We start from the raw sequence: 56,121 nt of genomic DNA, 5'->3' as shown, positions 1-56,121 counted from the left end.
CGATCAGCAGTTCCCGGCCGCGCTCCAGGCCGTCGCTGCGAAAGGCCATGAAGTCCGAGCATTGCTGCCCGTCCACGTCTATGATCTGAACGAGGTCCCTGGCGACCAGCTCATATGCCTTGGCGGTGGCGCGGCTGATGGTAAATTCGTCCTTCACGTCACCAAGCGGCGGCGGCAATCTCAGGGAGTTTGGGCGCGCGGGCTGGTGAGATATAACCGCAGGTCCCGGCGCCTTACCCGAAATCAGCGTCTCCGTGGGCTCCGCGTTGACGACCTAGACCGTGCATGCGGCGGTCGATTTACGATGGTCTCGCCGTGCGCTTCGATTGTTGCGCCGACCCAGGAGCCGACACCGCCTCCACCCATGGCCGCGATCCAGCCCGCCAAGGGAGCACTGTCGAACGCGTTTGCGTCAATTCGTGCGGTCTCCGAAAGACCGAGCAACTGAAGTGCGGTCTCTCCGGTCGGGCCGAACGCAAGGAGCGACAGCCCGCTGCCTGCCGGAGCCGATAGCGAAAGGAGATCGCCAGTTTCAAGATCGACTCGGGCTGCCGCGCGGGCGGGCAATGTGACCGTGCGGGTCGCGTTTGCCTCGCCGAAGCCGGGAAAGGAACGCCGGTCGCTCCTGAAGCCGATGTTGTCTACTGTCCGTATGGTGTCGAATGCGACCATTCGCGGCTCTCTAGTGCTAATGTAACCGGTTACAATTCTGAGTTCCATGGTGTCGGTCAGCCAAGGACCTCTTGAAGATGCTCCGGTCTGCGAACTGGCAGACGCACAATTTGAAGGCACTTCTGTCAGCGATCTGCCTTTCAGGCACCAACGAGCCCGCCCGATCGCTCGAGAGGGCATGGCCCGGGACGGGAAATGCAGCATAGACAGAAGACGCCGTAAACGGCGGGGCAGGGAGGTGCCTTGGGAACACTGACCGTGCACGCTGCGACCGAAAAAGCCGCGGCTGGTGTCGCCGAGTTGTCTGTCTGCGGAACCTGTTGGCCGTGTCCATTCGCTTGGCGCCCAGTCCGGGCCGGACCTGATCCGTTTGCGCCCTCGCGGCCGTGCAGGGAGTGCATGGCGGCCAGTCCGAAATGCGCAATATGCCTCATTGCGCATATGCTATTTCGGACATATGCATGGACCATGCAAGAGTTCATGACCGCCATCTCCGATCCGACCCGCCGTGCCGCCCTCGCCATCATCTGGGATGGGGGCGAGCATTGTGTCTGCGAACTCATGGCCAAGCTCGAGGCCACCCAAAGCCGGATGTCACGGCACATGAAGGTGTTGCGGGAGGCAGGGATCGTCACCGACCGGCGTGATGCGCAGTGGGTTCGCTTTCGCCGGAACCCCGAACTCGCGCCGGAACTCGTGGCCGTCATCGACGCGGTGCTGGTCGCGGAACGCAGATCTGAAAGGAAAGTTGCATGACCGTCGAAACCCATGTCCAGGCTCCGCACGGCCGGGATGCCTCCGACTGGCTCTGGTACGCCGGCGTGCTGGCAGCAGGTGGCGTGCTCTACCTTCTCTACGGGCAGTTGATCCCGTTCTCGGAATGGGTGACATCGCTGTTTCCGGTCGCCCGCGACAGCCACACCGGCGAGGCAATCGCCTTTTTCTTCTACGATGTGCCCAAGGTGCTGTTGCTGCTGACCGGGATTGTCTTTGTCGTGGGGTTTCTGCGCAGCTGGTTCAGCCCGGAAAAGACCCGCGCGATCCTCGCCGGACGGCATCATCTCTGGGGCTACCCGCTCGCCGCGCTGCTTGGCGTGTTGACGCCCTTTTGTTCCTGCTCCTCGGTGCCGCTCTTCATCGGGTTCGTCTCGGCCGGAATCCCGCTGGGCGTGACCTTTTCCTTCCTGATCGCCGGGCCGATGGTCGGACCGGTGGGTCTCGGGCTGCTTTACGGGCTGGTCGGTTGGCAGGTCGCCACAATCTACTTGGTCTTCGGTTTCACCATCGCCACCGTCGCGGGCTTCGTTCTGGGCCGGATGGGGCTGGAGAGATATCTGCAGGACTGGGTGCGCGAGATGACAGCGGGCCCCGTCGGCGATCTTCTCGAAGAACACCTGACGCTGGTGGATCGGATGAAGATCGGCGTTGAACAGGTGCGCGAGATCGTCGGCAAGGTCTGGATCTGGGTCCTGTTTGGCATCGGCATCGGCGCGGCGATCCACGGCTATGTGCCCGAGGCGATGATGCTGAAGATCATGGGCGGCAAAGCCTGGTGGTCGGTTCCCGCAGCTGTCGTGGTTGGCGTGCCCATGTACACCAACGCCGCCGGCGTGATCCCGATCGTCGAGGCGCTGCTGGGCAAGGGCGCGGCGCTCGGCACGACGCTGGCCTTCATGATGTCGGTGATCGCGCTGTCGCTGCCCGAGATGATCATCCTCAAGCAGGTGCTGACCTATCGACTGATCGCGATCTTCATCGCCGTGGTGTCGATGGGCATCCTCGCCACCGGCTTCCTGTTCAACGTCCTTCTGTAAACGCCGCGCGAACCCAGCATCCTCAGAAAGGATATCACGATGAAAACCGTCAAGGTCTACGGCCCCGGCTGCAAGCGCTGCGAAACCGCCGAAGCCATGGTCCGGAATGCCGCCGCGAAGCTTGGTGTCGCGGTCGATGTCGAGAAGGTCACCGATCCCAAATCCATCGCCATGGCCGGTGTCATGTCCACGCCCGGCATCTCGGTTGACGGCAAGCTCGTCCATGCCGGCGGCCTGCCGGACGCGGCCCGGCTGGAAACCTGGCTTGTGGACTGACAGGGCTCCGTCCTTATCAAGGTCGTTGCGGCGTTCGCATCAAGAAGAGCGCGGCTGTTACGGCGTTCTTGCAAGGCCGATGCCAGGCAGGGCGCCCGCGCCGCTAGAACGTGCGATCGATGCCGAGATAGCTGGCCAGCGCCGGCGGCGGGGAACGCAAAAGTTCGGCTGTCGGTTCGGGGGGCGTCACCACGCCATCCGCGACAACCGCCGCCTCATTGGCGATCCGGGCGGCGTCCTGTGGGTCGTGTGAGACCATGATCACCTGCAGGCCATTCTCGGCGGCGACCTCGGCCACAAGGTCGAGCATCTCGAACTTGAGGGCGGGGCCAAGCGCCGCGAAGGGCTCGTCGAGCAGCATCAGCGGGCGGGCTTGCAGCAGCACTCGGGCCAATGCCACGCGGCTCTGCTGGCCGCCGGAGAGCTCGGCGGGTTTCCTGTGCTCGTACCCGGGCAGGCCGACGCGGGCGAGCGCCTCGGCGATCCGGTCGCGCGCCTCGCGCGTCGGGCGCCCGCGGGTCAACGCGAGCGCGAGGTTCCGGGTCACGTCGAGATGGGGAAAGAGGTTGTTGTCCTGAAAGAGCATCGCCACCGGGCGTTCCATCGTGGCGCGGGGCGTGATCTCTTTGCCGCGCCAGATCACGCGCCCGTCGGTCGGGGGCGTGAAGCCGGCGATGGTGTTCAGCAGGGTCGACTTGCCGGCGCCCGACGGGCCGAGGAGCGCGGTGATCGGCGCGGTGAAGGTGATGTCGGCCGAAAGTTCGAAGTCACCCTGTACAAGTCTCAGGCGCTCAAGTTGCAGCATGCAGGCGACCTCCCCGGTCGAAGACCCAGAACAGCCCGAGGCTGAGGGCCAGCAATAGCAGCGCCGCGGCCCGCGCGCTCTCCATCTGGTAGCTGCCCATCAGGCGATAGATCTGCAGGGGCAGGGTTGAGTTGTCGCCATCGGCAAAGAGCGTGATCACCCCGAGGTCGCCCATGGAGAGCGCCGCCGTCAGGCCGGCGGCGAAGCCGAGGGGGCGGCGCAGGCGCGGCAGGTAGACGATGCGCCAGAGGTGCCAGCCGCTCAGGCCAAGCGAGGCGGCGAGGCGCCCGTAGTCGCGGCGCGCACCCTCCAGCCCCGGCCTAAGGATCCGGATGACGAAGGGCAACGCCATGAGCGCGTTGACCAGCATCGTCACCGGCAGGGCGGCGTCCCCGGGGCGGATGACGGGTTGAAGAAGCAGGAAGTACCCCGTGCCCAGTACCAGTCCGGAGACGGAGATGCCCATGAGTGCCGCCGTCTCCCCCGCGCCGGTCAGCAACGGCAGCGCCAGTGCGAGGGTCAGGGCAGTGGCACCAAGGGCGAGCGCGAGCGACCGGGCGGCTGCGGCCCAGACCTCGGGTGGCATCTGTGCGAGACCGGGCAGGCCGGCGAGGGCGACGGAGAGAAGCGGCAGCAGCAGGAAACCCGCCGCCAACGTGATCCAGAGGCTGTCGGCCAGACGGGCCGCGACGCCGGTTCCGTCCCAGCGGTCGATCTGCCGGTCGAGGCCCACGCCGAAGCCGCCTTTCGGAGCGAGGCGCAGGGCGAAGGCGCCCGCGGCCAGCCCGAGAGCCAGTTGCAGCGCGGCGAGGGTCGCAGCCTTGCCGAGATCGAAATCGAAGCGGAACGCCTGGTAGATGGCGAGTTCCACGGTGGTCGCGCGCGGCCCGCCGCCGAGCGTCAGCGCCACGGCGAAAGAGCCGAGACAGATCACGAAGATGACCGTGAAAGCGCCGGGGCAGATGCGGCGCAGCATCGGCCATTCCAGCACCCGCCAGACCGGCGCGCCGAGCGAGGCCGCGAGCCGGAAGCGTTCGGCCGGGATGTCCTGCCAGCCCTGGAGCAACAGGCGCACCGCCAGCGGCAGGTTGAAGAAGACATGGGCGAGGATCACGCCGTGATATCCGTAGATATCGAGCCTCGGCAGGCCGAGTGGCGCGCCGATCTGGTTGATCAGCCCGCGTCCGCCGAATACGGCCAGCAAACCGAGGATCGCCACGATGACCGGCAGGATGAAGGGCGCGCCCATCAGCGCGATCAGCGCAACCCGCCCCGGAAAGCTGCGGCGGGAGAGCGCCCGCGCCACCGGCACGGCCAGCGCGACCGAGAGCCCGGCGGAGAACGCCGCCTGCCAGAGCGTGAAGCGCAACGCCGCCCAGTCGGCCGGCCCGAGCGTTCCCGGGCCGCCCCCGCGCCAGAGCACCGCGGCCACGGGGAGGAGGACCATCCCCGCAACCAGCGTTGCAGTGCTTATTGCGACAGCGCGCTGCGCCATGCCTCGATGGCCTCGTCCCGCATCGCCGCGGCTTCATCCTCGCTGTAGAACAGCACCTTTTCGGGGACCGGCAGGTCCTGGAACCCGTCCGGCCAGGCGTCCTTGGGGAGTGCCGCCGGGAAGGACCAGTTGGAGGTCGGGATCATGGACTGGAACTCCTCGGTGAGGATGAACGCCATGAACTGGTCCGCGAGGTCGGGATTGTCTGTCCCGGCCAGTTTCGCGGCCAGTTCGACCATGAAGTAATGTCCTTCCTCGAAGATCGCCGCCGACTTTGTCAGGTCTTCCTCTGCGATGATGTGATAGGCCGGCGAGGTCGTATAGCTCAGCACCATGTCGGCCTCACCATCGGTGAACATGCCGTAGCTCTCGGACCAGCCCTTGGTGACGGTCACGATCTTCGGTGCGAGCTTGGCCCAGGCGTCAGCGGCCTCGTCGCCGTAGACGTGGTTCACCCAGAGCACCAGCGCCAGGCCCGAGATCGAGCTGCGCGGGTCCTGGATCACCAGCCGCAGGTCGTCCGGCGCCTCCAGCAGCGCGTCGAAGCTGGTGAGCGGCTCGGTGATCTTGGTATTGTCATAGATGAAGGCCGTGTGTGAGTAGTTGAACGGCAGGAACGTGTCGTCCGACCAGTCGACCGGCAGCGTCAGCGCCGACGTGTCGAGCCCATGCGGTGCGAAGAGCCCGCTTTCGCGCGCCTTCTTGGTGATGTCGGAGTTGAAGCCGATGGCCACGTCGGCCTCGGTCTTCTCGCCTTCGAGCAGCAGGCGGGGCAGCAGTTCACCGGTCTTGTAGACGAGGTCGCAGCCGCAGCGTTCCTCGAAGGCCGTCTCGATGCCGGGACCGGGGCCCCATTCGGAGGCGAAGTAATCGGGTGCGTAAACGGTGAGTGTGGGCGTCTCGGCCACCGCGGAGGTGGCGAATATCAGGCCCGCAACAAGAGGATATGCCTTCATGGCAGACTCCTTGGGTTGTGGGCGGAGTTTGGACGGCTTGGGAGTGTCGACCTTTCCTCCGCCGGTTCTAACCGGTTCAGGTTCAACGGGTTCGCGATAGGCATCTCAGCTCTCAGAGCACCCCGAGGTGGGTCTCAACTAGTGCACCTGGATCATTCAAACAAGGGCGAATGCGGCTGCCTCTGCCGACCGAACGGGCCCCGCCTCGGCGACCGCAACAGCGGAGCTTGGCTCGTCGAGATCGTCACGTCGCTCATACGCCGAGAATAAGATCTGGTCACCTGAGCGACTTCGACGTTTTGGAGCTCGTAGCGGTTGAGGCCTGAGCGTCAGATCGGCCCTTGTCGCGCAGCGTGTTCAGCGCCTCTTGGACCGCCCCCCATGCCTCGCCTAACCTCGAGAGGGTATCTGGGTTTTCTCAAAGGGCTTGGAGATAGCGCAAAGAGGGTTCTCTTGTCCGAGGTCGAAATCATCACCGATGGCGACCGCCGCCGTCGTTGGTTCGCTGCCGGGCAGTTTCGGATCGTCGAGGAGACGTTTTTTGGTGGAATGCCGCAGCCAGTTCACCGTTGCGACCAAGACGCCACTCCATGCGACGAAGCTCGACCTCCGAACCCGGATTGCGGCAATCTTCCTCGTTTTGACGTCCTCCAAGGGAATCTCGTCGGTCTTGATGGCGCGTATTCTGGGCGTGAACCAGAAGACAGCGTGGAAACTGGGTCACGCACTCCGGGAAATGATGGACAATCGGCAGGGAATCGCCGGGCGGTTGTCGGGTGGCCTTCCATCGAGCGAGACCACAATCGTCTGGAAGCCGATCCCGGTCGTGGACCAGATGCAAGGCCTTCTCTGCGACGCCGTCGGCCGTCAGCTACGACGGAAGCCCTCATGGGGGCTTCAGTGGCCATGATCCCCGAAGGAGAAGGTCTCCGCTTGGAGCTCTTCCGAGACATTTACAGGCGAGATGCTGCGCAAGCACAGTTGCTTGGTCAGGCGGCGACCTGAAGGAGCGGACGCAGGGCATCCTCTACCCTTATGCGGTACGCTTGATCGAGCGGCAGGAGCGGGCGAGGCGCTGCGATGCTCCCGAAACCGAGGCTCTCCGCGATCGCGAACATCACCCGGAAGCTCCCGAACTCCCGGAACAGCGCCCAGAGGGGAGCGAATGCATGGTCGATGCGCTCAGCTTCGGCCGCATTCCCCGCCTGGGCCGCACGATTGAGCGCGAGTGCGGGTTCCGGTAAGAGACCGGCCACCACGCTATACCAGCAGGCACCGCCAGCGAGCAGGGCATCTTTCGCACCCCAGTCGCCGCTGTAGCCGATGGCGAAGCCCTCCGGCGTCATGGCCCGCAGGCGCTGCATCTCGCCCGCATAGTCGCCGTCCGCAGCCAGTGGCATCTTCACCGCGGTCACGTTCGGAAGCTCAGCCAATCGCGCGATCAGCTCCGGGCTGAGGGTGAATTTCGTGGTGCTCGGGTTGTTGTATATGCACAGGGGCAGCTCGCCCGCCGCAGCGACGGCCTCGAAATGGCGGAACACCTCCTCGTCGGTCAGCGGCTGGTAGGACATGGGCGCGAGAAGCAGGCCGTCTACGCCGGCCCACCTGGCGTTGCGTGCGAGGTCCTCGGCGACATCGGTTGTGAGAGCGCCGACACCGACGATGAGCGGGGTCCGTCCCGCCACGCACTCCACGGCGGCCCGCAGCGTGTGCTTGCGCGCCTCCGGCGTCAGGTAGGCGTATCCGCCAGTGCTGCCGAGAAGCCCGATCGAATCCGCACCCGCTTCCACGATCCGCTCGAGGAAGCTTTGTAGAAGCTCTGGCTTCAGCTCTCCCTTGGCGTCGGCAGGCGTGAGCGGGAAGGCCGACAGGCCGGTGAACAAGGTCATGAGGCTTTCTCCTTCAAAAAACGGGATAAGAGCAAGCACAGGCCGGCGAACCCGAGGAAGGCGGCCAAGACGCCTTCGATCCCGTGCCGGGCGCTGCGATAGAGGTGGATCATCGGCGCTGTCGAGAACAAGAGCGCATATGCTTCTTTTCGTGGATAATTAGGCAAATCAATTGGTAGTTCTCGGGAGTTACTCCGGGGCTGCGGATTGATTTCCGGGTCTCGCAGTGGAGGCTCCAGCAATGTGTGCCTCCATGTCTGCCTGCATCACATGGATAGCGCTGGTCAGGACCGGCGAAAAAGCTTGTTCGAGGATCGCACGGCCTGCGTAGGCTGGCCTCAGGATTGAGACGCTGTTGCTTACGCGTGGGCGGAACTTTCGCAAGACAAGTTGTCTGCGGTTCGCCCCTTTGAGCACATAGTCATGAGCGGTGATCATGTCGCAAAGCATGTAGCAAAAACCTTCGGACACGAACTCGAGGCCTGAGAGATGTGTTCGCAACTCCAGACGCTTGTTGAAATGTGCTCCGAAGGAAGCGAATGCCGCCTCAGTCTGCGTGGCAGTTGTATGCTCTTCAAACAGCACAGCCATCGGTAGGCCATCGAGATCTTCCGGCGTGATCTCCGCTTGATCGGCAAGAGCATCACCGGCAGGCAGGACGCAGACGCATTCCAGGTCGAAATCGATCTGATCGATGGAGGCCCGCCGCGCCGGCGTTTCGGCAAAGCCGATGTCGAATTGCTGGGACGCGATCAGGTCTTCGATGATGTCGGAGGAGCGCATGATCAATGAAAGATCGACCCCACGCTTGTCGGCCAGAAACTTGGCAAGAAGACGCGGAATGAAATGACCCGAGGCCGCCGGATGACAAGCGACCCGTAGGCGGCCGGCTTCGAGCGAGCCGATCTTGCTGAGCGTCTGCTTGGTACGGTCTATTCGAGCGAGGATGGCCTCGGCCTCCTCGAGGAAGTAACGAGCTTCGGGCGTGGGCGTCACCTTGCCAGGTTCCCGAATGAACAGCGGAAAACCGAGCTCTGCCTCCAGCGTCGCGATCATCGTGCTCACTGCAGGCTGGGTCCGGCCGACCGTCCGGGCTGCGCGCGAGATTGATCCACTGCGCATGACTTCCCGGAAAGTGGTGAGTTGACGGATCGAGAGGTTCATTTCCTGCGCATAAAGCAAATTTATGGTTTCAGAAAAATAATCAAATTGATTTAATGACCCCTGTCCAGTGGAATTCACCGAAAGCTGCGCCGGCAGAGCGTTGCACCGGGGGACGCCATGGACACCTTCTCGAAGTACTTGCTTACTGGCCTGATCGGCGTCGTCGCGCTCGGTCAGTTCGTTCAGGTTATCACGCGCTACGTTCTGCAGATCCCGGTCATGGGGTTGGAAGAGACGATGCTCTACCCAACCGTCTGGCTCTACATGCTGGGCGCGGTGAATGCTTCGCGTGAAAACACCCATATCCGTGCCAACGTCCTCGAGATCTGGCTGACCACCGAGCGACAGCACACGGTGCTCGCAATCTTCGGCGAGATCATCAGCCTGATCGTAGGCCTCTGGTTGCTGAGCTGGGCGTGGGACTTCACCAGGTACTCCTGGCGCGTCTGGAAGGAGAGCCCGACCCTCTACATCCCGACCTTCTATTCCGACATCGCGCTCTTTGTCGGGCTGACGCTGATGATGGTCTACACCGCCTGGCACCTGCTGGGCCATATCCGCAGCCTGACCAAGGAGACAGCCCGATGATCGAGATTGCGCTCCTTGCCATTGCCGTCCTTGTGCTGACGCTCACGCTGGGTGTTCCGCTTCCCTACTGCTTCGGCGCGGCGCTCATGGTGATGTATTTCATCGGCGACGTGACGATGAAGGGCATGATGCTTTGGGGTTTCCAGCAGCTTGGAAACCCGGTCCTGCTGGCCATTCCCCTCTTCGTACTCGCCGGAACGATCATGTCGGAAAGCGGGATCGCAGCCTCGCTACTGCGCTTCGTCAACGCCTTCATAGGCCATGTGCGCGGCGGGCTGGGCGTCGTCGCGGCAGTCTCCTGCGCGGTGATCGGCGCCATCTCCGGCTCCGGTCTCACCGGTATCGCTGCGATCGGCCCGCTGCTCATCCCCGAGATGGAAAAGCGCGGCTACCCGCGTGAATACGCCACCGCGCTGATCGCCAATTCCTCGATCCTCGGCCTGCTCATCCCGCCTTCGGTCACGATGATCGTCTATGGCTGGGTCACCGACACCTCGATCCTTGCGTGTTTTCTTGCGACGTTGGGGCCGGGCCTGCTCATCATGTTCAACTTCTCGGTCGTCAACCTGTGGATGAGCCGCAAGTTCGACCTGAAGCTCGACGAGAAGCCAAGTTTCAACGAGTTGTCCAAAGAGGTCGCCCGGCGCGGCTTCAACGCGACGCCCGCACTGCTGATGCCGGTGATGATCCTCGGCGGCATCTATGGCGGCATCATGACGCCCACCGAGGCGGCCGCGCTCGCCGTGATCTACGCCATCCCGGTCGGCTTCTTCGTCTACAAGGGGCTGCGGTGGGAGAACTTCCTCGGCGCCGGCAAGGAAGCCGCGACCGCCGTGGGCGCGATCATGGTGATGATCCTGTTCTCGATGATCCTCGGCCAGATGTTTGTCTACGAGAGCATCCCGCAGCAGCTGGTCAGCGCGATCTTCGGCATCACGGAGAACAAGGTGATCCTGCTGATCCTCATCAACATCTTGCTGTTCCTGGTGGGCATGGTGGTGAACGACGTGACCGCGATCATTCTGATCGCCCCGCTGCTGCTCCCGTTGATGAATGCCATCGGCGTCACCCCGGTGCAGTTTGCCGCGATCATGGGTGTCAACACGGCCATGGGCGGCGTCACCCCGCCATACGCCTCGATCCTCTATCTCGGTGCACGGATCGGCAATGTGAAGGTCACCAAGGTGATCCCACCGGCCATGATGCTGATCATCACCGGCTATGTGCCGGTCGTCTTCCTCACCTCTCTCTGGCCCGACCTTTCCCTCTTCCTGCCGAGAGTCTTCGGCTACTGACCACCCCAACGACAAACTACTGAAATCCAACGGAGGACTACCCATGAAACACTTTCTGATTGGAACTGCCGCCACCGCCCTCATGGCGCTCTCGAGCGTTGCCACCGCAGCAGAACTGAAAATGAGCCACGTCCGCCCGCAGGACGCCACCATCGACGTCGAGCTGCGTGCCTTCTCTGAGGCCGTCGCAGAGGCAACCGGCGGCGACGTGACAATCAATATCTTCCCGGCTTCCGCGCTCGGAGATTACACGACCGTGCAGGAGCGGATCAGCGTCGGCGCGATCGACATGGCGACCCAGCCCGCCGCCACCGCGGCCGACCGGCGGATGCAGATCAGCTCCTTCCCCTACCTCGCGAACAGCTGGGACGAAGCACGCGCAGCCTACGGCCCTGATGGTCCTGTCCGCACTGTCATGGCAGAACTCTATGCCGAGCAGGACATCACCATGCTCGCCGCCTATCCGGTCTATTTCGGAGGCATCTCGCTCAACACCGATCCGGTGACCCCGGGCGATCCCAGCCAGTCGAACGGCATCAAGGTCCGTGTGCCCGGCATCAAGTCCTTCCAGCTGACAGGCGAGGCGCTTGGCTACATTCCTTCGCCGATCCCCTTCTCCGAAGCTTTCACAGCAATCCAGACCGGTGTCGTCGACGGTGTTATCGGCTCCGGCGCCGAGGGCTACTACGCCTCGTTCCGTGACGTGACGAAGGCCTATGTGCCGGCCAATACCCATTTCGAAGTCTGGTACATGATCATCTCCAACGGCTCTCTGGCCGAACTCGATGCCGAGGACCAGGAGGCCCTTAGGACCGCCGCTGCCGAATTCGAGGCGCAGCGCTGGACGGTCGCTGAGGCGGACCAGGGCGAGTGGGAACAGCGCCTCGTCGATGAGCTTGGTACCACGCTCGTGGAACTCTCTGACGACGAACTGGCCGCGATGGCCGCCAAGGTCCGCGAGGAAGTCTGGCCAATTGTCCTCGAAGACGTCGGCGCCGAGTGGGGGCAGGGGATCCTCGACCAGATCGGCAAGTAACGGCATCCGGGGCGGCGCCTGTCGTCGCCCCGCTTCTCAAAACATCTCGTCCGGGGACAATGCGATGGAAGCAGACTATGCGATCATCGGAGGGGGAGTCGTTGGCCTGTCCACGGCCTGGGGGCTACTGAAACGCGGCCACCGTGTTGTCGTGCTTGACGGCGATGACGGATCATTCCGCGCCAGCAGGGGGAATTTCGGCCTGGTCTGGGTTCAGTCCAAAGGCATGAACCAGCCGCGCTATGCCCGCTGGTCGCAGCAATCCGCCGCGATCTGGGCCGAATTCGCCGAAGAGCTGGGCGCCAATACCGGCCGCAGTGTGCCGCTCGAGCAGAAAGGCGGCTACGACCTGCATTTCTCGGAAGAGAGCCTCGAGCAAACCGTCGCGAAATATGAAGTGCTCAAGGGCCAGCTCGACGGGGATTATCCCTACGAGGTTCTCGGCCACAATGCGCTCCGCAAGGAAGAACCTCATATCGGCCCGACCGTGGTTGGCGCGATCCTCCACCACCAGGACGGGCACGCGAACCCGCTCAAGCTCCTGATGGCGCTTGCCGATGATGTGCGCCGCATGGGCGGGCAGGTCCTGATTGGCAAGACTGTCACCGAGGTAAGCAAACCGGACGGCTTTCGTGTGCGGTGCAGCGACGGAACGACTGTCGGAGCGGGCAAGGTTATCCTCTCCGCCGGACTTGGCGCGGCCGAGCTTGGCCCGAAGCTCGGCTTCAAGGCGCCGGTGCGTCCCCAACGCGGACAGGTGCTCATCACCGAGAAGCTGCCGAAGCTGATCAACCGCCCCTCCCTGATCGCGCGTCAGGTCGACGAGGGCAGCATCCAGATCGGCGCCACCAACGAGGAAGTAGGCTTCAACGACGAGGTGACCCAGCCGGGCCTTTCCGGCCTCGCCACACAGGCGATCGCAGCCTACCCGGCGCTCGGCAAGGCGCAATTGGTGCGAAGCTGGGCCGCGCTCCGGGTGCTCTCGCCCGATGGCTTGCCGATCTATCAGGAGAGCCGGGAGATGCCTGGCTGTTTCCTCGTGACCTGTCACAGCGGCATCACGCTTGCTGCCGCCCATGCCCGCTTCCTGCCCGACTGGCTCGAGCGGACCGATACAGCCCCGGATCTGGAGGTGTTCAGTGAAGACCGCTTCGCCCTTTCTTGAGTTGGAGGAAAGTCCGCGGGTCGCGGTCTGGTTCGACGATACGCAACTGGACCTTCCCGAGGGGGCGAACCTCGCGGCGGCGCTGCTGGCCGCCGGGGTCGGTGTGTTCCGGGAGACGTCTGTCTCCGGCGCCCCGCGAGCGCCATTCTGTATGATGGGCGCCTGTTTCGACTGCCTTGTCGAGCTGGATGGCGTCGTGCGGCAGGCCTGCATGATGGAAGTGGTCGAAGGCATGCGCCTCTCCCGTCCGCAACGCCCAGGAGGCACGGCATGAAACGCGTCGACCTTGTCGTCATCGGAGCCGGGCCGGCGGGCATGGCCGCGGCCACCACCGCGGCGGAGCATGGCCTTGGCGTGACCCTGCTCGATGAGCAGTCCCGCCCGGGCGGGCAGATTTACCGCGATGTGGACCGCGCGGCAGCCAAGCGCGGCGGCATTCTAGGCCCGGATTTCCAACATGGTGCGACGCTGACGCGGGCGCTCCGCGACAGCGCGGTCGAACACATCACCGGGGCAGTGGTCTGGGCCATCGAGGACAGTTTCCGGATCTCATACACCAAGGAGAGCCGTGGGGCGCAGATCGAGGCCGACAGGATCCTGCTTGCAACCGGTGCGCTCGAACGGCCAATGCCGGTGCCGGGCTGGACCCTGCCCGGGGTGATGACGGCCGGTGCTGCGCAGATCCTGCTCAAACAGTCCGGCGTGGTCGCGAAGCGCGCCGTGCTCGTCGGGTCCGGTCCGCTGCTCTACCTCATCGCGGCCCAGATGGTCCGCGCCGGATCGCCACCCCTGGCGCTGGTCGAAACCCAATCCCGCGCCGACCTGACCCGCGCGACCAAGTATGCTGGCGGTGCTCTACGCGCCTGGCCCTATCTCGCTAAGGGCCTGAAACTGATGACGGAAATCTCGCGCGCGCGGGTGCCGCGCCACACGGGCGCGACCGGGATCGCCATCGAGGGCGAGGGCCGTGCCGAGATCGTTCGTTTCGAAGCCGGGGGGCGGACGCACCGCATCGCCTGCGATACGGTTCTGCTGCATCACGGTGTGGTGCCGAACACGCAGGCAGCGCGCTCGATCGGGGTGTCTCATCGCTGGAATGCTGACCAAGCTGCGTTCGTGCCGGTGCTGGACCATTGGGGCTGCTCGGAAAAGGCGGGCGTCTACATTGCCGGAGATGGCGCGGGTATCGGGGGGGCTGAGGTGGCAGAGGTCGCGGGCCAACTGGCGGCGCTTCAGATCGCCACCGAAGCGGAACGGCTGGCAGAGGCGAGCCGAGACAAGTTCGCTGCCCCCCTTCTGAAGAAACGAGCACGGGACATGGCGATCCGCCCGTTCCTGGACGCAGCCTATCCGCCGGCGCCCGAGGCGCTCCTGCCCGGGGACGCGACGATTATATGCCGCTGCGAAGAGGTGACTGCAGGCGAGATCCGACGCTATGCCGGTCTGGGCTGTCTCGGCCCGAACCAGACCAAGGCATTCGGTCGGCCCGGGATGGGCCCCTGCCAGGGCCGGTATTGCGGTCTGACCGTCACGGCGCTCTTGTCGGACGCGCTTGAACAAACGCCGGACGAGACAGGATATTACCGGATCCGGCCGCCACTGAAGCCGGTGACACTGTCCGAGCTGGCAGAAATGGATGTGCCACCGCAGAGGGCAAAGGAATAGGAGTAAAAGATGATCGAACGGATTGAGTCCGGCGTGCGGATGAGCAAGATCGTAAAGCATAACGGTCTGGCCTACCTGTGCGGGCAGGTTGGTGACGGGGACACGGTCACCGAGCAGACGCGCGACTGCTTGTCTCGTGTTGAACGGTTGCTCGAGACGGCCGGCTCTTCGCCGGAGCAGATGCTGCAGGTGGTGATCTGGCTCGCGGACATGGCGGATTTCGCCGAGATGAACGCGGTCTGGGATGCCTGGGTGCCCAAGGGCCGCGCCCCGGCTCGCGCTTGCGGCGAAGCTCGGCTGGCACGTCCGGAACTCAAGGTCGAGATCATCGTGACGGCGGCCTGCTAACGACGACACTCATGTCGCTCCAGAGCCCTTCGGAGCGCTCAAACCAAACCAGATCCTTTAAGCCGCCATCCCGTAGGTACCACAGCAAAGACAGCGCTGGTCCTTTCGCTCGCCCCCGAAGGATGCTGCACCTGCAGATCAATCGCCATCCAGAGAGGTCGCTCTGCGCAGGGAGCGGACCAGCCATACCCGTCAGCTTAGTTCCCCTTGCTCAGACACATGCAGAGAAGTTATCCGTTTAGGTCTCCAATTGCGGACATGTGCGGATTGTTCGTCCGCGTAGGTTGCGGGCTCGCACGAGGAAGAAACCCCATCAATCTCGAAGCTTTGTACCCTCGTCTGGGCGCGCGCGGAGGCCTCCGCGTGAGGGGTCAAATCCGTCCTATTAAAAAGAAGCGGCCCCCGCGCGAAGGGGATCATCAAGGCCTTCGCGGCGCTCAAATCCGTCTTATTAAAAGGAACTTGGCCCTCGATTATGCCGTAGTCGTCTAGGGGGCAAAGGGGATATCGCGGATTTGATACGGCGTGGGGGACGCAGTAGCAGGCTGTCGCCGGAAGGTTGCCACGGGAGGTCGAATGCGGCGCGATTTCACAGCACTCGCATGGCCTCGTCGGACCTGTGGGTTAGAAAGCTCCTGAATGGTCGGTGTCGAGCCTGGCCCCAAAGGAGAGAGTATCGCATGTATGATATCCGGTGGATGCCGATGCGGCGCGAAGTGGAACCGCAAGTCGCATGATGTCAACCGCATCTGCCTTCGGAGAGCGATTGCCTGTCCGTTTCCTGCCCATGGCGATGGTGACCGATGTCTTGCCATGCGGCCAACCGCGATTGGCAATGCAAGCGGCGTATCGCTTTTATGATATCCGGTGGAGCCGCTGTGGAGAGGGAAGCCGAACGGCGTTGCGCTTGCCGCCGCTCAGGGCGGTTGCCGTGGCATAAGGCGCCTTGGGGTTCGATAGCCCGCACTGTGGCGCGATTTTGTCCAAGGAGGCATCTAACCGAGGTGTATCGCGCGATTGATATCTCTTGGTGCTGCTCCGGCAAGCGGGTCCAAGATGCCTGTCGCGGGATGATATATGCTGCGTCTCCGGAGGTGTGTGTTCGGCCGGATCGAGCCAATGGGTTCGGTGGTTCACTCTACGGCGCGCCAGCTGCCGGTGCAGGTACCCATGCTGGCGTATCGCATTCATGATATCCCGAAGGTGCCGTAACGGAAGGTGGGTGCGAACCGCCTGATGCGGGGCGCCGCATGGGACGTCGTTCAGGTGTTGCTTAGCCTGATCATTCCGATGGACGCGTCGAGATGCTTTGCGCTGAGCACCCATCCTGGATGGAAGCTGGGCGGAATTTCGCACGCGTGATCTGCCGAGGCTGGCGATACAGTTCGGAGGTCGTCAAAGCCTGCCGCAGTCAGCTTGGTACGGCCTTGGTCTTGACATGATCATTTCAAGCAACCTGGCGGCGAGTGCTGCCCTGCGCGCTCTGCCACGGCTGGAAGCCAGGTGCAGGGCGTATCGCCTGAGCGACGTAAGGCAAGCCGCCCAGTTGCGTCTGGCAGGGCGGATCAACTCCCTTTGTTCCCCCAGTCCCCAAAAATCAGAACGCAGACACTTGTTCGAAGGTGGCACCCCCAACCAGATCCGCGTTGATCGGCACCGTCAGGCATTGTCATCTGATCCGCATCAATGCCGGCAAACCGTTAGTGTTGTATATTCCCCGCATGGAGATCGAGGGTCCATGCGGCCGGGAAGCCCCCGGATGGAGATGGTGGTGACGCCAGCACCTTATGATCGGGACAGTCTCTCGGCGGGTGGAGGCTCGGTAGACCAACCGACGCATCCAAGGGGGGACTACAATGGGCGAGAATCTTCCACGCATCATGAACCCGATAAACGCCGTAGAGATCGGTCCCATCTCCAGCAATGACTACAGGATCCAATGGGCCGGACAGCGGGAAGGCTGGTTCAAGGTCGATCTGGAGTTGGGCAAGACCTACCAACTCGACATCCGGTCAGAGGGCAAGCCACGTGCAAAGGGGCTGCCGGATCCGGCCGTCGAATTGCGGACTTGGAACGGTGACCCTCTTCGCACCGGCACGGTTCTGATTTCCGACAAGGACGGCGGGGCGGGCAACAATGCCGCACTGTTTTTTCATAACGATCTCGAAGATGGCACCTTCTATCTGAAGGTCTCTGACGAGAAAAAGGACTTTGGCCGCTTCAACATCCAGATGCGCGAAATTGACATCGCGCCGGGACCGCCGGATGACCATGGCAAGACGCAGTCTCTGGCCTCGCCCGGTGCGCTGCATTCCGATGGCTGGGAGGGCGTACTGGCGCTCTCCTACAGCACAACGACGGTCTTCCCGATAGGCAATCTCGCAAATGCACATGACGCGATCCGATCATCGATCGACTACCACGACGACAAGGATGCCTTCGCGATCGCGCTTCAGGAGGGAGCTACGTATGGATTCACCGTAGACGCGCCTCGGAGCGGAATCGCTACCAGCCAACTGACGCCCGAGCTGACGGTGCTTTCGCCCTCTGGTCAGGTGGTTGCAGCGAGCGACAACCCCAATGGCGACCAAAGGGTGACGCTTGAGTTCCAGGCGCAGGACACTGGCAATTTCCGGCTGCAGGTGCACGGCACCCTTCCCGAAGACACTCCGGTCGACACTCGTTTCTCGCGTTTCACCACCGGCGCCTACGTCCTGTCGGCGACCGGTCCACGTGAGATCCGCGACACTCTGGGCGTGGACAAGATAGAGGGCACGCCTGCGAACGAGATCCTCAAGGGCCTTGCCGGGGCTGACACGATCCGCGGGATGGGCGGGCTCGACGTTCTTCTCGGCGGCGATGGGAGAGACACGATCTACGGCGGTGCGCAGGCCGACTGGATCGACGGCGAGAGACACAATGACATGCTCTACGGCGGGGACGGCCAAGACAGGCTTCGCGGTGGAGACGGCGACGACACACTCTTCGGCAATCAGGGCAATGATACTCTCGAAGGAGAAGGCGGTGCCGATCGAGTCTACGCCGGCAGTGGAGACGACATGGTCCTTGGCGGTGACGAGAACGATTGGCTCAATGGCCAATGGGGCAATGATACGATCTACGGAAACCGCGGCGACGATCACATCATCGGCGAGGATGGACGGGATACGGTCTTCGCGGGCGGCGGCAATGATTATGTCTCCGGCGGGGATGGCAACGACTGGCTTAATGGCCAGTGGGGCAATGACGTGCTCGACGGCGACGGCGGCGATGACGTGCTCATCGGCGAGGATGGCGACGACGAACTAGACGGCAAGGCGGACAACGACTACCTCGACGGCGGTGCCGGCAGCGACCTGCTTCGCGGCGCGGCGGGGGCTGACCAACTCCACGGCGGAGATGACGATGACCGTCTCGATGGCGGCGACGGTGACGACACGCTCTTCGGCAACCGTGGCGCGGACCAGATCGAGGGCGGGGAAGGCTCCGATACCGTTTTCGGCGGCGCGGACGACGATCTGATCTACGGGGGCGACGGCAACGACTGGCTCAATGGCCAATGGGGCAACGATACGATCTACGGCAACCGAGGAGACGATCACATCATCGGCGAGGATGGGCGTGATACCGTATTTGCCGGAGCGGATAACGACTATGTCTCCGGCGGGAACGGCAACGACTGGCTCAATGGTCAGTGGGGCAACGATGTGCTCGACGGTGACGACGGCGACGACGTCCTAATCGGCGAGGACGGCGACGACGAACTCGACGGCAAGGCCGACAACGACTACGTGGATGGTGGTGCCGGAAACGACCTTCTGCGGGGAGGTTCGGGTCACGATTTCCTCGTTGGACAGGCGGGGAACGATACGCTTGCAGGTGAATCCGACCACGATGTTCTGCGCGGCGGTGACGGCGACGACACGCTTGCCGGCGACGCGGGCGACGATGTGCTGATCGGTGATGCGGGGCGAGACACACTTATCGGCAGCAGCGGCAACGACCGGATGTTCGGCCAGGAAGAGGGGGATCACCTCACCTTCGGTGGTCAAGGTTCGGACATGGCCGTGGGCGGATCGGGCGACGACGTTTTTGTCTGGCGGCAATCCTCCGACCACACGTCCGGCGTTACCGATTACATCGTTGGCGACGATTACCTGACGGTGATCGACGACAGTTTCGTCATCGGACCGAGCGGCCCATCGGGGGACTATGTAAATCACGCCTTCAACGGAAACCTCGGGCTGGACACGGCGATCCTGTATGTAGCGAACGCGGCCACTGCCGCAGCGGTCGTGTCCCAGCTGGAAAGTGGCTACGTTGTGGGGGCAATGAATACGCTGGCGGCGATCGACCTGAAGGTTGCGGAAGTCGAGTTGTTCGAAATCCGCATCGAGGGTCAGTCCGGAAACTACGACGCCCTGGACTTCACAGTGATCGCATGACGCGATGGATCATGGCCGGTGTCCCAGCGACTGGTTTCCTTACAATACGCTGTTGGGGCGGGAGTAGGCGTAGTTTCAGAGGGCTTGCCTGAGTCGATAGCGGACCGTCGCTGACCAGCCTGCAACTTAAGCAGATCAGGTTCGGTGCGCGCGTCGTGCGCGACACGCTTGCCAATAGCTTCCAGCCGGTCGAAGTGGCTGTGCAAGAGCCGATGATCCGTGCGATCATTGAGGCGATCCAGTGACTGCGGGCACCTCCGGCGTCGACATGCTGACAGCTACGACCGTCAAGATCGAAGGCCCCCGGCTCGACCGAATTATCCGGGACGTGCTCTCGATCGGCAGCCATGCCACAGCGACGCCAAACTAAGGCCTGTGTTGGACCTGTTGGACGCACCTGATGGGTCTCAAAAGACGCCACAGGATGAAAAGCATTGCGAGCGCGCCGGGCAGACAGCACCATGACCTCCAACAAGACTCACTTGGGAAAGGTCGGTGCAAGCCCCCCACCGCTCATTCGACCGCCAAGTTGCAGGAGCAGCAAGCGCGAACGACACCTATTTGGGAGCCGGTTAAGATCATGAAGCAACTGTTTGAAAACGTTGGTTCGAGCGCGGCTCGTGCTCTCGGCTGCGGAATTGCCATCAGTCACTTGTTCGCCGCCGGTATCGCGCCTGCTGCGCCAAGTACAAGCACGACCTGCAGTGCCAGAAATACCATCAGCGCCTATAACGATCTCCTCAACCTGTATGCAGCTTCCGACGATCCTGACGAGCAAGCCGTGATCGAGCAGGCCGCAAACAACCTGAACACCTGCTGTAGCTCCCTGAACCACGGGCAGCAACAGAACAACTGCCTTTGCTCACCAGGCCCTTACGACCTCGTCAGCCCTATTGCGACAAGCGGAAACTGCAATAGGCCGTATGTGTATTGACGACTGCGGATTACTCATTTTGCGCAGTGCTGGCGCAGCCTCATCATGCCTTAGTGATTGATCGTGGAAGCTGCGGCTCGCGTTCCCATATCACGTCCAGGCAGCTTTGCGAAAAGCCCGCGAGAACAAGTTCGTCTGCCGCTGCCTCGAGCTTTTCTGCGTCGTGAAAGACAGCAACTACCTCCCGTACCGTATTGTAGCTGGTGGCTGCAGACTCCGGCATTCGCCCCACTTCTTCTATAATGCCTTGCGACTGGCCTCCCACGCGCTCTGTGCCTTTTCCTCCTCAGAGCGGCGCAAGAACTCTCCCATCGGGCCATCTACCATCCTTCCATCCAAGCGGCGCTGACCCTCATCAGGAACGAGCATGACGTGCGAAGGAGATATCTGTTTGCGCCAAGAACGCAGACCTTCCGAACGATACGCGTGACTTCTGCCGCTACGTAGCCCGAAGTCCGCTTAGTTGCGCGGCGTGAAACGAAAATGGGACAGGCTGACCGGCCTTCCTTGACATCGAATGGGTCGCGCGCCGGCCGCCTGGCATAGCGACCGAATGAAGGTGTCGGGACAAAGTGCGCATCGCAAAAACCTTCTTGCTCATGTTACCATCACTTATGGAATAAAATTTCTCAGGAGTCGGCAATGAAGCACCATCTGTTCATCGCGACCGCCCTTTGCCTCAGCGCGGGCCTGGCCTTAGCTTTCGAGCCCTCACCCGATGGGTCGACTTTGACCGATGCCTTCCCGGGAAAGTCCTATTCGCCATACGCACAGCGCGGCATCCCTGACCGCCCGCTTTGGGGCGACACGCACCTGCACACCTCGACGTCTTTTGACGCTGGCGCTTTCGGAAACCGGCTGGACGCGCGCGCCGCCTACCGCTTCGCCAAGGGCCAGGAAGTGCAGGCTACGACCGGTTTCATGGCAAGGCTGTCGCGACCGCTCGACTGGCTGGTGGTTGCTGACCATTCCGACAATATGGGGTTGTTCGACCTGATCTTCGCGCAGGACCCGAGCATAATGTCTGATCCCGAGGGAAACCGCATCGCAACCATGATCGCCAATGGCGGCGAAGAGGGCGTGGCTGCGGCGCTGGAACTGATCGACACCTATTCCCGCGGCGAGGTGATTTCACCGGCGCTTGCTATCGAGGCGGGCTCGAAGCCCTTCCGCTCGGTTTGGCAACGTCAGATCGAGGCGGCCGAGGAGGCAAACGAGCCTGGCTTGTTCACCAGCTTCATCGGATACGAATGGACCTCTCTCATCCAGGGCGCGAACATGCACCGCGTCGTCATGTATCGCGACGGCGGCGACAAGGCCGGCATGATCGACCCGTTCACGACCGAAGCGCCTTTCGGTTCGATCAATCCACGTGACCTCTGGAATTGGATGGCGAACTACGAGGAGGTCACCCGCGGTGACGTGCTGGCGATCGCGCACAACGGCAACCTGTCCAACGGCATCATGTTCCCCGAAACTGCACAATTCGATGGTCGCGAACTGGACGCCGAATATGCAGAGACCCGCGCGCTTTGGGAGCCTGTCTACGAGGCAACGCAGATCAAGGGCGACGGCGAGACCCACCCCTTCCTCAGCCCGAACGACGAGTTCGCCGACTACGAGACCTGGGACAAGGGCAATCTGAACCTGTCCGAACTCAAGACCGACGACATGCTGGCCGGGGAATACGCCCGCGAGGGGCTGAAAACCGGGCTGATGCTCGAAACGTCGCTCGGCACCAACCCCTACAAGTTCGGCATGGTCGGCTCTACTGACAGCCACACGTCGCTGGCCACGGCGCAAGAAGACAACTTCTTTGGAAAGCATTCCGGCGCCGAGCCAAACCCGCAGCGGCCCGAGCACATCGTTGCCCAGTTTGGGGATGTGCAGGTTCTTGGCTGGGAGATGGTCGCTTCGGGCCTTGCCGCGGTCTGGGCGGCCGAGAATACCCGTGAGGCGATATTCGACGCGATGGAGAGAAAAGAGGTCTATGCGACAACGGGTTCGCGCATGGGTGTGCGCTTCTTCGGCGGCTGGGATTACACGATGGACGACCTGACCTCTAGAACCCCGGCTTCTGCAGGCTATGCCAAAGGCGCGCCCATGGGCGGCGATCTGCCTGCAGCGCCGGAAGGAGCAGAGGCGCCCAGCTTCATGGTCTATGCATTGAAGGACCCGATCGGCGGAAACCTGGACAGAATCCAGATCGTGAAGGGCTGGATGGACGCCGAGGGGGAGACCCACGAACAGGTCTACGACGTTGTTTGGGCAGGCGACAGGCAGCCTGATTCCGATGGAAAGCTACCTGCAATCGGGTCGACGGTGGACGTAGAGCGCGCCACTTGGACCAACTCGATCGGTCAGGCAGAGATGGGCACGGTCTGGAGCGACCCCGACTTCGATCCCTCTCAGTCGGCCTTCTATTACGCTCGGGTGATCGAAATCCCGACCCCGCGCTGGACGGTCTACGATGCCTTCCGAATGGGAGCGTCGCTACCCGAAGAGACGCCGACGGAGACGCAGGAACGCGCATACACGTCACCTATCTGGTATACCCCGGGCTGATTGGCGCTCTTCCTTGGCATGCATCAGGGCGGCCCAACGGGCCGCTCGTTCTATGCAGTTTGTGGATGTTTGGCCGAGTTGTCTGGTCGCGCAGCCAAGGCTGGACCGAACTCTTGCCGGCAGCGACCGAAATTAAGAACGTAGCGGACGCCGCTCGAAATCACTCGAACGTCCACACCGCGCAGCCTTAGAAACTCAAGCTATTTGGTGGGTGCGATCAATCGCCCAACTCGGTGCAAACAAAACCGGGTTTGACATCGACAGTGCTTACATTGAGCAATGCCCAAGAGCCGGCTTCTATCAGGCTTCCATTGGACAGCATTCGGAAGATCAACACGCTCCTGCCATCATCACCGTATTCTTCCCATCGGTGACACGTGACCGAACCGCCTCGCTGAGTGTTGCACGTAAGCGCCCGTGCCCGCTCGACCCCATGGTCATTCCACGTGTAGGTACCGCGATCGCCAGCAACGATATAGGTGTGATTGCGGTCATCTGGATGGATGCAAACCATCTCCAAAGCGTCTACCGAAGTGTCAGACAGCGCTAGTGCCATCGCTACGATGAACGTCGTCGCAGTACCAGTCATTTCCGTTCCCCCCACATCGCCTCAGTTTGTTGAACCTTCGCTCAATACTCAGTCATGTGGCACCTTAGTCGACCATCTGCTGGATCACCGACAAACCCACCGGGTTGGCCCTGCGAGATTCTCGCGAGAGGACTACGCGAAGTGACCTGACCTCGCCTTGCTCGCGTCTCCATCTTACGATCGCGTGTGCATCGCGCGTTTGAAACCTCGGTCACATTTGCCGACCAATTCACACAACCACGAACGCGTCGATCGGGTCGAAGCAATCAAAATGCCGACGGAGTTGACGTTGGGTAAATCACCTTGTAGAGAGCGTCCACCCTGAGGAGGACCGAGTCGCATCTGAGCGGCCAGAGGGGCCACTGGCCATAACCGGTGGCCCTTTCTACATCTATGAAGTGCGTCAGTAAGCTCGCAGCTTCCGTGGCCGACGACCTTGAGAGGGAGCGATGACACGATATTTACAAGAGCGAAGGTCGAGGCACACTTCTGTATCGATGACGATATTTCCGATCGTCACCGATGGACGAAATGTGCCTCTTGGCACAGCTGGCCAGCCCCAATGAGTGGGCCCGATTTTGGGTGGGGGCTGGCCAGCCTCGCGGCCTGTGTTCGCAACACAAACTGCAGCCGGCGGCCAGAAAAAGGCGGCTGCAGTGATGCCTATTTGATAGGAGTGGGCCCAGTTTCATTGTGTTGATGTGTTCCTTGGAGATTTTCTGCTTTGCCGACCCAACGCTCAACCGACCATTTTGATCAGATGATCGCCTCAAGCCTGAAGCGGAGCCATAAAACCTCGATCCACAAGAACAACCTGAGATCTACGGGGTATGCACCCCTCAATTGCTTTCCCTCGACACCACCAAACTCCCCTAACCCGTCCAGAAAACTTGCTTTGGCACCGCCCGCTCAAGTCCTGATCGGGTATCGGCATTTCGTCTGAGATCCAGTGCACTATCCGTTCGGGTAACGGCCCTCCCAAAATAGGCGGCGAAGCTCCTAACGTGCAGTCGTTTTCCTGCTTTCTGATCAGTAAGACTCGGGCTGAACCTGTATGGACTTTCTGTTCCGAGAACCAAGTGAAAAGGAGATCACGCCGTGCTTGAGCAACAGGACATCGACCCAGCCAAGGCAGATTTCGCCAAAAACGTTGAACAATCCGCTTGGGCGAGCGCCAGGGCGGCGAACCGCCTCGACTCCGAGATGGCTGCTCATCTGCGTATGCATTTGGCCAAAGTCTTCCTCACAGCGTTGAATTGGACTGACCTAGAAGCGGCGTTGCGCGAGCGTGGTTTTTACCTAGAGCCGTATCCTTCCAACATGTGGCTGTGTGACCGCTACAGCCACGTCAGGATCTGTTCATGCAGTTTTCTTGGGCAGCCATCAGCACAGCTTGAAGTCCGTCTGGGCACCCGGCCGAATTGATAACAAGCAACCTCAATCCGCCCCACGCTATCCACGATCACGAAAGCCGAACTTCATGAACCCCGCTAGTCAAATCGGGCCAGTGCCAGTTAAGCGGCAAACGAGCCTCGCATCGGTCCTTATTGAAAGTCGACGACCTGCCGCATCGAGGCTTCGCGTAGTCCTGTACATTGCGACGACGATGCTTTTGGCCGTTCTGGGTCTCAGCTTTGCTGGAGAATGGCTGCCGCTTGGCGACTCGCTCGCCGTGTTCCGCACTCATATCGCTGCGATTACCTGCGGAATAGCAGGGATATTTGTGCTATCCGGAGGTCTACGAACCAGTGCCGTCCTCGCAGTTTTTGCCGTCGGCAGCACGGCTCCCCTTATCGTTTCTTCGTCAACATACGGGGCTCTGGGGCCAGATACTTACACTTTGTACCAAAAGAACCTGCTTAAATTCGGCAGAACACCACAAGCCATCGCGGACGACATCAAGGCTTTCGAGCCTGACTTCGTAACCCTACAGGAACTGTCGACCCACAACTTGCACGCACTCGAACCTACGCTCGCCCAGTTTCCGAATCGGGTCATCTGCCGCTCGAGTGAAATACGCGGTGTGGCTATGTTGACTAGTCACGAGATCGTCGAAGGCACTGCGCGTTGCTACTCTCAGCTGGATCTTGCGCTGGCCCAAGTGGAGTTGGGCAACAAGCGCATCTGGGTCGCGTCAGTGCATCTTCTGTGGCCCTTCCCCTACGGCCAACACAAGCAAGCGCGAGCAATCGCCGCGGTGATTTCACAGCTCGAGGGCGACATCGTCGTTTCGGGCGACTTCAACATGGTGCGTGGTGGCGCAAGCGTCGGGCGTATAGAACGCGCCGCCAATGCGCGCGCTGCCGGTGAAAACCTGACAACATATCCGCGTTTCCGTGCCTTTGCGCCGCTCGCGATCGATCATGTGCTCGTTCCGGCCAATTCGAGCGCCATAGTAGAACGGCGACCGCTGCTTGGCTCGGATCACTACGGTCTGCTTGCGCAGTTCGACATCTGAACGAAACCCGCAACGGAGCTGGTAGGATGAACCCTTGACCCCGAGGCCGACAGTTACGTCAAACGGATCTTCGGCGAGAACAACTACGCGATTGTCGATCATATTGCGCGGCTGCCGGAGCAACTGCCGAACCTGTTCGCAAGCCTGACACATTGAACCACCAATTGATGGCGAGCCAAGGTGCATTAAGTACCGTCGGCGCGTACTTGGCCGGCCCGCAATGCTTTGCGACCTCGCGGGCAGGAGATGGACCGACGAGCCGTCGCTCCCTCCAGCGCGACATCGTCGGACATCTGCTTCGCCGTGTTGTGGAAGGTCCTCAGCCATAGGCCCAGGCTCTCCGGCGCGATGCTGGCAACCGCTTCAGCGAGGATTTCTCACCCCGCGATCCATTCCTATGTTTCCCGAGCGTGCCGTTTTGCCAGCACCTCCTGAATCGCCAGCTCAAACGGAAGAACACGATCGTCGCTTTCCTTTGGTACGGGTTTCGCAAAGAACCGGAAAACCGCGCTGATTCCTGCATTTGCCTTCCATCCCAGAAGCCATTGGGCTGGCGAGAACAGAAAGGCAAACAGCAGGAATACGCTCAACATGAGCAAGAACTCGTACATCTTAACATCCACTCTTCCAAAGCCAGCGTCTTAAGACCGGCGGATACACAACATGCCCCCTAGGACTGAGTATCCTCCAACGAGACACTCGGCGCATCATTGTCAATTGTGCTGTTGGAGCGCTGGCGGCGACACCAATATGCCTCGCAAGGGAGCTTTGTCCCGCCTGAAACACTATTCCATGTCTTGTTCGCATTCTTGCCGCATTGGCGTCGCCCCGTCGCAAACGCCGGATCGGTCGGACAGCCTGCCAGATGCCGAGTGGTTGCTCGGAGATCGCGGCTATGATGCCGATTGGTTTAGAGAAGCCTTACAAGACAGAGGGATACGCGCCTGCATCCCTGGCCGAAAGAAGCGCAAGAAACCGGTGAAATACGACAAGCGGCGATACAAGCGCCGCAACCGCATCGAGATCATGTTCGGCAGGCTCAAAGACTGGCGACGAGTGGCAACTCGGTACGACAGGTGCCCCAAAGCCTTCCTGTCCGCCATCGCGCTCGCCGCAACGGTCTTGTTTTGGCTATGAACCGAGAACGAGTCCTGACCCTAGAACAGGAAGTCATTGGCTTGGAGGTCAGACAGATCAACGTCCTCCAGCCGGATCGAGTTAGTTCCAGCGTTAATCAGCACGTCGTCACCCTTTTGCGACATGTGATTGCTCTTCAGGTCCTTGAAGCCAGTGATCCCGTTCACGCCCCTCAGGTCGATATCTTCCAGGTTGTTGTCCGCGGCAAAATCCCGGATCACATCATCGCCAAACTTGCCCTTGAAGATGTAGTTATCGGCCCCTTTGCCTCCTACCAGTATGTCGTTCCCAGTCCCGCCGTTGAGCTTGTCATTGCCACTCTGACCAAACAACTTGTCGTTGCCATTTCCACCGCTGAGATCGTCTGCTCCGCCCTTTCCATAAACCTTGTCGCGGCCGCGCCCCGCATTGAACATATCCTGTCCGCCGGTCCCGAGTATCAGATCGGCTTGCGTTGTCCCGACATCCGGGAAGTCCCCGAGATCAATATCAGTCCGGGGCCCAAATCCAGACGACTTGCTTGGCTGGGACAGAGTTGCACCAGAGAAGAAATTCTGGAACTGAGAAACATTGGAGAAGGTCGGCAACTCGTCGCCACCAATGGCGAACACGTAAGATTCCTGTTTGGTTTCGTCGTAGAAGTTCGCCACGAAGGCGGACTTGGAGCCGCTGTTCCAAGATACCTCGAGAACCTTATTGGTGAACAGGTCAGGGTCTGAGCCCGGTCCAAGCAAATCAACCTCTCCGTCGATGATAGCGTTGTATGTACCAGCCCAAGTGACCGTTGGCTGATCTTCGCTGTCACTGCCTGTGACGCGGTAGCTCAGGCTTTTCACGCTGTCCTTAAGTACGATCTCAAGAGAAGAATCCCGAATACCGGTCACATCACCCTTGTTGTTCTCTTCAAGGACGAAGCCGGAAACTGTGTATGTGGTCATAAGGTTGCCTGTATCAGTTCGTTTGCTAGCATTTAGTTCGCTAGGCACGTTACGATCCCGCAAGCTCGACACCCTATCGAACGCCTAGGTTTGTTGGTCTGTTGCTCATGAAACACGGGACTGGCGTTTACAGAAGCTACTTGAGACCAACCAACCTGCCTCCGGTGAAACCGGGGCGGTTCAAAGTGCTCCATTAGGTCTCCAAGTGAGTGCATGTCCGTTTGGGGCGCGACGGACCGCCAAATCTACGACCCGACACTCAGAGCCTGTGCTAGCCCAACTGGATGCCCCCCTACAGCGGGTTTGCCCGACAAGAAAAGGCGCACGCCAAACCGGCTGAGCGCCAAGTGTGGAACGAGAGCAAGTCGCGGCTGTTCCAAAACCCGCAACACATGATTTTTGTAAAATGAAGTGCCCTTTTTGCGGTGATGTCGATCAACGAACAAGGCTCGGATGGTTAGATACTGGAAACTTATGCCATCCGCTGGATGCGCCAGTGGGACAGCCGCTTCGCGCATCGGCTGACCCGGCCCGTGGATCGGCCTTCGCTGACTAAGGTGAAGCGGCTCTCCGAGGACTTCCAGTATCAAGCGGCATCCTCGGACAAGGAACGCTGGTTCATTGCCAAGATCACATGGCATCCGGTTGAGCTTTTCTCCCTTGTCGGCTTTTTCGTCACCAACCTGCCGATGGAGCCGGACTGGGTGGTGCGGGTTAGCGGCCCGATCCGCCCGGTTCCAAGCGTTTGCGCGACCACAGACGCCGCGCTTGGCGACAAGCACTTGTTCAGCGGGTAGATTCAGGCAATCCTGAAGTCGGACGGCAGGCCACTTGGGGAATGTCGGCTTCAACCATTCGCGATTGCCGAAAGAAATGTCGTACGAATATTGCTCGTTACCAATGTGTGGGCTGCTATGATTGCTTCAATTGCGAGGACGGGCCCGTGTGTAATTCCCGTCGTGCAGGAAAGGATGCCGTCCAAGCGGCGTGCAATTGGTTCACCGGCATTTGGGGAATTGTCGGATTTCATAGGATCAAGCAATCGCGAGTCCGGCAAGCGACGCAGCCCGCTTAGCGCCCATTGTGAACTGGAACATCCCGGCGCGTGTGATCGTGGCGTCGGAATTGTGCTTGTCGAAAGAAGGGCTCCCATCCCAACACGCTGCCGCCATGCCAACCCGAAACTGGTAGTGGCGGCCGGCTTGGACTTGGCGCTGTGATGAACTCTGCATCCGGAGATGCCAATGGGGCGGTATGCTTCCTCAGCGTGGCCGGAGTGCGCAGGTTGGTGGGCGCCATCGGATTGCCCAAGGTCATGCACGGCTTGGTCGACGCAATCGAAGTCGATTTCCGCCGCTGGGAGGAATTCAACAAGGTGCCTCGTGTCACGCAAGCGACAGGCGAGGGATTCATCGAGCTGATGCCGGTCTCGGACCAGCACTCCTACGGTTTCAAGTATGTGCATTGCCACCCCGGAAATGCGCTTCGCCGGGACCAGACCGTGACCGGCTTCGGAGCCCTTGCGCGGATCGACAGCGGCCATACCTACCTGCTCGCCGAAATGACACTGCTGACGGCGTTGCGAACGGCGGCCACCTCCGTGATGGCGGCGAAGTACCTTGCACCCGAGGGCGCCCGCACGATGGCGATCATTGGCAGCGGGGCGCAATGCGAGTTCCAGGCTCTGGCGTTCCACTACGTTCTCGGAATCACGACCGTGAGGCTCTACGACGTTGATCCGCTCGCCACTGCGAAGGCCGTGCAGAACCTCTCATCGACAGGGTTGCACGTGGTGGCATGCGCCACGGCGCAGGACGCGGTGGCCGGCGCCGAAATCATCACGACCTGCACGGCCAGTGTCGGCAATGGCCGGGTCCTGACGGACAACATGGTCGGCGCAGGGGTGCATATCAACGCGATCGGCGGCGACTGCGAGGGGAAGACAGAGCTGCAGGCCGACATTCTCAGGCGCTCCGACGTATTTGTGGAGTATCCGCCCCAAACCCGGATCGAAGGCGAGATCCAGCAGCTCGATCCCGAGCATCCCGTGACGGAACTTTGGAAGGTCGTGGCCGGGCACGCCGCGGGACGGGTGTCCTCCCAGCAAACCACGGTCTTCGACAGCGTCGGCTTCGCGATAGAGGATTTTTCGGCCCTGCGGTACGTCCATGACCTGGCCGTCGATGCGGGTTTGAGCGAGTGGATCGACATTCTTGCCAATCCTGACGACCCGAAGAACCTTTTTGGTCTGCTCTTGTGCATGCCGGAGTGCGATCGCCCCGGCAACGATGGAGTTAATTGATCCAGAATCAATGCTCAACGTTTGCTTTGAGGAGACGTGATAGAGTGCGGTTGGTTCGGGCGTTGTGGAGTTTCGGCGCTAAAGCGCCGCGAGCGGCAGAACACGAAGGATGCAGCAATGTCTCACAGAGATGATTCTGCTGTATCGAAATATGTGCATAATTTTCGAAAATTGTGAGAGACTTTGCGGCAAGTTTGTGGGGTAATTGCGACAGCCGCCTGAGGTCTGGAATTAATCCCTAGAATTATCCCGAACTGTTCACCGCCCAGCAATCCCAACTAACGTTGCGTCATGGTGAAATTCTCCGACAAAAATTGGAAAATGACATCATCCGGTTTGTTGGCCGGCGTAGTTGGTAAAGGTAGTAGTAACGATGAAGATGTATGTTGCATGGCTGGCAATTGTCGGTTTGCTTGCAGTAGTGCCCACCTCCGGAAGTAGCTTGCCGAGTGGCGCGCGTGAGCTGTGTATCGTGAGTGAGAACGGATTTCGGTGCGCTGGCCTGGAGGTCAAATGGTGAATGGTGCTGATTATAATCTCGTTAGGATGGTTATTTGCAAGCGGCCTATTGATCCTTGCTATTTGGTAGTCGACTGTCGCAAGGCATTCGGCACCTTCCCTTCGGATCGATCGCGGCCAAGAAGCATTTCCAGCGCCCGCATGTATATGCACGGTAGATATCTGTCCGTCATCAAATGAAGTGGGCCGATTGAGTTGACGACGCATTGGAAGGTCTATTGCCTTCGAAACGCGGGGCCAACTTGGGCTGCAGAAAAACGCTGCTCACGCGAGGTTCGCGATCGGTTAAAGAACCACTTGTCAGGCGGAGGGAACGACAGCGTCTACAATGCTGCGACCCACAACAGTGCCGCCCGAGAATGGTGGCAGAATTGGGCGGACTACTTGCAAGACTTGCCCGCCTAGGTCTCCGAACGCGTGGATATCCAGAAGGGCAGTCCGCGTAGCTCTCCAAGTGCGGACATATCCAGATAGAGTTGTTGTGGGATCGCGTCCGGGCGTCCATTCGCCAGGCACCAAAGCCCTTGCGGCTGATTGGCATCGGAGTATATACATGGATATACACGCGCGAGGCTTCGATGATTGAAACGAAAATTCGCAAGGTTGGCAACTCGGCCGTAATGACACTGACAACCGAGATGCTGACCCTGCTTGATGCCAAGGAAGGCGACACTCTTTTCGTGGTCAGGGGGGACGATGGCAGCCTGAAGATAATGGCACAGGACCCGTCAGTCGCCGAAGCGCTGAAGGCGGCCGAGATCGTGATGGACGAGAATAGGGATCTGCTCCAGGCGTTGGCATGATTGCCCCGGTCTGGGTCCCACTGGCAGCAGTGATCGCCATCCACGACCGCCAGATTGCCCGCCATGGTGGCAAGGCGGGGCTCCGCGACATGGCGCTTCTTGAGATGGGCTGTGCCCGGGCAATGAACCTCGCAGCCTACACGGATGCTGACTTTGCAGAGATCGCGGCAGCCTATGCTTTCGGACTAGTGAAAGCCCACGCCTTCGTGGACGGAAACAAGCGGACGGCCTTCGTGACGGCGGGCACCTTCCTCCGCCTGAACGGCTACGCTTTTCGCCCGGATCCGGTGATCGGTGTTAGGATGATGGAAGACCTGTCCACCGGACGCGTTGGCGAATCTGATTTTGCCGATTGGCTTCGTGTGGACTGGAAGGAGATCTGAAACGCGATAATCCCCTTGCGAGTGGGAACTCTGTTCTCCAGCACGTCAATCCGCTTTGGTCTTCAGGCTCAGACACATGCAAAGAAGTGATCCGTTTAGGTCTCCAATTTCAAACATGTCCGGATGTTCGATCCGCGTAGGTCCGCGAGCGAAAACTGTTCAGTGGGTTCGTCCGCTTAGGTCGCGGGCTTGAGAGGGAAGGAAACCCCTTCAACCACGAAGCCCTACGAACTCGCCTGATATGGCGCGCAAGGCTCCGAATGAGGGGTTAAATCCGTCTTATTAAAAAGAAGCGACCTCCCTGGGAAGGGGACTATCAACGCCTTCGCGCCTTTTTGATCAGTCCTATTAAAAGGGAACGTCGCCCTCGATTGTGCCGTAGCCGTCAGGACGTTCGGAGGGGATATCGCAGATTTAATACGGCGTGGAGGATGTAGTAGCAGGACGTTGCCGGAAGGTTGCCGTGGAAGGTCAGATGCGCCCCGCTTTCATGCCGCTCGCATGGCCTTGTCGTGCCTGTGGGGTAACAAGCACCTGAATGGTCGATGTCGAGCCAGGTTCCGACGGAGAGAGTATCGCACATATGATATCCGGCGGATGCCGACGCGGCGCCAGGCTGAACCGCAAGTCGCTTGATCCCGACCGCAGCGGCATTCACAGAGTACATGCCTGCTCTTTTCCTGCCGATTGTGATGGTGGCCGATATCTTGCCACGCGGCCAACCAGAATTGGAACCGCAAGCGGCGTATCGCATCTATGATATCCGGTGGGGCCGCTGTTGAAGGGAGTCTGAACGGCCCTTCGCTTGGCTCCGGTTAGGGTAGCTGCTGGGCCTCATGTCGCCTGCGAGCTCGATATGCCGCAATGGGGCACGTCCTGGCCCAGACAGGCATCTAGCTGAGGTTTGTCATGCGATTGATATCTCTTGGTGCCGATATGGAAAGCGGGTCCCGTATGCCTGTCGCGGGATGCGGGATGCGGTATGCTCCGTCTCCGGAGGAGCGTGCCCGACCGGGCCCAGCCAATGGGTCTGGTGGGTTAAGTTATGGCGTGCCACCTGCCGGTGCAGGTGTGCATGCCGGCGTATCACATTCATGATATCCCGAAGGTGTCGCATCGGAAGGTGGATGAGAACCGCCTTACGCGGGGCGCCGATCACGCCGGAACTGGCCGGATTTTGCGCCGCCCTGGAGTGCGCCCTTTCGATTGGACACGTCAGGCGGCCTGTTTTGACCGGGCCGGGGCGTTTCTCTCTTCGAACTGATCGGGGCTCAGATATCCGAGCGCCGAGAGCAGCCGAGTCGCGTTGTAGACGTCGTCGATGAAGGCCAGCAAGTCCGCGGCGACATCTTCGAAGGTCGCATACTCAGTGGCGTAGACCGCTTCGACCTTCAGCGTCTTCATGAAGCTCTCCGCCTGCGGATTATCATACGGATTCCCCCTCCGGCTCATCGAGCCCGGGAAACCATGCTCTTTGAGGATGCGTCGGTGCCTCGAGGAAGCTTATTGAGCGCCCCTGTCGCTATGGAAGACACAGCCCGGCAGGGGCCGTCGGGCCGCTATCGCTGCCTTCAGAGCCGCAGTTGTGAGACGGGCGTCGATGTTCCGGCCGAGCCCGTAGCCCACCACCTTGCGCGACCAGGCATCCAGTATCACCGCGAGGTAGACGAAGCCGGTGCCGATCGCGATATAGGTAATGTCTTCCACCCAGAGCTGATCCGGCCCGTGGACCTCGAAGCCCTTCGCGACATTGGGATAGATCGGGCTGTCGTGATTGCTTTCGGTGGTTGCGAAATATCTGCGTTTTCGCGTGGGATTCAGATCGTTCTCTCGCAGGATCCGCCGAACCTTCTTCGAGTTCACGACGTGTCCGCGATGCCGCAGCTCCGCCGTGACACGACGGTAGCCATAGTTCCGGGACGTCGCGCAGATCGATCTGATCAGTTCCACGACCGGGTCCTCGATGGCCTGCGCGGGATTTGCATAGAAACTGGAGCGTGGCAGGTCCATCAATTCGCACCCCGTCCGATCGAGATTCCGGCGGGCCGGTGATCACGCACCCAGGCTCGTTTTTCTGTGACCGTGCGCGCCGCTGAGCCCCCATTAGAAACTCGATCTCGAGAGCCTGGCGCCCGACAAGCCGTTCGAGCGCGGCGATCCGCGCCTCGTATTCCGGGATCAACTCTTCCTCGACGGCGTCGTCATCGAACTCGCCGCGCTCGTACTTGTCGACCCAGATCGGGATCAGCGTGCGGCATACGTCAAATTCCTGGCTGAGCCCGCGCATCGACGCGCCGTTGAGATACGCCTCAACAACCTCGCGTTTCCTCGCTGTGCTATAACGGCGGTGCTTTCTGGTCATGAGGTTCTACTTAGCAGAACCCGGGACCGGTCAATATCTCGGGGCCAAACTGTCCACCGTCGGGGGCGCACTCCACTAGTGCCGGAAATTGCTCCGCCGTTGACACGATCAGCGAGGCTGCGCGGGAACTCTGTCCAGAACGTCTCGGCCTCGGAAGGAGCGGTAGTGACGCACAGAATCTCCCGCTTGCCGTCCTCGTTGACCGCCACCGCGATTTTTCAGGTGCGGCTGACGAGGCGCCCGCCCTCGCGGACCTTCACATAGGTCGCGTCGAGCCAGAGGTCGGGCCATGCGCCCTCCAGCGGCCGGGCCAGGGAGGCATTCACCCGTTCGTCGATCTCGGCACACAGGCGGCTGACCTGGCTCTTGAACATGCCGCCCGCGCCCATGGCCTTCACCAGATGATCGACCGAACGGGTCGAGATGCCATGGACATAAGCTTCCTAGATCACGGCGACCAATGCTTTCTTCGCCGTCCTGCGCGGCTCAAGAAAGCTCAGGGAGTAGCTGCCCTTGCGCAGCTTCGGAATCTCCAGCGCAACCGGCGCGGGTGGTCCAGTCCCGGTCGCGGAAGCAGTAGCGCTGAACCTCCCGCATCTGCGTGCGTGCGTCGTTGGACGCGCTCATTCACACCTCCACCTCGGCCTCTATCATACGCGCGGCCGCAACCGCCAGCATCTCGCGCACGAGGTCGCCATCGGCCTGCTTCTCAACCAGCTAAACCAGCTCAATTAGCGCCATTCTCTCTTCGGTCATCGTCATCTCCATTGTCGGTTCCGGGTGTTGCAACCCGAACCTTCTCCAAAGATCGACGGTAACCGCCAGCGTCACCCGCGGCCGCGAGCTGTGCTACGCCGAAGGATTCGCGCGCGGCCTCCTACACACTCAGCTGGTACACTGCCCAAATCCGCCAAAACCGATACTAATGGGCGGGAACCTTACTGGAGGACTTCACACCCAGGGCCGCACCCTTTAAGGCACAAACCATAGTAGGCACATCCAACTTGGTGAGCCGTGTCTGTTGTTTGTTGCGAGCGGCGTTGTGATAGCCATGGTAATGCGTGATAGCGATACAATAAGACATGATTGCTGCCGTGCTCTCTGTATGTACCGGGACCCGGGCTCACGGCCACCATGGAACCGACCGCCGTGCCATCGCATGACGGGTGGTGTGGCTAATTTGGCCGCAGTGCGAACTTTGGTGCCGGGAGTTTGTGCTGTGAGGCGTTTGAGTAGTGATTATCGTTTTCATCGTTTATGTGGAGAAATGAGCTTTGATGAGAAGATGTGATGATTGAAGTCCCAGATGTTTTTGTATCTTCGATCGCGTTCGGGGAGCGGGACTTTGCCGGACTTGTACACAAGGCACAAAGTTGGGGTGCAAATAAAATCGAGCTAACCCACGGCATTACGCGTGAGGATAAATTGGAGAGTCAGTTGGTGTGTCAATCCCAATTGCAATTCATAGTGCACAACTATTCGCCTCCGCCACCGGAACCCTTTGTGCTGAACTTGGCATCGGAAGATCTATCAACACTCGAAACGAGCCTGGCCCACTGCCGCAGAGCGATTGAACTCAGCCAGAAGCTGCAGGCGCGTTACTTCAGTGTCCACGCCGGTTTTGCGGCAATTGTCAAACCCGAGCATTTAGGAAAGCAGATTCCAGCCGAGAATCGACGCGACAAGGCCGTAGCCAAGGCGATTTTCGAAGCGTCAATACGGGAACTCGTTGATTTCGGCGCAAAGCATGGTGTCGGCATTCTCGTAGAGAACAACGTTGTGGCTGAACCCAATCTCATCGAAGGTCGAAACGATATGCTGTTGTTGGCGACCGGAGAAGAACTCGCAGAGTTCGCTGAAAGGATGGGCGGAGACCACCTTGGCCTCCTGATCGACTTTGGCCATGTAAAGGTTACCGCAGCGACGCTTGGGCTAGACTGCACGGCATTTTTTGATCTGGTGTCTCCGCACACTCGGGCGTTGCACCTTTCGGACAACAATGGGTCGCACGATTCGAACGAACCGTTTAATAGAGACTCGTGGATCACCAACACGCTCGCTAACTTTGCCCCTGAGTACATCGTCGTAGAGACCCGTTGTACTACCCGATCCCAACTCGCCGCCTGCATCGACGCCATTGAGGTTGCATATGGATAGCCCCGAACTCTTGTCTAACCTGTTGATTGATGAGACGACTGAACTTCGGGACGTCCTGCGCGCTCTCGATCAAACAGGCCTTCGTATTGTCTTTGTGACTGATGCTTCCTCTCGTCTGGTTGGAGCGATTTCGGACGGAGACATGCGTCGCGGATTGCTCGCGGGTCATGGGCTCGACGAACCTGCCAGCGCTGTAATGAACAAAAACTTCATCACCCTGCCGGAAAGCCTTCCTGAGAGCGAGGCTCGCGCGCATGTTAGTGATCGAATTACGGTTATTCCGATAGTCGACGGAGTTGGTCGCGCACAGCGGTTCGTTCTTGAGAAAGACCCCGAGTTCATCCCAGCGGCCGAGCCGCTCCTAGGCGGGAACGAAATATCTTACGTCGTCGACTGCTTGAGTTCGGGATGGATTTCGTCTCAGGGTGCATATGTCGCGGCTTTCGAGAATGCTTTCGCGAAGCTCACCGGCGTGCCGGTGGGGCAGGCGATAACGGTATCGAACGGTACCGTCGCCCTCCAACTTGCACTTGCTGCGCTCGATGTCGGGCCGGGTGACGAGGTAATTGTTCCTGACCTTACCTTTGCCGCGACTTTGAATGCAGTCCTGCACGTCGGAGCAAGTCCAGTCATCGTCGATGTTGATCCGATCCAATTGACAATGGACCCCACGGCAGTGCGTGCCGCGATAACTTCCCGGACACGGGCTATTATGCCAGTGCATCTTTATGGACAGATGAGTGACATGGGAAAGTTGGGCGAAATCGCTCGCGAGCACGGGCTTCTAGTGATCGAAGACGCCGCCGAAGCGTTGGGCTCTCGACTAGGTAGTCGCCACGCTGGCACCCTAGGCGATGCCGGCACTTTCTCGTTCTTCGCAAACAAACTGATAACTACCGGCGAAGGCGGCATGGTTGTGTTCTCTGACCCCGAGGTGGCGGCACGGGCGCGTGTGTTGCGGGACCATGGAATGGATACCAAGAAGCGCTATTGGCATCTAGAGGCTGGGTTCAACTTCCGCCTTACAAATCTCCAGGCGGCGATCGGATTGGCCCAACTCGAAAAGGTCGACGAACTACTAGCTGCCAAAATTCGACTTGCCGGTAGTTACACAGAGCGTTTGGCCGATTTGTCCGAATTAATCATCCTGCCTGAGGTTGATCCCAACAATGTACACAGCTTTTGGAACTTCGTGGTGCTCTTTCGGGATATTTTCGCCGGCGACGTCGCTGACCAAATGCTGCGATTCATGCGTGCACGCAAGATCGATTCTCGAAGGCTTTTTTATCCGATGCATGTCATGCCGCCATACGCAAATCTCAGGCGGATTGGCGACTGCCCCAATAGCGTTTCCGCGTCCCGCACCGGGGTAGCCTTTCCGGCGTCGCCCAAATTGACTGAGAAGCAAATTGACGACATCTGCAAGACCTTCCGGAGTGGTATCGAAATGCTTAATGTGAAACGACTTTCTGCAATCGGCAGGTAGTCGTGAGTCTGAGAATCGCAACTATCTTAGCCCGAGCAGGGTCCAAGGGCCTTCCCGACAAGAACGTACGTCCGTTTCTCGGGGAACCGATGCTTGCCCTTAGCGTACGGCAAGCCCTGCGAACGCGGATTTTCGACTGCGTCGCGGTCAGTTCCGATAGTGAAGCCTATCTTGATATTGCCCGCGATGCAGGGGCACAGGTTTTGGTGCGACGGCCACAGGAGATGGCCAATGATTCGGCAACCAAACTGCCCGGGATCCGCCACGCGGTTGAGATCGCGGAGGCGACGCTTGGGGAGCGTTTCAGTGTTGTGGCGGATTTGGCCGTGACCTCGCCGTTGCGTGGAGATCAAGACGTCGTGGGCGCGGTGCGGCTGCTTGAAGAAAGCGCTGCACCACTTGTGCTTTCGGCCAGCATCGCAAAAGACAACCCGTATTTCAACATGCTGGAAACTAGCGAGACCGACCGTTACGCGCTTTGCAAGGAGCCTTCAGAGCGGGTAAGCGCTCGTCAGGCAGCACCGACGGTCTACGCTCTGAACGGGGCAGTGTACGTCTGGCGCCGCCGCGAGCTAGCACAACCCAACGACCGTGTCGTGCGACCGATGCTCGAACTCTATCTAATGCCTGAAGAACGATCGCTAGATGTCGACAGCACCGTCGACTTTCAGATTGCAGAAATGATGGCCCAAAAGCTGAGGGGCGAAGCACATGACTAAAACCAATCTGTTTGCCGAGGCTTTCGCGGCTAATCGTATCGTGGTGATTGCCGAGATCGGGGTGAACCATAATGGCAGTATGGAACTTGCCCGACAATCAATTGACGCTGCCGTGGGCACAGGTGTGGATGCGGTAAAGTTCCAGATATACCGCACCGATGAATTGGTCACTGCCAAGGCTGAGAAGGCGGAGTATCAAAAGGCAACGACCGGCGCCTTGGAGATCAACCAGCGGGACATGTTAGAGGCTCTTGAGTTGAGCCAGGATCAGCACCGGGAGCTTTCCGACTACTGCACTAAGTCAGGAATCGCCTATGTGTGTACGCCCTACGATACTGAAAGTGCACGTTTCCTTGCCGAAGACCTTCAGGTAACGGCGATTAAAGTGGCGTCATCGGATACCACCAATATCCCGTTCCTAAAAGCAATCGATGGTATGGCCCGTCCTGTAATTTTGTCGACTGGTATGTGCAACATGGACGAAGTCCGCGATGCAGTTGACGCTATGCCAGAGACAAGAAAACGTGGTGAACTCTATCTGTTGCAGTGCACTTCGGAATACCCGGCCCCTGCCGAGGAATCCAACCTCAGGGTAATGCGTACTTTGGCGGATGAGTTTTGCTGTCCGGTGGGCTTTTCCGACCACACTGTTGGAAATGAGGTTTCGGTTCTGGCGGCCGCACATGGTGCACAACTCGTCGAAAAACACTTCACCCTCGATAGAACTCTTCCGGGGCCTGACCATAGAGCATCGTCTGAGCCCGCTGATTTCACGGATCTTGTCCAGCGTATCCGGCGTGTTGAGATTATCCTGGGGTCATCCGAAAAAAGGATCACTGAGGCCGAGCGAGCAAACAAGTCTGCAATGCAGAAATCGATCTATTGGCGCAACGACATGGCTGTCGGAACCACAGTGACGCTTGAGGACCTTGCCTTCAAACGTCCTGCAGTCGGTCTTCGACCGAACGACGTCGCTCAAGTCATCGGCCGGGCCCTTGTTCGCAGAGTTGAGAGTGATCAGGCGGTCAGTCTGGAAGATCTGAGTTGAAGGACGTACCTAGCGAATGAAGTCTATCGTTTTCGGTGCCGGAAGTCATGCCCGGGCGGTGTTGGCCATGTTGAAGGCCATCGGTAGCCACGACTGCGTCGGTGTTATCGACAACGGGCAACTGCGACCTGGAGAGTGTATTCTCGCCGTACCCGTGATTGGAGGAACGGATAGCCTTGCGGCGCTTCGGGCCGAAAATGTCTCAGTGGCGTACGTCGCGCTAGGCGATCCTGTCGCAAGGGCTTCTGCACAGGAAAAACTTACGTCACTGGGTTACATTTTGCCACCGCTTGTTCATCCCACCGCGTACGTCGATCCGAGCGCGAGCCTCGGCGTAGGGGTACAGATCTGTGCGATGGCATTCGTCGGTCCCGAAGCGACGTTGGGTGATGGAGTTATTGTGAATACCCATGCTTCGGTCGATCATGAAACACGTGTAGGCGACTTTTCCACCATCTCGCCAGCGGTGGCTATTGCCGGTCGTTGCATCATTGGAAATGGTGCCTTCTTGGGAATCGGAAGCAAAGTCGGCCACGGCTTAATCATCGGAGACCATGCTCAATTGGGTGCCGGCGCTGTGGCCCTTGATGATGTGCCCCCAAGAGCTCTGGCGGTGGGGATCCCTGCCCGTGTGAAGGCGAGATGATCTCCGGACGCAAATCTCTAATCTATCTTGCCGCCAACCTGATTGCAGCATCGGTACCTTTTCTGCTGTTGCCCATACTGACTCGCCTTCTGGACCAGGCCGAGTACGGGCAAGTCGCGATTTTCCAAGCCTTCGTCAATGTCTCTCTCGCCGTTGTGGGCGTGAATACGGTTGGAGCGATCAAACGAAATTTCTTCACTTTCCGAAACGAAGGGGAGGTGGGGGAGGCTCGTTACGCCAGATTCATCGGAGCGACAATGGTGATCCTCGTTGGCAGCTTAATTCTGTCATTCTCCTTGGTTCTGTTCCTACGTTCCTGGCTGACGATGGGCACGGGGCTTGGCTTCGTGGCAATGGTTCTTGGTCTAGGTGTAGCCTCTGCAAGCTTTCTGGTGAGTGTCCGTCTTGCTGACTATCAAATGCGCGGACAAGCACGGAATTACGGGATCATGCAGATTGGCATGGCATTGACTAACCTCACGGTGTCGCTGACCATTGTTTGGTTCTTCATACGTTCTGCGGAGGGCCGTATCTTGGGTATCACCATTGCAAGTGGGTTCGTGGGAACACTTGCTTTGATCTCACTATTGCGTAACCGCTTGATCGCCTGGACCATCGACCGGGAGGTCATCAAGGAAGCGCTGCAATTCGGCTTGCCGCTAGTTCCGCATGCTTTGGGCGTCTTCTTTCTGGCCTCTGCCGACCGTTTCTTCATCAAGAGCTATTCTGGACTTGAGGCCGTCGGAGTTTATTTCGCGGCCGTTCAGATCACTTTTTTGCTGCGGCTAGTCAACGACGCGATCAACAAGTCGTTCCAGCCTTGGGCCTTTGACCAGCTTTCTATGGACGGAGAAAAGGACCGGCGCGTGATCGGCGTTCTCTACATCGTGGGCCTCATCACTTTCTCGCTCGCGGGCGTACTAGCTTTGGCGGGTCCCTTTCTCGCCACCTCTGTTCTGGGAGAAGACTATAGTCACGCGGGTCGCCTCGTACCCCTCTTGGCATTAGGAACCGCATTCCATGGCGTCTATCTCTATCTGATCAACTTTCTTCTCTATGAGAAGAAGACTAGTGCTCTTGCATCGACCACAATCGTTCTTGGTTTGTTTAATCTCGGGCTCCTGTATTTGCTTGTGCCGCGCTTTGGTATTCAAGGAGCAGCAATGGCCTTCGCAATCGCTTCGTTTTTTAGAGCACTCATTGTTTTACTTCTCTGCGAACGAGTCCGGCCAAGAGATTGGTTCAAGCCGTGTTTTTGATTAGAGTCTGCCCTATGATAGAGATGGCAACGATTTTGAACGATCTTCGACTGTGGGGCGCGAGGTTTTCTCAACAGGCGCGGATGAAACGATTGAGTTCGATGGGGTTCAGCGGGCTTACGCCCAACTTCGATCAAAGTCGACGGGTATTAATCGTTGGCGCAGGGCCATCTGCGACACAAAAAGCTGTCACAAGTGTGCGTGGCGAGTTTGACGCAGTCGTAACCTTGAACTCCGCCTGGCGACACGCTCCAGATGCAGATGTCATTTCTTACGAATTCGCCTTCCGAAATCCAGAGATCTTTGCGCAACAAAAGCGGGAACTCCTTAATTTGCCTATGGAAAGGGTCCTTCTTAAACCTTACGCTCTATTTATGATGCCACGATCAGAGCTGCGCTGGATCATCGAGCGAGTGGGACAAAGGGGTTCGAGCGCTCAACCGCATTTTGTGCCACATCATAACGTATCTGACCTCACATTATTGACCAAACCGGGTGCGCTTTCCCCCAAAAAACGGCTCCCCGTCCAGTGGAAGGGAAGTTTGACCATGTGGCTTGATCTGTGTTGGCTCCAAAAGGTGGAAATAATCGGATTGATCGGAACAGATCTGGGTGAACCTGGGGTTGATGGTAGGTTCGTAGCTCACGGAACCAATGTAACCGGCCGGGGGTCGGCAACGATTATCGAGATGCTAGGACACTTGCGTCGCCAAGGGTATCTTGACGGCTTGTCCTTCCGCCACTTCCACAGTAATACACAATTGCGTGAAGTCTTGCATGGGTGACGTTGATCTTTCTTTTAACCTACTACTGTCGGCGTTTTTGCTGATCGTGATGATTAGATGGAGATCTCCACTGATACTTTTCGGTGCGCAATTTGCGCTGGGATCATTATTTCGATCTGATTCGGATTCAATTATGGTTAATGTGGGTTGGTTTCTGGCGCTCTTGACGATCAGCTTGGCCTATCGGCGAAACGGCATCCGGTTAGATTGCTATCAGATCTCGTATCGACCAGTCCCCAGGATTAGGTGGTTGATTTTTATTGGGTTTTTCTTCGTTCTGATGCTGCTCTGGCTTCAGGAGGCTGGAATTACCGCTTTTGATAGCTCGAAGCGAACCTCTACAGCTGGAGCGTTTACTAACCTTTTCTCTGGGCTGTTGAATCTGTATTTTGCGCTCGCACTTGCCGTTTTAATGTTTTATCGAAGGGGGCAACCAAAGTGGTTGCTTTGGTTTTCGGTTGCCATTTTTTTGGTGTTCGCCCTGAAAGCATATCTGGGCAGCAATCGGGGTGTGGTGGCATTGCCAGTTTTTTTAGTTTTGTTTTGTAGGTTTGCCCAAGTCCGGCGATTTTCTCATTTCGTACGCTTCGTTGCCACAGCGATTGTCTTCGGAGGTTTAGGTCTGCGGATGATCTTGGTCACAACCGCTGAACGAGCTGGCGTTGACCTTCAAACTGGCTTGTTCTTGCTGCGTTCTCAGTTGGCCGGGTATTTGGGAAATGGTTACTCGCCCTTGCGTGATCAAGCTATTCTTGAGTACGTGCAGTCTTTTGGAACTTTCATTCCGCCGATTACGATCTTTGCACCGATTTACGGGTTCATTCCTCGCGTGCTATGGCCGGGCAAGCCGGACGTCGGCGTTGGGCGCATCGTCGGGGAGGATGTATTCAATACGGGTGGTGGCTATAATGATCGAGGCGCAGGTATCCCTATTTCTGTGCCGGCTGAGATGGAGGCAATTTTCGGGCATGGTGGTTTCTGGATTGGCCTTTTCTTTGTCGTTCTATTGATGGTTTTTCTTGGCCGTAAATGTCTTCGTCATCCGGCACTTATTCTTCCTATTATGCTGATTGCGCCTAGCATGATGGGCAGCGATTTTGGTCGGCTCGGTATGCTGTTTATCATTCTGAGCGTGTCTTTGTTGCTGTGTGATAAATTTCTTGGCGTCGGGGTAACCAGTTTTCAACGCAGTGCATCTCAGTTTGGTGGCGCCGGTTGGAAAAGGGGAAAGAGAAGTGTCCGTCTCAGATTCTAACAGAAATACAAGTTCAACGAGCAGACCCGCGTGGTTACTGTTATTTGGCATGCCAAAATGTGGTACGACCAGTCTTGGTGCAATTCTGGATTGTAGTCCTGTTTTGGCTGTGCATTCCCAGAAGGAGCCGAATGACTTCATTGAAAGGTGTCCTGGGGGGCTGCCAAAGATTAGCGGCTATGCAGCAACGGATGCGACCCAATACTTCGTCGATTTCAGTACGCAGTACGGAATGCCTCGACACCGCGATAGGGTGCTGGAGAACCTTTGTAGTCTCGGCCTTCTTCCGACCGCTAAGTTCATCGTTTCGCTGAGGGAGCCGCACGCTCTTGCAAAGAGCTATTTTGGGCATCTAACCTCGCGGTCCGGTCTGAAATCCAAAACCGATGGCGATGAAATTAGGGACAGGATCATTGGAGCAACGGACTTTGTTCCGGTACTCGACACACTGTTGGCCCAGGTCGAGTCCGAGAATGTTTTTGTCGTTAAGTTTGAGGACCTCCTCGGCCTTGAAGCTCAAACGAGAACGTCGCTGGCGCTCAGCAATTGGCTTGATATACCGGCAATTGAGTTTGTTTCAGTAAAGAAGAGCAATGTCGCATCCGACGCGCGCCGGTACCCGGTAGTGATCGAGAAATTGGCAAAGGTCGTTCGAAAGGCCGACATCGTCCGGCGCTTGCCGCCGAATTTCAGGAGACGTGTCAGCCGATCTCTGTCGTACCGAGTATCAAACGATGACACTCACTTCGAACTCGATCGGTGGACCGACGGGAGGATACTGGCTCGTTCCGCTGCGTTCTACGAGCTCTTATCCACAGGACCTTATGACCCGGCAAACAAGCTCGGGACCATTTTCTGAACGGATAATTGAGATGCGGAAACTAGCGGTTCTATCAAGTAGAATTTCGTCTGTGGTCCTTCGCAATTGGCTTAGGTCGGATCAGCGGCGAGCTGGAAATTTCGTAGTCTTAGGTTTCCCCAAAAGTGGCACGACATGGGTCAGCCAGATTATTGCGGAAGCTTGTGGTTTTGACTACCGGCGAGATAGAGTTCGTGTGCAGTTAAGCAACGTACTGTTGCACACTCACTCAATAAACTTTGTGGGCACATCGAACCTTATCTACGTGGTAAGGGACCCGCGTGAGGCTATCTGCTCGGCCGCACGAGCTATTCCTCCCGACCGACGAAGCGAAGCGTTTGACGCGAACGGAAAGATTCGGTTCGATTTTGTCGTGATGGCTATCGAACGCTTACCTGGCGCAACGACGAGCTATGTCAACCACCTAACCACCTGTCAGGAAAAGGGCTGGCGCTTCGTGCGTTTCGAGGATCTCAAGATGGATACAGTAGGGACGATGGCCAAGGTCATCGCGTTAGGCGATCGTCCCGTTGAACAGGAGCAGGTCACTGAGGCGGTGAATAAATTCGACTTTAACATGCTCAAGAAAGAGAGCAACGGTGATCGGTTTCTCGCGCAAAGTAGCTTGGCATCCTGGCAGGACCTACTTTCGCAAGAAGCACTGGAGCTAGTCGCTGAACGGCTCGCCGAACCGGCGGCTGCGTTCGGCTATGATCTAGAGCCAGTGGCGTGACGGAGATCCCGCTTTCCGTCACAATGGTGACAGGCTCGCTCTCCCGAAGGGCCGGCGGGCTGTTCCACTCCGTCCGAAGTCTCTCACAGAACCTGGCGGAGGCGGGAGCGCGGGTGACCGTGATCGGCACACGTGATCCCGATACGGAGGCGGACCTGCCGGCCTGGGCGCCGCTGGTGCCGGTCGTTCTGGAGCCCGGCCGTCTGCCCGGTCTGGGTGGGGCGCGGGGTATAGCAGAGGCGATCGAGGCGAGCCGCCCGGATGTCGTCCACCAGCACGGCATCTGGATGGCGCTGTCGCTCGACACCGCGCGGTGGGCACGGACCGGCGCGACCATGATCTCGCCGCGGGGCATGCTTGACCCTTGGGCGCTCCGCAATTCCGGCTGGAAGAAGCGGATCGCTTGGAGCGCGTGGGAGGCGCAGAACTTGAGGCGCGCGTCCCGGATCCACGCACTAGCCGAGGCGGAGGCGGAGGCAATTCGGTCGGTCCTGCCGGATGTGCGGGTGACGACGATTCCGAATGGCGTGCGGATGCCCGAGGCGCCCTCTAGGTCTAAGAATGACAGCGGTCTGCGCGAGTTGCTCTTCCTCGGGCGCCTGCATCCGAAGAAGGGTCTGCCCGACTTTCTGAAACAGTGGGCGCAGCTTCCACAGACTCTGCGCTCGCGTTGGCGCATCACTGTCGCCGGGCCGGATGAGCGTGGACACCGTGCCGAGTTGGAGAAACTAGCTGCGCGGTTGGATCTCACCACTAACTTGACCTTCACGGGCCCGCTCTCGGGCGCAGCTAAGGAAGAGGCGCTGCAGCGCGCTGATGCGTTCATCTTGCCATCACATTCTGAGGGGCTTCCCATGGCCGTGCTTGAGGCGTGGTCTTTCGGCCTGCCGGTGTTAATGACCACTGCATGTAATCTGCCCGAAGGTTTTTCGGCTGGCGCGGCATTAGAGATTTCCAGTGGCCAAGATCCGTCATCTCTGAGGAGAGCGTTGGAGCGGCGCGATCTGTTCGAGATTGGTCGCTGCGGCAGAGACCTCGTGGAACGACGGTTCGCGTGGCAGTGCATCGCGAACCGCCACCTAGATGAGTATCGCGCCATGGTGGCGGATCATTCGAAAGGAACAGGCGATGCCTGCGCCTGAAATCGACATCGCCGCCAACCGGCGTGCCACCAAGTGGACACGGAAACAACTCATCGTTAGGTTGCTTTGGGATTTATCATGGCCATTGTTTCGGTTCAGTCCGCGTCCTTTGTGGGGGTGGCGATGTTGGCTATTGCGCCTTTTCGGCGCCGCTGTTGGTCGGAACGTACACATCTATCCGACAGCGCGCATAATTATTCCTTGGAACCTTACACTCGGCGATCAATGTGCAATCGGTGATCGAGCAATTCTTTATGCCCTCGGCGAAATCCGTGTTGGTCCAAGAACGACGATCTCGCAGGGGGCGCATCTCTGTGCCGGCACGCATGATTGGCGCGACCCGCATATGGCGCTTCTTAAGACGCCTATTGTGGTGGGACCAGACGCTTGGGTCTGCGCAGACGCCTACATCGGGCCCGGGGTCACGATCGGCGGGCGCGCCATCGTTGGGGCAAGGGCCGTTGCAACGCGCGACGTGGCCGAGAACACGATCGTTGTCGGCAATCCGGCGACCATTCTGCGCAAGCGGGACGAGTAGAATTCCTTCAGACAACCTGACATTCGAGATACACTATGAGAGATAACCTAGATATGCGGGGCAAGCTGCCTGTTACCGTCGCGGTTCCTGTGAAAAATGAAGAGGCAAACCTTGCCAAGTGTTTAAAGCGTTTGAATCGCTTCTCTGAGGTCATTGTAATCGATAGCGGGTCTACGGACCGAACTCAGGAAATTGCGGAGGAGTTCGGTGCACGGGTCGTACAATTCGCCTGGAACGGCAAGTTCCCCAAGAAACGAAACTGGTTTCTAATGAATGATCGGCCAACGCAGCCATGGATACTTTTCCTAGATGCAGACGAGTTCATCGACGATGCGTTTTGCGAAGCGCTTTTCGTAGCTTTGAAGGATGAGACCTTCAACGGCTACTGGTTGAACTATACCAACTACTTCCTTGGAAAGAAACTGAACTACGGGGTTGCGCAGCGCAAGCTGGCATTGTTCCGTTATGGTTGCGGATTATATGAGAGAATTGATGAGGAGGGTTGGAGCACGTTGGATATGGAAATCCATGAGCATCCGATCATCGACGGAGAGATCGGTGAGATCTCCACGCCCATCGATCACCGCGACTACAAAGGCGTCGGCAAGTTTATCGAGCGCCACATGAACTATGCACTGTGGGAGGCTCGAAGATATGCCCTCATCAAAGATGACGAAGATGCTTGGGCGGCATTTACGCCACGCCAGACCTTCAAATACCGTAACGTCTCGAAATGGTGGTACTCCACTTTCTATTTCGTCTTTACCTATGTCTTAAAAGGTGGCTTACTCGATGGGGGCGCGGGCTACCATTATGCAGCTTACAAGGCGTGGTATTTCCGAACAATCAGGTTGCTGATCCGAGAGCAGAGCCAATAACGATCGGTTCATTTCCAAAACAGAAAAGCGAGTAAATCATGGCGAGGCTTTACGACAGCCGAAAGCGGATCCTTGTTACAGGCGGAGCAGGTTTTATTGGGTCACATTTAATCGACAAGCTGCTTGAGCAGGGGCATGAGGTGCTGTGCTTGGATAACCTGTTCACGGGCACTAAGCGCAATATCGATCACCTGCACGGGAATCCGCGCTTTGAGTTCATGCGCCACGATGTGACCTTCCCACTCTACGTTGAGGTGGATGAGATCTATAATCTCGCCTGTCCGGCCTCTCCAATTCACTATCAACACGATCCTGTGCAAACGACCAAGACGTCAGTGCATGGAGCTATTAATATGCTGGGGCTAGCGAAGCGGCTTCGCTGCAAGATTTTTCAAGCCTCGACCAGTGAGGTTTATGGAGATCCTCACGTGCATCCACAGCCTGAGGAGTATTGGGGTAATGTCAACCCAATCGGAACTAGGTCTTGTTATGATGAGGGCAAGCGCTGTGCCGAAACGCTGTTCTTTGACTATCACCGGCAGCACGGCTTGGATATTAAGGTGGCCCGAATCTTCAACACGTACGGGCCGCGCATGCATCATGCCGACGGGCGCGTGGTATCCAATTTCATCGTTCAGGCCCTTTCCGGGCTTCCCATTACAATTTACGGGGATGGCAGCCAAACGCGGTCTTTTTGTTACGTTGATGATCTTGTAGATGGATTTATCAAGTTGATGGATTCAGATGGAAGCATTGTCGGGCCAATCAATCTTGGAAACCCTGGTGAGTTTACAATCTTGGAATTAGCAAAGAAGGTTATCGAGCTAACAGGGCAGGGCTCGGAGCTTGTATTCGAGGAATTGCCGGCTGACGATCCGAGGCAACGCCAGCCAGAGATAGGCCGGGCTAGGACCTTGCTCGACTGGGAACCGAAAATTCCTCTGGAAAAGGGACTGCAGTTCACTGTCGAGTACTTCAACCGGTTGCTGCCCGACCTGGTTCTTCCCTAAATTCAAGATATGCGTTGCGGAAACTTCGCAATACTTTATGGATTTGTCGTGAGGTGCTTAATCGGCCCAATGTTAATTAAGAAATATTTCGCGAACGAACTGAACCGAAGTATGTTCCTCATTGGGAAAATACCAAAACGAGTTCTCATCAAACCTCCCTGACGTCGAGGGGCTTCATTGAGTCCGGCGTGGTGTTTGCAACCAAGTCAACGGTCCCAATCCCTAGGCATTGGACCTCCGTGCAATCACCATGCGGATGACCGTGAAATGCTATGGTTTCGCTCGTGCCATACGAATACCGGGTCGATCGTTCAGACTGCCGATGAACTCGATGCCCTCAGCTTCCAAGGTGGATCTGATCGCCATCAGGTTGGGAGCGGTGCTCTTCGGGGCGCCTTCTGTCGCCTCGATGCGTTTGATCGTGCTGCCACTGACCCCGCTTCTCTCCGCAAGGTCTTCGACGCTCCAGCGTAGGGCGCCGCGGGCAGCTCGGATCTGCACACCGCAAAGACTTGACTGGCTGGCGTGAGCCATTTTAGGTCTCAAGACCTGATTTGGGTCTGCGATTCATCTTTGTCCTTCGGTGGGCTCCATCGCACCCGGTCGAGGTTGGGCGAGCCAGGATGGCAACGCCTGCTTCAAGGAGTACTCTTGGATGACTTCTATGAAAACCGGACCTCTGAATCCAGCGCATGCTCTCATCGTCTCAGCGCTAGGCATGGGCGTCCAGGGCGAACTCCGGCGGTTGTTGCTAGAAGCCGAACGTATATCGATTGAAAGCAAGGCAGCTGAGAGCCCGTCCGAAGGCGCCTACCAACGAATTGGACCGGGGAAGGAGCTGGTAGATCCCAACCGCCCAGGCCTGATCCTGCGATGCGGCCAGGCCGCGAGGAAAACCTGGCTGTTCCGGTACCGGCAATCGAGTAGCGGCAAGCAGATCGAGATGGAATTGGGAGACTTCCCAAGGCTTTCGCTTGCAGAAGCGCATGACCTTTGGGACCGGCTGAAGGGGCTTGGCAGCCAGGATAATGAGCCAGCGGCGAATGGAAGGGAAGTAGACTCAGTCGGGGAGGGCGTGACGGTCCGGGCGCTGTGTGACCTGTACCTCGAGCGGTACGCCCGCAAGGTCAAACGCAGCTGGAGAGAGGATGAGCGGATGCTGATACGTCACGTACTTCCGGAGTACGGTCACCTGCCGGCGACAGACTTCACGTTCCGCGAGGCATCTGAACTCCTCGACCGGATTCATTCGTCGGGCACGCCGCGGGAGGCCGAGAAGGTCCGGTCGCTGATCCAGACAATGTACAATGTCGCAGTGGGGCGGACCCGCAAGATATCGACCCTGGGTGGGACCTGGTTGCCTCCGACGACCGACAACCCTGTTCGAAACGTCTTTCTGCCGAACCGAAAGGCGAAGAACCACAAGCCGACCGAGAATGAGCTTCGCAGCTATATGAAGGGGCTCGGCGGCTTGACCAGCGGAGAGGTTCTTCGGCTGCAGGCGCTCACGATGTGCCGGATCTCCGAGGTCACGAGGATGGCTTGGGCCGAGATCGACGTTGCCAATGGTCGATGGATGCTCCCTGCGGAAAGGGCAAAGAACGGTTGCGAACACCTGATCCTGCTTTCGAGGCAGGCGCGCGAGATCCTGCAGGGCCTCAAAGACAGGCAATTCCCGTCAGCCTTCGTCTTTCCCTCTCCGCGCGACTTGGCGCGACCCAGATCCGCTCTGTTCGTGCAGCAACAGCTGGCGTCGAACCGGTCGTTGCTGGGCGTCCCCAAGACCTTCACGTCCCATAGCCTTCGGCACGCGGCATTGACCTGGGCTGCTGAGAACGGGTGTCCGCGCGAGGTCCGGGACCGCCTCACCAATCACGTCGCGGGCGGCGGCGTCGACAGCATCTACAACGCCGCGACCCACAACAAGGCCGCGGGGGAGTGGTGGCAGAAATGGGGTGACTACCTCGAGAGCCTCGCCGCCGAATAGACGGTCGTGCGCCATCGCCGCACGGTTGATGATCGACTTCGGGATCGCGCGTCCCGAGGCCATCACGAAGGTGCGCGTGGCTCGTCTTGGTGCCAACTAGACCTACGCGCAGCTTGACCATGTCCTCGCTCTGCATTCACTCATACGGACAGGCACATGACTTACACCTAAGCGGATTGAAAGACTGCATAGTCTTCGCTCGAGGACCTAAGCGGATATCCTGACTGTGAAGTTCGCAGACATGGTTTGCCGCCGTGCGGTGGGCTCGCCTGCGTCATAAGGGTGTGCTGACCTCGAAGGATCGCGTGCGCCGCCTGATGAGGGAGAACGGCCTCTCGGCGGACACGGGCCGGGCAACCCCTGCGCGGGCCGCGGGCTCACGATGGCACGATCATCCCTGAGACGGTCGACACGATGTGGGGCACCGACATGCCGGCCGCGGTTACGACGGAGCACGGCCAAGTGGCGATGTTTGACGCCGTCGATCATTGCTTGGCCGAGTGCGTCGGCATCCATGCCGCGATGCGCGGCAAACGCTAGGGGGCGCTGGAGCCGGTGCGCCAGGGGGGCGCGGCCCGCTTTCGTGCTATCGGCAAGCATGTCGCCGTCGGGCTGAGCCTGCGCCGCGATCATGGGTCACAGTACAGGTCTCACGACTTTCAAAGCGAGATCCGGTAGCTGGGCATCTCGTTCTCGCCGTCCTTCGTCTGAACCCCAAAGGGCAACGGCTGCGCCAAGCGCTTCATCCGAACCCTCAAGGTGAACCTGCTGTAGGTCAGAACCTTCGACACCGTCGAAGACCTCCGCGAGGCGCTGATCGCATTCCGGAAGACCTGCAACGAGGAATGGCTGATCGAGCGACACGGCCAACGCTCGCCAGCCCAGTTCAGACCTGACCAGACGGACAGCCAGCCCGTGGCCGCGTCGATGCAAACGGGTGTCTCAGAGAACTCTGGGGCGGAGGAGTCTTGAGTCAGGTCGCGTTGGACAAGCCGCTCATCCCGGGTCCAGCAACCATCCGGGTCAGGATCCGGGTCGCTGATGATGCGTCGCCTCGGCCGGTGCTACTCCTGTTCGATCAATGCCCTCATCTTTCTCTTTCTCAGCTTCCTGAGCAGCGAGGCGAGCTGCGGCTCCTGAACCGACTTTTCTGCCCGCTTCACTGGAAATCAGGCGCGCTTTCTATCCTTCTGTTCCTTCCACGACGGGGCTATTCGTGGCAGCAAAGGCCACTGAGCCCGAGTTTGAAACTCCTGCAACGAATGGTCGTTTTGGGCAGAAGTGAAATTCGTCTGCGTTACTGGGCTGCTGGTGCCTCGGCCCCGGCTTCCGGGGCGGGCGCCTCATCTCCGCCACCGCTGAACAAGGAGAACAGAATAATCACGATGAAGACCGCGACCGCAGCGATGACGAGCGTGTTTCGGGACATTACCATGTGCTCCTATCTGCTGTGGATGTGACGCGGGAGAGGATAGCCGCAGTTGCGACTTCACTGAAAGAACTTTCGTGCTTCCACTACAAGTCGGCGGACACGTCCCGCGAGCGCCAGCGACGCTCCTATCGGGAAAGGTCCGCTTTGTCCCGCGACTGAGACATCTGACGGTTGTGCTCAAGTCGCCGGATCGAGTTCGAACCAGACACACCGTGCCTTCGCCGCCTTTTCACGCTGCATGCAGTCAACTTTGAGACCTGCGGTGATGCGCCGGTGATGCTGAACGCCCCAAATATCCTCGCTTCTTCAAAAGCTCAGGCGCCGCCCTCAACCTCTATGTAAATTTCGGTAGGATCGATCACAGTCGGCTCTGGGCATCCCCAAGGCCTTCACGTCCCATAGCCTTCGGCACGCGGCGTTGACCTGGACGGCGGAGAACGGGTGTCCCCGCGAGGTCTGTGACCGCCTCACCAATCACGTCGCGGGCGGCGGCGTCGACAGCATCTACAACGCTGCGACCCATAACAAGGCCGCGGGGGAGTGGTGGCAGAGATGGGGTGACTACCTCGAGAGCCTCGCCGCCGAATAGACGGTCGGGCACCATCGCCTCACGGCTGATGATCGACTTCGGGATCGCGCCCCCCGAGGCCGTCACGAAGGTGCGCGTGGCTCGTCTTGGTGCCATCGAGCCCTCCGCGCAGCTTGACCATGTCCTCGCTTTGCAGCCCGCATCGGGGCCTTATCCGGACTCACGCGAAGCGTCGATCCGGGGCAGGGCGGTCGAGGCGACCGGCTAGGAATTCGAACCAAAGACTGATGGCTTGGCGTTGACGGCGGCGTTTCGTTGTTGATCGGATTTGCTGATCAAGGACCCATCAAAGAGCGGCCGCAGTGCCAGACAAGTCCCTTTGAAGCAACAGGTTTGGGCCCAGTATTCGTGGCTGACTGGAGCGGCTTCCGTTCATGGCAAAGCGTAATACCTCTCCGTCGGCAGCCTACCCAATTGAAATCATGAAACTGGAAGATCTTTCCCAAGCCTTCGAAGCCTTCATCAAGGGCGATGGACTTTGGCTGCTTCTGGTACTCTTCGTGGCGGGGCTAGTGGGTTTTTTGCGGACACGAGATCAGAGCCGACAGGTCGGGTTCACCGGATGCTCACTCTGATCCGGAGGTCCCCGGCTGGGCGCTTTGACATAGTCTCTAAATCAGGCCTTCGGCGCGATACCAGTCGATCGTGCGGGCCACCCCCGCCCGGTGGTCCCATTTCGAGACATAGCCGAGCTTCTGCCGCGCCTTGGTCAGGTCGAAGGCCCGGTTATGGGTGAAAAAGCCGATCCGGCGGCGGGACAGCGGCGGGCGGGACCCGAACGGCGCCCAAAGCGCCTCGCAGAGCCACCCGGCGGCCCAGAGCGGCGCCACCGGGATCTTCCATTTCGGCACGGAGACGCCGCCGTACTCCGCGATCATCTGCACCAGATCGTCGAGCATGATCGGGTCGTCGGAGGCGATGTTGAACACCTCGCAATGCACCTGGTCGCGCGGCGCCACCGCGCAATCGAGGAAACTGTCGACCTGGTCGTCGATGAACCCCAGATGGGCGAGGGTCTTGCCGTCGCCGATCATCACGAATTTCCCGTCCAGAACCCTCTTGAACAGCTTCAGCATCCGTGTGTCGGTGGGACCGTAGACCATCGCCGGGCGATCCACCGTCACCACCATGCCGTCTTCGGGCAGGCCGCGGGCGAAGTCGAGGATCGCCAGTTCGCCGGCCAGCTTGGTGCGGTGATAGCCGTCCATCGGGTTGAAGGGCGAGGTCTCCTTGCAGGGGATCTCCTGGACATGGCCATGCACGCCGACGGTCGAGCATTGCACGAAGCGCGTCACCCCGGCCGCGGCGGCGGCCTGGCAGAGCTTCAGCGCCCCGTCCGCGTTGACTTTCTGGTACATCGCCTCGTCGAATTCGGTCTCCTGGAACATCGCGGCGATGTTGAAGACGATGTCGATGTCCGCGACATGCGGCTCAAACGGCGCGTCGGACGCCAGATCCAGCACCTCGGCCTTGAGCCCCTCGGCCCGCAGCGCCTCCGCCTCCGGCGCGTGCCAGGTGGTACCGGTGACGTCGAGACCGTATCCGGCAAGGCGGTGCAGCAGGGCGCCGCCGATGAAGCCGGCGGCCCCGGTGACCAGGATCCGGCAACCGCGGAGAGATTGGTATTTGGGCGGAATAGTCAGGGGTTCCATTGCGGACACAACCTTTCAAGTTCACCGACCCGGGCCGGCAGGCGACCCGAGTCCCGCACAACCCAAAAGACAACCAGCATAGACCGACATTCCCCAAGTAGAACGCCTCGTCCTGCATAATGTTGCTGTTCAGCGGCTCGATCAAGCCTTCTGTTCGAGATGTCCCGTGGTTGGGCATCTGACGCGTGAACTGAGTACGATTTCTGGTCACGACGGTGGGGTTGCTCCGGAATTTGGTCTGATCGATACCCGTTTGGACAGCCCGGTCGAGCCTCTTTCCCCGCGGTTCTGCTGCTTTGGTCCTCATCCGGGAACCGGCGGCTCACGCAGCCGATGGATGGCCGCGAGTATGCGGGTGAACAGATCACCGCTGACAGACACCTCGGCCAGTTGGAACGTGATGGCACGGGCATGGCGGACAACCCGCGCACCAATCTTGATCAGCCGGGTCTGGAGGCTCGTCAACGACCAATCGGCTATCTCCTCGGGAAGGTCTGTGTCTTGCAAGAAGATGCCGAGATTGTACGCCAATGCATGAAGCTGAAGCCGCACCTCATTCTGTGCCATGCCTTTGCAGGACAGTCGCGTCCAGTTGATCGCCTGCTTGCCTTCCTTGATGTGCTGCTCAGCGGTGCCACGCTGATTGTAAAAGCGGATGATCCAGTCTGGGTCCATCGGCAGGTTGGTCACGACAAAGCCGACCCTCGGGAACAGCTCGCCCGGATGCCACTCGACCTTGGCTATGACCCGCCGGGGGTTGTCCCACGATGACGCCTGATACTCAAAGTCGCTGTAGAAGCGCCGCACATGGTTCGGCGGTCGTCCCACGGGCCTATTGAGCAGATGCGCGATCCTGCCTTGCAGAACACGGTTGGCACGCAGCCGGATGGCATAGAAGTAATCCTCGGCTTCCAGCATCTCGCAGAGGCCCGGAATGCCAAATGCGGCATCAGCCCGAAAGAACCGCATCAGGTGACGATCCGCATATCGCGCGATGACGGGCTTTAGAACCTCTTCCCATCCGTCGGCGCTGTGCACATTGCCGGGGCGCAGAGCGCAACGTTCAAGATGGCCGAACTGATTGAAGACGAACAGCGGGTGATAGCACATGCAGCCTAAATGCCCGTTCCACGCGGTGCCCTCTTGCGTGCCGTGGGTCGGGCTGACCGAGCTGTCCATGTCCAGCGTGATCCATTTGGGCGGGGCAGATGCATGAACCCGGTCGATCCATTGCCCCGACAAATCAGTCAGTGCTGTGCGATTGTCAGCCGTCGCCAGGGACTTCACCCCGTTTCTGGTCCGGTCGTCATGCGACCTTTCGGGTTGGTTGAAGTTGGGCTGCA

At 59.3% G+C, this 56,121-nt stretch carries 50 protein-coding genes, 6 pseudogenes and 1 riboswitch (1 of these 57 only partly in view); of the genes and pseudogenes, 41 read left to right on the top strand and 15 right to left on the bottom strand.

The features are described from left to right. Positions 1–62, bottom strand: the 5' portion of a protein-coding gene (locus ACFQ2S_RS23540; RefSeq protein ID WP_386078828.1) for a hypothetical protein. It extends 103 nt beyond the left edge of the window; 62 of the gene's 165 nt are visible here — the first part of the coding sequence; the start codon lies at positions 60–62; the stop codon falls past the left edge of the window. Between the two features lie 1,090 nt (positions 63–1,152). Between ACFQ2S_RS23540 and ACFQ2S_RS23535 the strand changes: the two genes are divergently transcribed. Genes ACFQ2S_RS23535 through ACFQ2S_RS23525 form a run of 3 tightly spaced genes read left to right on the top strand, consistent with a single transcriptional unit; the run spans position 1,153 to position 2,762 of the window. Next, entirely contained in the window at positions 1,153–1,428 is a 276-nt protein-coding gene (locus tag ACFQ2S_RS23535) for an ArsR/SmtB family transcription factor (protein ID WP_386078825.1), read from the top strand. After that, positions 1,425–2,486 (top strand): permease, encoded by a 1,062-nt coding sequence (locus ACFQ2S_RS23530; protein WP_386078822.1) that lies wholly within the window; start codon positions 1,425–1,427, stop codon positions 2,484–2,486. The genes ACFQ2S_RS23535 and ACFQ2S_RS23530 overlap by 4 nt, the downstream gene beginning before the upstream one ends. 39 nt (positions 2,487–2,525) lie before the next feature. Further along, positions 2,526–2,762 (top strand): thioredoxin family protein, encoded by a 237-nt coding sequence (locus tag ACFQ2S_RS23525; protein ID WP_386078819.1) that lies wholly within the window; start codon positions 2,526–2,528, stop codon positions 2,760–2,762. A gap of 103 nt (positions 2,763–2,865) precedes the next feature. On the opposite strand, the gene ACFQ2S_RS23520 is transcribed toward ACFQ2S_RS23525, so the two are convergent. The 3 genes from ACFQ2S_RS23520 to ACFQ2S_RS23510 are packed head-to-tail and all read right to left on the bottom strand — an operon-like array spanning position 2,866 to position 6,018. Next, entirely contained in the window at positions 2,866–3,567 is a 702-nt protein-coding gene (locus tag ACFQ2S_RS23520) for a thiamine ABC transporter ATP-binding protein (RefSeq protein WP_386078816.1), read from the bottom strand. After that, a complete protein-coding gene (locus ACFQ2S_RS23515) occupies positions 3,554–5,062 on the bottom strand; it encodes an ABC transporter permease subunit (protein WP_386078813.1) in 1,509 nt (502 codons plus the stop codon). The genes ACFQ2S_RS23520 and ACFQ2S_RS23515 overlap by 14 nt, the downstream gene beginning before the upstream one ends. Beyond that, on the bottom strand, positions 5,038–6,018 hold the full coding sequence (locus ACFQ2S_RS23510; RefSeq protein ID WP_386078811.1) for a thiamine ABC transporter substrate-binding protein: 981 nt from the start codon (positions 6,016–6,018) through the stop codon (positions 5,038–5,040). Before ACFQ2S_RS23510 ends, ACFQ2S_RS23515 begins: the two co-directional genes overlap by 25 nt. A 36-nt stretch (positions 6,019–6,054) precedes the next feature. Beyond that, positions 6,055–6,153, bottom strand: a riboswitch (TPP riboswitch). A gap of 412 nt (positions 6,154–6,565) precedes the next feature. Between ACFQ2S_RS23510 and ACFQ2S_RS23505 the strand changes: the two are divergent. After that, a pseudogene (locus ACFQ2S_RS23505) lies at positions 6,566–6,770 on the top strand (IS1595 family transposase); the annotation flags it as partial. A gap of 237 nt (positions 6,771–7,007) precedes the next feature. On the opposite strand, the gene ACFQ2S_RS23500 reads toward ACFQ2S_RS23505, so the two are convergent. Both ACFQ2S_RS23500 and ACFQ2S_RS23495 read right to left on the bottom strand, forming a co-directional pair. Next, positions 7,008–7,907 (bottom strand): dihydrodipicolinate synthase family protein, encoded by a 900-nt coding sequence (locus ACFQ2S_RS23500; protein WP_386078809.1) that lies wholly within the window; start codon positions 7,905–7,907, stop codon positions 7,008–7,010. Between the two features lie 189 nt (positions 7,908–8,096). Next, positions 8,097–9,149, bottom strand: a complete 1,053-nt coding sequence (locus ACFQ2S_RS23495; protein ID WP_386078807.1) for a LysR family transcriptional regulator — start codon at positions 9,147–9,149, stop codon at positions 8,097–8,099. Positions 9,150–9,188: 39 nt separating this feature from the next. Between ACFQ2S_RS23495 and ACFQ2S_RS23490 the strand changes: the two genes are divergently transcribed. The 14 genes and pseudogenes from ACFQ2S_RS23490 (at position 9,189) to ACFQ2S_RS23425 (ending at position 26,159) form a co-directional block, all read left to right on the top strand. Continuing rightward, on the top strand, positions 9,189–9,659 hold the full coding sequence (locus ACFQ2S_RS23490; RefSeq protein ID WP_386078806.1) for a TRAP transporter small permease: 471 nt from the start codon (positions 9,189–9,191) through the stop codon (positions 9,657–9,659). Next, positions 9,656–10,954, top strand: coding sequence for a TRAP transporter large permease (locus ACFQ2S_RS23485; RefSeq protein ID WP_386078804.1), 1,299 nt, complete (start codon positions 9,656–9,658; stop codon positions 10,952–10,954). Before ACFQ2S_RS23490 ends, ACFQ2S_RS23485 begins: the two co-directional genes overlap by 4 nt. 43 nt (positions 10,955–10,997) lie before the next feature. Beyond that, complete coding sequence (gene dctP / locus ACFQ2S_RS23480; RefSeq protein ID WP_386078801.1) at positions 10,998–11,990, top strand: TRAP transporter substrate-binding protein DctP; 993 nt, start codon at positions 10,998–11,000, stop codon at positions 11,988–11,990. 64 nt (positions 11,991–12,054) lie between these two features. Continuing rightward, on the top strand, positions 12,055–13,155 hold the full coding sequence (locus ACFQ2S_RS23475) for an NAD(P)/FAD-dependent oxidoreductase (protein ID WP_386078798.1): 1,101 nt from the start codon (positions 12,055–12,057) through the stop codon (positions 13,153–13,155). Further along, positions 13,130–13,429, top strand: a complete 300-nt coding sequence (locus ACFQ2S_RS23470) for a (2Fe-2S)-binding protein (RefSeq protein ID WP_386078796.1) — start codon at positions 13,130–13,132, stop codon at positions 13,427–13,429. Before ACFQ2S_RS23475 ends, ACFQ2S_RS23470 begins: the two co-directional genes overlap by 26 nt. Beyond that, positions 13,426–14,820 carry an FAD/NAD(P)-dependent oxidoreductase gene (locus tag ACFQ2S_RS23465; RefSeq protein ID WP_386078794.1) on the top strand — a complete coding sequence of 465 codons (1,395 nt, stop codon included), beginning with the start codon at positions 13,426–13,428 and terminating at the stop codon, positions 14,818–14,820. Before ACFQ2S_RS23470 ends, ACFQ2S_RS23465 begins: the two co-directional genes overlap by 4 nt. Positions 14,821–14,829: 9 nt before the next feature. Then, entirely contained in the window at positions 14,830–15,168 is a 339-nt protein-coding gene (locus ACFQ2S_RS23460; RefSeq protein WP_386078792.1) for a RidA family protein, read from the top strand. Positions 15,169–17,024: 1,856 nt separating this feature from the next. Next, positions 17,025–19,613 carry a calcium-binding protein gene (locus tag ACFQ2S_RS23455; RefSeq protein WP_386078789.1) on the top strand — a complete coding sequence of 863 codons (2,589 nt, stop codon included), beginning with the start codon at positions 17,025–17,027 and terminating at the stop codon, positions 19,611–19,613. A gap of 84 nt (positions 19,614–19,697) precedes the next feature. Next, positions 19,698–19,858, top strand: a pseudogene (locus tag ACFQ2S_RS23450) (IS1380 family transposase); the annotation flags it as partial. Next, entirely contained in the window at positions 19,855–19,983 is a 129-nt protein-coding gene (locus ACFQ2S_RS23445) for a hypothetical protein (RefSeq protein ID WP_386078787.1), read from the top strand. The pseudogene ACFQ2S_RS23450 and the gene ACFQ2S_RS23445, both read left to right, overlap by 4 nt. A 210-nt stretch (positions 19,984–20,193) precedes the next feature. After that, positions 20,194–20,547, top strand: a complete 354-nt coding sequence (locus tag ACFQ2S_RS23440) for a hypothetical protein (protein ID WP_386078785.1) — start codon at positions 20,194–20,196, stop codon at positions 20,545–20,547. Positions 20,548–21,189: 642 nt separating this feature from the next. After that, on the top strand, positions 21,190–23,112 hold the full coding sequence (locus ACFQ2S_RS23435; protein ID WP_386078782.1) for a DUF3604 domain-containing protein: 1,923 nt from the start codon (positions 21,190–21,192) through the stop codon (positions 23,110–23,112). Positions 23,113–24,799: 1,687 nt separating this feature from the next. After that, positions 24,800–25,126 carry a hypothetical protein gene (locus ACFQ2S_RS23430; RefSeq protein WP_386078779.1) on the top strand — a complete coding sequence of 109 codons (327 nt, stop codon included), beginning with the start codon at positions 24,800–24,802 and terminating at the stop codon, positions 25,124–25,126. Between the two features lie 181 nt (positions 25,127–25,307). Next, a complete protein-coding gene (locus ACFQ2S_RS23425; protein WP_386078777.1) occupies positions 25,308–26,159 on the top strand; it encodes an endonuclease/exonuclease/phosphatase family protein in 852 nt (283 codons plus the stop codon). A 395-nt stretch (positions 26,160–26,554) separates the two neighbouring features. Here the strand turns inward: ACFQ2S_RS23425 and ACFQ2S_RS23420 are convergent, their stop codons facing one another. Beyond that, the gene (locus ACFQ2S_RS23420) at positions 26,555–26,770 is read right to left on the bottom strand and encodes a hypothetical protein (RefSeq protein WP_386078774.1); all 216 of its coding nucleotides are present in this window, start codon (positions 26,768–26,770) and stop codon (positions 26,555–26,557) included. A 244-nt stretch (positions 26,771–27,014) separates the two neighbouring features. On the opposite strand from ACFQ2S_RS23420, the pseudogene ACFQ2S_RS23415 reads away from it, so the two are divergent. Continuing rightward, positions 27,015–27,296, top strand: a pseudogene (locus ACFQ2S_RS23415) (transposase); the annotation flags it as partial. Positions 27,297–27,316: 20 nt separating this feature from the next. On the opposite strand, the gene ACFQ2S_RS23410 reads toward ACFQ2S_RS23415, so the two are convergent. After that, positions 27,317–28,234 (bottom strand): calcium-binding protein, encoded by a 918-nt coding sequence (locus ACFQ2S_RS23410; RefSeq protein ID WP_386078771.1) that lies wholly within the window; start codon positions 28,232–28,234, stop codon positions 27,317–27,319. Between the two features lie 506 nt (positions 28,235–28,740). On the opposite strand from ACFQ2S_RS23410, the pseudogene ACFQ2S_RS23405 reads away from it, so the two are divergent. The 4 genes and pseudogenes from ACFQ2S_RS23405 to ACFQ2S_RS23390 all read left to right on the top strand — a co-directional run. Continuing rightward, positions 28,741–28,947 (top strand): annotated as a pseudogene (locus tag ACFQ2S_RS23405) (IS1380 family transposase); the annotation flags it as partial. A 506-nt stretch (positions 28,948–29,453) separates the two neighbouring features. Further along, on the top strand, positions 29,454–30,536 hold the full coding sequence (locus tag ACFQ2S_RS23400) for an ornithine cyclodeaminase (protein WP_386078768.1): 1,083 nt from the start codon (positions 29,454–29,456) through the stop codon (positions 30,534–30,536). A gap of 1,097 nt (positions 30,537–31,633) precedes the next feature. After that, entirely contained in the window at positions 31,634–31,858 is a 225-nt protein-coding gene (locus ACFQ2S_RS23395; RefSeq protein WP_386078765.1) for an AbrB/MazE/SpoVT family DNA-binding domain-containing protein, read from the top strand. Then, positions 31,855–32,241 (top strand): type II toxin-antitoxin system death-on-curing family toxin, encoded by a 387-nt coding sequence (locus ACFQ2S_RS23390; protein ID WP_386078762.1) that lies wholly within the window; start codon positions 31,855–31,857, stop codon positions 32,239–32,241. Before ACFQ2S_RS23395 ends, ACFQ2S_RS23390 begins: the two co-directional genes overlap by 4 nt. A 1,215-nt stretch (positions 32,242–33,456) precedes the next feature. Here the strand turns inward: ACFQ2S_RS23390 and ACFQ2S_RS23385 are convergent. The 3 genes and pseudogenes from ACFQ2S_RS23385 to ACFQ2S_RS23375 all read right to left on the bottom strand — a co-directional run. Beyond that, positions 33,457–33,693, bottom strand: a complete 237-nt coding sequence (locus ACFQ2S_RS23385; protein ID WP_386078759.1) for an integrase core domain-containing protein — start codon at positions 33,691–33,693, stop codon at positions 33,457–33,459. A gap of 51 nt (positions 33,694–33,744) precedes the next feature. Then, on the bottom strand, positions 33,745–34,254 hold the full coding sequence (locus ACFQ2S_RS23380) for an IS3 family transposase (protein ID WP_386078757.1): 510 nt from the start codon (positions 34,252–34,254) through the stop codon (positions 33,745–33,747). 453 nt (positions 34,255–34,707) lie between these two features. Continuing rightward, a pseudogene (locus ACFQ2S_RS23375) lies at positions 34,708–35,320 on the bottom strand (transposase); the annotation flags it as partial. 573 nt (positions 35,321–35,893) lie between these two features. On the opposite strand from ACFQ2S_RS23375, the gene ACFQ2S_RS23370 reads away from it, so the two are divergent. From ACFQ2S_RS23370 to ACFQ2S_RS23305, 14 genes are all read left to right on the top strand, one after another. Further along, positions 35,894–36,760: a sugar phosphate isomerase/epimerase family protein gene (locus ACFQ2S_RS23370; protein WP_386078754.1), complete on the top strand. Its 867-nt coding sequence runs from the start codon at positions 35,894–35,896 to the stop codon at positions 36,758–36,760. Beyond that, positions 36,753–38,246 carry an aminotransferase class V-fold PLP-dependent enzyme gene (locus tag ACFQ2S_RS23365; protein ID WP_386078751.1) on the top strand — a complete coding sequence of 498 codons (1,494 nt, stop codon included), beginning with the start codon at positions 36,753–36,755 and terminating at the stop codon, positions 38,244–38,246. The genes ACFQ2S_RS23370 and ACFQ2S_RS23365 overlap by 8 nt, the downstream gene beginning before the upstream one ends. A 2-nt stretch (positions 38,247–38,248) precedes the next feature. After that, entirely contained in the window at positions 38,249–38,965 is a 717-nt protein-coding gene (locus tag ACFQ2S_RS23360; protein ID WP_386078748.1) for an acylneuraminate cytidylyltransferase family protein, read from the top strand. Further along, complete coding sequence (locus ACFQ2S_RS23355) at positions 38,958–40,013, top strand: N-acetylneuraminate synthase family protein (protein WP_386078745.1); 1,056 nt, start codon at positions 38,958–38,960, stop codon at positions 40,011–40,013. Before ACFQ2S_RS23360 ends, ACFQ2S_RS23355 begins: the two co-directional genes overlap by 8 nt. 16 nt (positions 40,014–40,029) lie before the next feature. Continuing rightward, positions 40,030–40,659: an acetyltransferase gene (locus ACFQ2S_RS23350; protein WP_386078742.1), complete on the top strand. Its 630-nt coding sequence runs from the start codon at positions 40,030–40,032 to the stop codon at positions 40,657–40,659. Next, the gene (locus tag ACFQ2S_RS23345) at positions 40,656–41,918 is read left to right on the top strand and encodes a lipopolysaccharide biosynthesis protein (RefSeq protein WP_386078740.1); all 1,263 of its coding nucleotides are present in this window, start codon (positions 40,656–40,658) and stop codon (positions 41,916–41,918) included. Before ACFQ2S_RS23350 ends, ACFQ2S_RS23345 begins: the two co-directional genes overlap by 4 nt. Positions 41,919–41,932: 14 nt before the next feature. Further along, positions 41,933–42,703: a hypothetical protein gene (locus tag ACFQ2S_RS23340; RefSeq protein WP_386078737.1), complete on the top strand. Its 771-nt coding sequence runs from the start codon at positions 41,933–41,935 to the stop codon at positions 42,701–42,703. Continuing rightward, a complete protein-coding gene (locus tag ACFQ2S_RS23335) occupies positions 42,696–43,958 on the top strand; it encodes a hypothetical protein (RefSeq protein WP_386078734.1) in 1,263 nt (420 codons plus the stop codon). The genes ACFQ2S_RS23340 and ACFQ2S_RS23335 overlap by 8 nt, the downstream gene beginning before the upstream one ends. Further along, positions 43,894–44,817, top strand: a complete 924-nt coding sequence (locus tag ACFQ2S_RS23330) for a sulfotransferase domain-containing protein (protein WP_386078733.1) — start codon at positions 43,894–43,896, stop codon at positions 44,815–44,817. Before ACFQ2S_RS23335 ends, ACFQ2S_RS23330 begins: the two co-directional genes overlap by 65 nt. After that, positions 44,783–45,550 (top strand): sulfotransferase domain-containing protein, encoded by a 768-nt coding sequence (locus ACFQ2S_RS23325; protein ID WP_386078730.1) that lies wholly within the window; start codon positions 44,783–44,785, stop codon positions 45,548–45,550. Before ACFQ2S_RS23330 ends, ACFQ2S_RS23325 begins: the two co-directional genes overlap by 35 nt. A 23-nt stretch (positions 45,551–45,573) precedes the next feature. Further along, a complete protein-coding gene (locus ACFQ2S_RS23320; RefSeq protein WP_386079374.1) occupies positions 45,574–46,692 on the top strand; it encodes a glycosyltransferase in 1,119 nt (372 codons plus the stop codon). A gap of 373 nt (positions 46,693–47,065) precedes the next feature. After that, positions 47,066–47,230: an acyltransferase gene (locus ACFQ2S_RS23315; protein WP_386078727.1), complete on the top strand. Its 165-nt coding sequence runs from the start codon at positions 47,066–47,068 to the stop codon at positions 47,228–47,230. Positions 47,231–47,283: 53 nt separating this feature from the next. Next, on the top strand, positions 47,284–48,108 hold the full coding sequence (locus ACFQ2S_RS23310; RefSeq protein WP_386078724.1) for a glycosyltransferase family 2 protein: 825 nt from the start codon (positions 47,284–47,286) through the stop codon (positions 48,106–48,108). Between the two features lie 38 nt (positions 48,109–48,146). Continuing rightward, the gene (locus ACFQ2S_RS23305; RefSeq protein ID WP_386078721.1) at positions 48,147–49,118 is read left to right on the top strand and encodes a UDP-glucuronic acid decarboxylase family protein; all 972 of its coding nucleotides are present in this window, start codon (positions 48,147–48,149) and stop codon (positions 49,116–49,118) included. Between the two features lie 270 nt (positions 49,119–49,388). On the opposite strand, the gene ACFQ2S_RS23300 is transcribed toward ACFQ2S_RS23305, so the two are convergent. Beyond that, positions 49,389–49,652: a helix-turn-helix domain-containing protein gene (locus tag ACFQ2S_RS23300; protein ID WP_386078719.1), complete on the bottom strand. Its 264-nt coding sequence runs from the start codon at positions 49,650–49,652 to the stop codon at positions 49,389–49,391. A gap of 121 nt (positions 49,653–49,773) precedes the next feature. Between ACFQ2S_RS23300 and ACFQ2S_RS23295 the strand changes: the two genes are divergently transcribed. Together ACFQ2S_RS23295 and ACFQ2S_RS23290 are read left to right on the top strand one after the other, a co-directional pair. Further along, on the top strand, positions 49,774–51,105 hold the full coding sequence (locus ACFQ2S_RS23295; RefSeq protein ID WP_386078716.1) for a tyrosine-type recombinase/integrase: 1,332 nt from the start codon (positions 49,774–49,776) through the stop codon (positions 51,103–51,105). Positions 51,106–51,365: 260 nt separating this feature from the next. Continuing rightward, a pseudogene (locus ACFQ2S_RS23290) lies at positions 51,366–52,077 on the top strand (transposase); the annotation flags it as partial. 325 nt (positions 52,078–52,402) lie between these two features. Here ACFQ2S_RS23290 and ACFQ2S_RS23285 read toward each other — a convergent pair. Continuing rightward, a complete protein-coding gene (locus ACFQ2S_RS23285) occupies positions 52,403–52,534 on the bottom strand; it encodes a hypothetical protein (protein ID WP_386078713.1) in 132 nt (43 codons plus the stop codon). A gap of 421 nt (positions 52,535–52,955) precedes the next feature. On the opposite strand from ACFQ2S_RS23285, the gene ACFQ2S_RS23280 reads away from it, so the two are divergent. Both ACFQ2S_RS23280 and ACFQ2S_RS23275 read left to right on the top strand, forming a co-directional pair. Continuing rightward, positions 52,956–53,126 (top strand): hypothetical protein, encoded by a 171-nt coding sequence (locus ACFQ2S_RS23280; RefSeq protein ID WP_386078710.1) that lies wholly within the window; start codon positions 52,956–52,958, stop codon positions 53,124–53,126. Between the two features lie 374 nt (positions 53,127–53,500). Further along, positions 53,501–53,701 (top strand): hypothetical protein, encoded by a 201-nt coding sequence (locus tag ACFQ2S_RS23275; RefSeq protein WP_386078708.1) that lies wholly within the window; start codon positions 53,501–53,503, stop codon positions 53,699–53,701. Between the two features lie 36 nt (positions 53,702–53,737). Here ACFQ2S_RS23275 and ACFQ2S_RS23270 read toward each other — a convergent pair whose 3' ends face one another. Together ACFQ2S_RS23270 and ACFQ2S_RS23265 are read right to left on the bottom strand one after the other, a co-directional pair. After that, on the bottom strand, positions 53,738–54,778 hold the full coding sequence (locus tag ACFQ2S_RS23270; RefSeq protein WP_386078705.1) for an NAD-dependent epimerase/dehydratase family protein: 1,041 nt from the start codon (positions 54,776–54,778) through the stop codon (positions 53,738–53,740). Between the two features lie 303 nt (positions 54,779–55,081). After that, positions 55,082–56,121, bottom strand: a 1,040-nt coding sequence (locus ACFQ2S_RS23265; RefSeq protein WP_386078703.1) for an IS1380 family transposase, incomplete at its 5' end; no start/stop codon positions are given.

The organism is Tropicimonas aquimaris, from assembly GCF_042676185.1.
Lineage (GTDB): Bacteria > Pseudomonadota > Alphaproteobacteria > Rhodobacterales > Rhodobacteraceae > Tropicimonas > Tropicimonas aquimaris.
The sequence above is the reverse complement of the archived record's forward strand: the minus strand, read 5'-3'. Positions and strand labels throughout refer to the sequence as shown.

What these genes read in the sequence shown, in the direction of transcription:
- ACFQ2S_RS23535 (WP_386078825.1), top strand. Translation starts at nt 1,153, where the DNA reads ATGACCGCCATCTCCGATCCGACCCGCCGTGCCGCCCTCGCCATCATC.
- ACFQ2S_RS23530 (WP_386078822.1), top strand. Translation starts at nt 1,425, where the DNA reads ATGACCGTCGAAACCCATGTCCAGGCTCCGCACGGCCGGGATGCCTCC.
- ACFQ2S_RS23525 (WP_386078819.1), top strand. Translation starts at nt 2,526, where the DNA reads ATGAAAACCGTCAAGGTCTACGGCCCCGGCTGCAAGCGCTGCGAAACC.
- ACFQ2S_RS23520 (WP_386078816.1), bottom strand. Translation starts at nt 3,567, where the DNA reads ATGCTGCAACTTGAGCGCCTGAGACTTGTACAGGGTGACTTCGAACTT.
- ACFQ2S_RS23515 (WP_386078813.1), bottom strand. Translation starts at nt 5,062, where the DNA reads ATGGCGCAGCGCGCTGTCGCAATAAGCACTGCAACGCTGGTTGCGGGG.
- ACFQ2S_RS23510 (WP_386078811.1), bottom strand. Translation starts at nt 6,018, where the DNA reads ATGAAGGCATATCCTCTTGTTGCGGGCCTGATATTCGCCACCTCCGCG.
- ACFQ2S_RS23500 (WP_386078809.1), bottom strand. Translation starts at nt 7,907, where the DNA reads ATGACCTTGTTCACCGGCCTGTCGGCCTTCCCGCTCACGCCTGCCGAC.
- ACFQ2S_RS23490 (WP_386078806.1), top strand. Translation starts at nt 9,189, where the DNA reads ATGGACACCTTCTCGAAGTACTTGCTTACTGGCCTGATCGGCGTCGTC.
- ACFQ2S_RS23485 (WP_386078804.1), top strand. Translation starts at nt 9,656, where the DNA reads ATGATCGAGATTGCGCTCCTTGCCATTGCCGTCCTTGTGCTGACGCTC.
- dctP (WP_386078801.1), top strand. Translation starts at nt 10,998, where the DNA reads ATGAAACACTTTCTGATTGGAACTGCCGCCACCGCCCTCATGGCGCTC.
- ACFQ2S_RS23475 (WP_386078798.1), top strand. Translation starts at nt 12,055, where the DNA reads ATGGAAGCAGACTATGCGATCATCGGAGGGGGAGTCGTTGGCCTGTCC.
- ACFQ2S_RS23465 (WP_386078794.1), top strand. Translation starts at nt 13,426, where the DNA reads ATGAAACGCGTCGACCTTGTCGTCATCGGAGCCGGGCCGGCGGGCATG.
- ACFQ2S_RS23460 (WP_386078792.1), top strand. Translation starts at nt 14,830, where the DNA reads ATGATCGAACGGATTGAGTCCGGCGTGCGGATGAGCAAGATCGTAAAG.
- ACFQ2S_RS23455 (WP_386078789.1), top strand. Translation starts at nt 17,025, where the DNA reads ATGGGCGAGAATCTTCCACGCATCATGAACCCGATAAACGCCGTAGAG.
- ACFQ2S_RS23440 (WP_386078785.1), top strand. Translation starts at nt 20,194, where the DNA reads ATGAAGCAACTGTTTGAAAACGTTGGTTCGAGCGCGGCTCGTGCTCTC.
- ACFQ2S_RS23435 (WP_386078782.1), top strand. Translation starts at nt 21,190, where the DNA reads ATGAAGCACCATCTGTTCATCGCGACCGCCCTTTGCCTCAGCGCGGGC.
- ACFQ2S_RS23425 (WP_386078777.1), top strand. Translation starts at nt 25,308, where the DNA reads ATGCTTTTGGCCGTTCTGGGTCTCAGCTTTGCTGGAGAATGGCTGCCG.
- ACFQ2S_RS23420 (WP_386078774.1), bottom strand. Translation starts at nt 26,770, where the DNA reads ATGTACGAGTTCTTGCTCATGTTGAGCGTATTCCTGCTGTTTGCCTTT.
- ACFQ2S_RS23410 (WP_386078771.1), bottom strand. Translation starts at nt 28,234, where the DNA reads ATGACCACATACACAGTTTCCGGCTTCGTCCTTGAAGAGAACAACAAG.
- ACFQ2S_RS23400 (WP_386078768.1), top strand. Translation starts at nt 29,454, where the DNA reads ATGAACTCTGCATCCGGAGATGCCAATGGGGCGGTATGCTTCCTCAGC.
- ACFQ2S_RS23395 (WP_386078765.1), top strand. Translation starts at nt 31,634, where the DNA reads ATGATTGAAACGAAAATTCGCAAGGTTGGCAACTCGGCCGTAATGACA.
- ACFQ2S_RS23390 (WP_386078762.1), top strand. Translation starts at nt 31,855, where the DNA reads ATGATTGCCCCGGTCTGGGTCCCACTGGCAGCAGTGATCGCCATCCAC.
- ACFQ2S_RS23385 (WP_386078759.1), bottom strand. Translation starts at nt 33,693, where the DNA reads ATGAGCCGGAGGGGGAATCCGTATGATAATCCGCAGGCGGAGAGCTTC.
- ACFQ2S_RS23370 (WP_386078754.1), top strand. Translation starts at nt 35,894, where the DNA reads ATGATTGAAGTCCCAGATGTTTTTGTATCTTCGATCGCGTTCGGGGAG.
- ACFQ2S_RS23365 (WP_386078751.1), top strand. Translation starts at nt 36,753, where the DNA reads ATGGATAGCCCCGAACTCTTGTCTAACCTGTTGATTGATGAGACGACT.
- ACFQ2S_RS23355 (WP_386078745.1), top strand. Translation starts at nt 38,958, where the DNA reads ATGACTAAAACCAATCTGTTTGCCGAGGCTTTCGCGGCTAATCGTATC.
- ACFQ2S_RS23350 (WP_386078742.1), top strand. Translation starts at nt 40,030, where the DNA reads ATGAAGTCTATCGTTTTCGGTGCCGGAAGTCATGCCCGGGCGGTGTTG.
- ACFQ2S_RS23345 (WP_386078740.1), top strand. Translation starts at nt 40,656, where the DNA reads ATGATCTCCGGACGCAAATCTCTAATCTATCTTGCCGCCAACCTGATT.
- ACFQ2S_RS23340 (WP_386078737.1), top strand. Translation starts at nt 41,933, where the DNA reads ATGATAGAGATGGCAACGATTTTGAACGATCTTCGACTGTGGGGCGCG.
- ACFQ2S_RS23335 (WP_386078734.1), top strand. Translation starts at nt 42,696, where the DNA reads ATGGGTGACGTTGATCTTTCTTTTAACCTACTACTGTCGGCGTTTTTG.
- ACFQ2S_RS23325 (WP_386078730.1), top strand. Translation starts at nt 44,783, where the DNA reads ATGACCCGGCAAACAAGCTCGGGACCATTTTCTGAACGGATAATTGAG.
- ACFQ2S_RS23320 (WP_386079374.1), top strand. Translation starts at nt 45,574, where the DNA reads ATGGTGACAGGCTCGCTCTCCCGAAGGGCCGGCGGGCTGTTCCACTCC.
- ACFQ2S_RS23310 (WP_386078724.1), top strand. Translation starts at nt 47,284, where the DNA reads ATGCGGGGCAAGCTGCCTGTTACCGTCGCGGTTCCTGTGAAAAATGAA.
- ACFQ2S_RS23305 (WP_386078721.1), top strand. Translation starts at nt 48,147, where the DNA reads ATGGCGAGGCTTTACGACAGCCGAAAGCGGATCCTTGTTACAGGCGGA.
- ACFQ2S_RS23300 (WP_386078719.1), bottom strand. Translation starts at nt 49,652, where the DNA reads ATGGCTCACGCCAGCCAGTCAAGTCTTTGCGGTGTGCAGATCCGAGCT.
- ACFQ2S_RS23295 (WP_386078716.1), top strand. Translation starts at nt 49,774, where the DNA reads ATGACTTCTATGAAAACCGGACCTCTGAATCCAGCGCATGCTCTCATC.
- ACFQ2S_RS23285 (WP_386078713.1), bottom strand. Translation starts at nt 52,534, where the DNA reads ATGTCCCGAAACACGCTCGTCATCGCTGCGGTCGCGGTCTTCATCGTG.
- ACFQ2S_RS23275 (WP_386078708.1), top strand. Translation starts at nt 53,501, where the DNA reads ATGGCAAAGCGTAATACCTCTCCGTCGGCAGCCTACCCAATTGAAATC.
- ACFQ2S_RS23270 (WP_386078705.1), bottom strand. Translation starts at nt 54,778, where the DNA reads ATGGAACCCCTGACTATTCCGCCCAAATACCAATCTCTCCGCGGTTGC.